The organism is Mycobacterium sp. 48b (assembly GCF_048282725.1).
In the GTDB taxonomy this organism is placed as follows: Bacteria; Actinomycetota; Actinomycetes; order Mycobacteriales; family Mycobacteriaceae; genus Mycobacterium.
The window spans coordinates 2,042,482-2,097,543 of record NZ_JBLVUL010000001.1 but is presented as its reverse complement, the minus strand read 5'-3'; the positions used below and the strand labels follow the sequence as shown (position 1 = coordinate 2,097,543).

Here is a 55,062-nt window from a genome sequence, read left to right as displayed (position 1 = left end):
ACCCAGCACCGGGCGATGTACGCGCTGGACTGCCGCGGACCGTTCGTCGGCGCCCCCGACGATGCCAACTTCGCGCACCTGTTCAGCTACGGCACCACCAACGGCGCGATCCCGATGAGTTTCTCCCGCACCGACGAGCCGCTCAGCCCGGTCGACGGCCTCAGCGAGGACGAGGCGCCGATCCTGCCGCCCGGCCAACGCTTCGACGTCGGCAACGCCACCTGTGTCCACACCGACCAGATCCTGTTGGCCTGCCGGATGGCTGACCCGCAGAAGGGCAACGGGTTCATCGCCACGGCCACGCAGACGACGTCCTTCGGCAGGACCTGAGCCCGTCAAGATTGCCCGGCTGCGCGTCAAGGGATCGTCAAGCCCGGTGACGCGGACCCCGGCGGGGCCGACGGTGGAGTCATGACCTTGCTGGACATCCTGCCTTCCCTGCGCGGCACCACCCGACCACGACTCGATCCGAACATCTGGCCACTGACCACGGGGGTCGACGAGCAGGGCCGCATCACCGTCGCCCGGGTGCCGCTGGCCGACATCGCCGACGAGTACCGGACCCCGGCCTATGTGCTCGACGAGACCGATTTCCGGACCCGCGCCCGGCGGTACCGGGCTGCCCTCGGCCAGGCCGAGGTGGTCTATGCGGGCAAGGCACTGTTGACCACCGCTGTCGCGCGGTGGGCCGCGGAGGAAGGCCTCGGCGTGGACGTGTGCTCGGCGGCCGAACTCGCGACCGCTCTGGCCGGCGGGGTCGACCCGGCGCGCATCGTGATGCACGGCAACGCCAAGTCGTGTGACGAGCTGCGCGATGCGATCGACGTGGGCGTGGGCCGCATCGTGCTCGACTCCCCGATGGAGATCACCTACCTGGCCGGGCTGGCGCGACGGCCCCAGGCGGTCCTGATCCGGGTCACGCCAGACATCGACATCCACGGGCACCGGGCGGTCACCACCGGAGTGACGGATCAGAAGTTCGGCTTCGCGCTGGCCGATCGCCGGGCTGCCCGCGCCGCCGCCCGCGTCCTGGCCACCCCGAACCTGGATCTGGTTGGCCTGCACTGCCATATCGGCTCACAGATCACCGATCCAGCGCCCTACGCAGCGGCCGTGCGCCGGCTGATCGGCGCGATGGCCGACATCCGTGCCGAACACGGCCTGGTGCTGACCGAGCTCAACATCGGTGGCGGCCACGGCGTTCCGTATGTCCGCGGGGACGCGGCCCTCGATGTCGGCGCGCTGGCGACCGTCGTCGACGACGAGCTGACCACGGCCTGCGCCGCCGAACGGTTCCCGCGGCCGCGTCTGGTCGTCGAACCCGGCCGCGCCATCAGCGCGCGGGCCGGGGTGACCCTGTACCGGGTGTGCGGGGTGAAGTCCCAGCCCGGCGGCCGCACCTTCGTCGCGGTCGACGGCGGCATGAGCGACAACCCGCGAGTCGCACTGTATGGAGCGAAATACACGGTGGCCCTGGCGAATCGGCACCCGCTGGGACCGACCATGGTGGCCACGGTGGTGGGCAGGCATTGCGAGGCCGGTGACGAGATCGTGCGCGATGCCGAACTGCCCGCCGACATCCATGCCGGCGACCTGCTGGCGGTGGCCTGCACCGGGGCCTACCAGCACAGCATGGCCTCGACCTACAACATGGTGGGCCGCCCGCCCGTGGTGGCGGTGCGCGACGGGGCGTCGCGGGTGCTGGTGCGCCGGGAGACGACGGCGGACCTGCTGTCGCGAGACCTGGGATGAGCGCTTGGGCGAAGACCCGTCAGTTGCGTTGAGCGCTTGCGCGGGTCAATCATCCTGCTCGGCAGCATCCTTGATCCTGAGAAGCCGGCGTTCCCAGCCTGCGGCGATGCCGTCGAGCCGGCGCGCCACCTCGCTGAGCCGGGCCCCCACCGCCTCGTACCTGACCTCACGTCCCACCCGGTCGGCCACCACCAGACCGACATCGGTGAGCACCTTGAGATGTTTGGCGATGGCCTGGCGGCTGATCGGAAGTTCGTCGGCCAGTGCCGACGCGGAGGCCGGCCGACGCCCGAGGGCGACGAGCACCTGCCACCGGCTGTCGTCGGCCAGCGCCGCGAAAACCTGTACCGGCGAGGCACTTTCAGGCATCGGCGGCGGCTCCCACCAGGTACTTCTCGGCTAGGGCGAGCTCCAGCGGCCAACCGCCACTGTGATCGTCGAACCGGGAGCGGCGGTTGGCCTCGGGCTCGTCGAGCGAGGCGAATCCGCTCTCGACGACCCGCAGCACCACACCGGACGGCGCTGGGGTGATCCAGAATTCGACGAGGGTGGATGAGCTGTCGAGGTCGTCGGCGTCGATGTGCCACCGGAACGCCGCATAACGCGGCTCGTCGAGGGCGACGGTCCGCAACGCGAACCGTCCGTGCGTGGGGTCGGTGACGATGGCGACGTCGCCGTCACGCTCGATGCGATGTTCGGTGATCCGCTCCTCGTTGATGTACCAGCCGGGTTCGCTCACCAGGTCCCAGACGCGTTGCGCCGGTGCGTCGATGGCGATCTCGCGCTCGATGCGGTCGTAGTCGGTGGTCATGTCGGGGCTCCCTCTCTCGCCGAAATGCTGCAACCCCAGGGTTGCACATGAAGCCCCGTTGCTGCAACCTTTGGGTTGCAGTAAGTGTTATTCCTCGTGCAGGACGGGGTCCGACTCCAGATGGGTCAGCCCGTTCCAGGCCAGGTTGACCACGTGCGCGGCCACCACCTCTTTCTTGGGCTCGCGCACGTCCAGCCACCACTGCGCGGTCATCGACACCGAGCCGACCAGCGCCTGGGCGTACAGCGGCGCGAGGTCCGGGTCCAGCCCGCGGCGGGAGAAATCTCCGGCCAGGATCGAGGACACCTGGTTGACCGCGTCGTTGAGCAACGTGGCGTACGTCCCGGAGGTGATGGCCGCCGGTGAGTCGCGGATCAGGATGCGGAAGCCGTCGGTGTGCTCCTCGACGTAGGTCAGCAACGCCAGCGCCACGCGCTCCACCCGCACCCGGGACCGGTTGTTGGTCAGCGACGAGGTGATCCCGTCCAGCAGGGCCGACATCTCCCGGTCGACGACGACGGCGTACAGGCCTTCTTTACCGCCGAAATGCTCGTAGACCACGGGTTTGGAGACGTTGGCACGCTGGGCGATCTCCTCGATCGAGGTGCCCTCATAGCCCCGTTCAGCGAACAACGACTTGGCGATCTCGATGAGCTGTTGTCGCCGTTCGTTGCCGGTCATCCGGGCCCGAGGGGCCCGCACTTCCTTCTCGGGTGCTGCCACGCATATCAGGCTAGACCGTTCGACTAGAGTCTCTCCCGGACATTCCGTCGTGGTGTAATCGGCAGCACCTCTGATTTTGGTTCAGATAGTTCAGGTTCGAGTCCTGGCGACGGAGCAATTGTCGCCGCCCAGCGTGCACGAAATGCGCGCTTGCGACGGCGTTTCTCGAGCAGACGCGCACGCTCGCGGAGTAAGGGGATGATGTGTCGACCACCGAGGCCGCAGTCGTCGTACTGGCAGCAGGTGCCGGGACCCGCATGCGCTCGGACACCCCGAAGGTGCTGCACACGCTGGCGGGCCGCAGCATGCTCAGCCACGCGGTCCACACCGTGGCCAACGCGGCCGCCCAGCATCTGGTGGTCGTCCTCGGCCACGACCGTGAGCGCATCGCACCCGCGGTCGGCGAACTGGCCGACAAGCTGGGCCGCACCATCGACGTCGCGATCCAGGACCAACAGCTCGGCACCGGCCACGCCGTGGCCTGCGGCCTGGGCTCACTGCCCGACGAATTCGCCGGAACAGTGGTTGTGACCTCGGGCGATGTCCCGCTGCTCGACGCCGACACCCTGGCCGGTCTGATCGAAACCCACAGCGCCGCGACGGCGGCTGCCACCGTGCTGACCACCACCGTGCCCGACCCGACCGGCTACGGCCGCATCCTGCGCACCCAGGACAACGAGGTCATCGGCATCGTCGAGCAGGCCGACGCGACCGAGTCGCAGCGCGCGATCCGGGAAGTCAACGCCGGCGTGTACGCCTTCGACATCGCCGACCTGCGCTCGGCGTTGAGCAGGTTGAGCTCGAACAACGCGCAGCAGGAGCTCTACCTCACCGACGTCATCGCGATCGTGCGGCAGGACGGCCGGACGGTACGGGCCATGCACGTCGACGACAGCGCCCTGGTGGCCGGCGTCAACGACCGCGTGCAACTCTCCGATCTGGGCGCCGAACTCAACCGCCGCATCGTGGCCCGCCATCAGCGGGCCGGCGTCACGATCATCGACCCGACCACCACCTGGATCGACGTCGACGTCACCATCGGCCGCGACACCGTCGTACGGCCCGGCACCCAACTGCTCGGCACCACCGAGATCGGCGCCGGCTGCGAGATCGGCCCGGACTCCACGCTGACCGACGTCGAGGTGGGTGACGGCGCATCGGTGGTGCGCACCCACGCCCAGCTGGCCGTGATCGGGGCCGGCGCCACCGTCGGGCCGTTCACCTACCTGCGACCGGGCACGATCCTCGGGGCCGACGGCAAGCTCGGCGCCTTCGTCGAGACGAAGAACTCCACGATCGGCACGGGCACCAAGGTGCCCCACCTGACCTATGTGGGCGACGCCGACATCGGCGACCACAGCAACATCGGCGCCTCCAGCGTCTTCGTCAACTACGACGGTGAGACCAAGCACCGGACCACCATCGGCTCCCACGTGCGCACCGGCTCCGACACGATGTTCATCGCGCCGGTCACCGTCGGCGACGGGGCCTACACCGGCGCGGGCACCGTGCTGCGCGACGACGTCCCGCCCGGCGCCCTTGCGGTCTCGGACAACGCGCAGCGCACCATCGAGGGCTGGGTGGAACGCAAGCGCCCGGGGTCTGCCGCGGCGGAGGCCGCCCGCAAGGCTCGCGAGGACTAGGTCGGCCCCCACCGGCCACGAGCGTGACGCTGGTGCACGAAATCCGTGGCAAACGCGTGCGGGAGCGCCACAATCGGCACCGCTGGGGCGGGCAATCCGATGTTTCGTGTTGGCAATCTGGTAACCCGGCTACGAACTACCAGAAACGCTACGTACGATTGCTCCGTATCGATCCCCAACCGCGAAGGCAGCCACAGTGGCCACGGACTGGACCGACAATCGAAAAAACCTGATGCTGTTCTCCGGGCGTGCGCACCCGGAACTGGCGGAGCAGGTCGCCAAGGAGCTCGACATCGAGGTCACGGCGCAGACCGCCCGCGACTTCGCCAACGGCGAGATCTTCGTCAGGTTCGACGAGTCCGTGCGCGGCTGCGACGCGTTCGTGCTGCAGTCGCACCCGGCGCCGCTGAACCAGTGGTTGATGGAACAGCTCATCATGATCGACGCGCTCAAGCGTGGTAGCGCCAAGCGGATCACCGCGATCCTGCCGTTCTATCCGTATGCGCGCCAGGACAAGAAGCACCGCGGCCGCGAGCCCATCTCGGCCCGCCTGGTCGCCGACCTGCTCAAGACCGCCGGTGCCGACCGCATCGTCTCGGTCGACCTGCACACCGACCAGATCCAGGGCTTCTTCGACGGGCCCGTGGACCACATGCGCGCGCAGTCGCTGCTGTGCGGCTACATCGCCGAGAAGTACGCCGACAGCGACGTCGTCGTGGTGTCGCCGGACTCCGGCCGGGTGCGCGTCGCCGAGAAGTGGGCCGACTCGCTGGGCGGTGTGCCGCTGGCCTTCATCCACAAGACCCGCGATCCGCTGGTGCCCAACCAGGTCAAGGCCAACCGCGTCGTCGGCGACGTCAAGGGCAAGACCTGCATCCTCACCGACGACATGATCGACACCGGCGGCACCATCGCCGGTGCGGTCAAGCTGCTGCGTGAGGACGGCGCCAAGGACGTGGTGATCGCCGCGACCCACGGTGTGCTGTCCGATCCGGCCGCCCAGCGCCTGGCCGACTGCGGCGCCCGTGAGGTGATCGTCACCAACACGCTGCCGATCACCGACGACAAGAAGTTCCCGCAGCTGACCGTGCTGTCCATCGCGCCGCTGCTGGCCAGCACCATCCGCGCGGTGTTCGAGAACGGTTCGGTGACCGGGCTGTTCGACGGGTCCGCCTAGATGGCGCGGATCTACCACAACCCCAAATGCTCGACCTCGCGCAAGACGCTGGATCTGTTGCGCGAGAACGGGATCGAGCCCGAGGTGGTGCAGTACCTCAAGACGCCGCCCAGCCGTGACGAGATCGAGAAACTGATCGCCGACGCCGGGATCGACGTGCGCACCGCGGTGCGCAAGCGCGAATCCCTCTACGGTGAACTCGGTTTGGCCGACGCGTCGGATGAGGAACTGCTCGATGCGATGGCCGAGCACCCGATCCTGATCGAGCGGCCGTTCGTCGTCACCGACAACGGCACCCGGCTGGCCCGCCCGATCGATTCGGTGCGCGAGATTCTGTGAAGCGGTTGCTCGCGACGGCCGGCGCACTGGCGGTCCTGGTCACCGGCTGTGGCGCGGAAACGCCTGACTACAAGTCGATCTGGACGACGAGTTCGACCACGCCCGCAGCCCCTGCGGACAACCAGCCGGTTCCGCTGTGGCAGTACCTGGAGGACTCCGGCGTCGTCGGCGAGCCCATCGCCCCCGAGAAGATCCCCCATCTGAGCGTCACCATGCCGAGTCCGCCCGGCTGGCACCCCTACAACAATCCGAACCTGGCCCCGGGCACCCGGATGATAGCCAAGGGGAACACCTACCCCACCGCGATGATGCTGGCCTTCACCCTGCACGGTGACTTCGACGTGCCCAAGGCCCTCAAAGACCATGGCTACGCCGACGCCCAGCTGTCGGAGAACTTCAAGCAGCTCAACGCATCCAACGCGGACTGGAAGGGCTTCCCGTCGGCCATGATCGAGGGCAGCTACGACCTCAACGGCAAGCGCATGCAGAGCTACAACCGCGTCGTGGTCGCGAACGACGGGCTGCAGCCCCCGCAGCGCTACCTCATCCAGCTGACCGTGACGACCTACGCCGACGAGGCTGCGGCACAGGGTCCGGACATCGAATCGATCATCGCGGGCTTCAACGTCGCCAAGAAGTGAACCCGCGAAGAACTGCGCGGCGACCGTAGGGTGGTCAGCATGAGTGGATGGACCAGCGCCGACCTGCCCTCGTTCACCGGCCGCAGGGTGATCGTCACCGGCGCCAACAGCGGGCTGGGGCTCGTCACCGCGCGTGAGCTGGCCCGTGTGGGCGCCAAGGTCACGGTCGCGGTGCGCAACCTGGAGAAGGGCACTGCAGCCGCGGAAACAATGACGGGTGGCATCGTCGAGGTTCGCAAACTCGACCTGCAGAACCTGGCCTCGGTGCACGAGTTCGCCGACACCGTCGAGAGCGTCGACGTGCTGATCAACAACGCGGGCATCATGGCGGTCCCGCTGAGCCGGACCGTCGACGGCTTCGAGAGCCAGATCGGCACCAACCACCTGGGCCATTTCGCGCTGACCAACCTGCTGCTGCCCAAGATCACCGACCGCGTGGTGACGGTGTCGTCGTTGATGCACTGGATCGGGCAGATCAGCCTGCGGGATCTGAACTGGAAGTCGCGGCCGTACTCGGCGTGGCTGGCCTACGGGCAGTCCAAGCTGGCCAACCTGATGTTCACCTCCGAGTTGCAGCGACGGCTCACGGCGTCGGGTTCGGCGGTACGCGCCCTGGCCGCCCACCCCGGCTATTCGGCCACCAACCTGCAGGGCCAGACCGGCAACAAGTTCGGCGCCCGCATGATGGCGACCGCCAACCGGGTCTTCGCCAGCGAACCGTCGTTCGGCGCACGTCAGACGCTGTTCGCGGCGTCCCAGGACGTGCCAGGAGACAGCTTCATCGGGCCGCGGTTCGGCCAGTTCGGCCCCAGCCAGCCGGTCGGACGCAGCCCGCTGGCCAAGCGGGTGGGCACCCAGAAGGCGCTGTGGGAGCTGTCCGAACAGCTCACCCAGACCACGTATCCGCTGTAGGGGCATCTGGGCGATTTTTCTGGGCAGCCCGGACTTTGCTACCCTGACCTGGCGTCACGGCGAGGGTGGACCCTTTGGACCACCGTTATCGGCGGGAACTTCTCTGAGTGTTGTGCCCCTTGCCGTGCTGACGATCTGACCGCAGTACCGCAACTAGAGGAGCAACACCATGGCCAAGGCCGCAGCCAAGAACGTCCCCAACAAGCTCACCGCCACTGTGCGTACCCGCACCGGCAAGGGCGCCTCACGTCAGGCCCGCCGCGACGGCAATGTGCCCACCGTGCTCTACGGCCACGGCACCGACCCCCAGCACCTGGAGATCAACGCTCGCGAGTTCTCCGCCGTGCTGCGCCACTCGGGCACCAACGCCGTGCTGACCCTGGACATCGACGGCAAGGAGCAGCTGGCGCTGACCAAGGCGCTGGACATCCACCCGATCCGCCGCAACATCCAGCACGCCGACCTGCTCGTCGTGCGTCGTGGCGAGAAGGTCACCGTCGAGGTCACCGTCACCGTCGAGGGTGACGCCGCCCCGGGTGCCCTGGTCACCCAGGACGCCAACCACATCGAGATCGAGGCCGAGGCCCTGTCGATCCCCGAGCACCTGACCGTGTCGATCGAGGGCGTCGAGGCCGGCACCCAGATCCTGGCCGGCCAGATCGAGCTGCCCGCCGGCGTTTCGCTGGTGTCGGACCCCGAGCTGCTCGTGGTCAACATCGTCGAGGCCCCGAGCGCCGAGGACCTGGAGTCCGAGGGTGCCGGCGAGACCGCTGAGGCCCCGGCCGAGGAGCCGGCCGCCGAAGCCGAAACCGAAGAAGCCTCCGAGTAAGTCTCAGGCATTCCACGAATGGCCGAGCCGCTGCTGGTGGTGGGCCTGGGAAATCCCGGGCCCGCCTACGCCAAGACCCGGCACAATATCGGGTTCATGGTGGCCGATGTACTGGCCGCCCGTATCGGCTCGGCCTTCAAGGTGCACAAGAAATCCGGTGCCGAGGTCATCACCGGCCGGCTCGCAGGAGCCCCGGTGGTGCTGGCCAAGCCTCGGTGCTACATGAACGAGTCCGGTCGCCAGGTCGGGCCGTTGGCCAAGTTCTATTCGGTGCCACCGGGCCGGATCGTGGTCATCCACGACGAGCTCGACATCGACTTCGGCCGGATCCGGCTCAAGGTCGGTGGCGGCGAGGGCGGCCACAACGGGCTGCGGTCGGTGGCATCAGCACTGGGCAGCAAGGACTTTCAACGGGTCCGCATCGGAGTGGGCCGCCCGCCGGGTCGTAAGGATCCGGCGGCGTTCGTGCTGGAGTCCTTCACCGCAGCCGAGCGCGCCGAGGTACCGACGATCTGCGAGCAGGCCGCCGACGCCACCGAGCTGTTGATCGCCCAGGGTCTGGAGCCGGCCCAGAACACCGTGCACGCCTGGTGATTCGCTACCAGGCGAACGGCGTTTCCAGGGTCAGCGTGCGCTCTGCCGGTTCGTACCAGCCCTGAGGCGCATGCTGGTCGGTGTGCAGATAGCACTGCACCCGCACCTCGCGGCTGCCCGGGCGAAATGTCAGCAGCCGGCTGATCGGCAGGGTCGTGATCGGCATGTGATGGCGGCTCAATGACGCCACATTCATGAAATAGGTTCCGCCCCAGGCCTGTTCGATGTGAGTTTTGCCGCCGTGCGAATCGTCGGGATTGGTGTGGGTGTGCCCGGCCAGCCACAGCGCGACCGCACCCGGATGCTCGGTGAGATACCGCTCGAAGGCCCCGGAGTCGGGCTTGCCACCGACCCAGTACAGGTACGACGCGCCCTGCGGCGTTCCCTCCGGAAACGGGCGATGGTAGTGCTCGTAGAGCTTTCCGTCCGCGCCGCGGCGTACTCCCTCCCACTCCCCTGACGCCACCGTGGTGTCCTTGAGCACGTAGTGGTGCACCGTGACGATGATCGAATCACGGTTGTTCTCAACCATGTTCGCCCACCACTCGAAGGTCTCGGCGGATACCACCCCACCGGGGTTGCCGCCGAGCGTGCCCCGCCCGACGGCCTGAGACGGCTCGTTGCGGTCGCTGAGCATCAGGAACAGCAGGTTGCCCACCCGGAACGAATAGCGTTCCCAGGTCCCGCTGACGGGATACGGTCGGGCCGCGGCGTCGACGCCGGAATGCGCGGTGTGTGCACCCAGCGGATCGACCCACTTCTGCCACCACCACGCGTCGGGTTCGGACAGGCCACTGCGGTCGTGGTTTCCGCACACCGAGTAGACGTCTTCCCGCCGGTGCTCGCGCATCGCCGAAAGCTGCCTGCGGACCTCCCGCCCCTCGGCGTCGTCGGGCAGGCTGTGGTGCGCGCCGGACATGTCGCCGACGTCGACGGCGATGTCCCAGCCGAACGGCGGACCACCCTGCGTTCCACCGAATTCCGACTGCCGGATGGCCTCGGCGAGGCTCTCCCGGCCGAACTGCCTGTCGGTGCCGACGTGGGCATCACCAAATGCCCACAGCCGGAAGTCACCCTGCTGTGTCGCCATCGTCGCGCCACGTTAGCCGCCGAGGGGTGACGCGGTCGGGCGTTGCACTCACGGTGATTCCAACGACCGGTCAGCGGCCCCGGATTCCGCTGTCCACCACCTTGACGGTCTTGTGCGGATACCGCTTCTCGGCGTGCGCCTTGGCCGCCGAATTCGGCAGCACATACAGCGTTTCGCGTTTGTCCTGCAGGGGTTTGAGCACGCGGTCCATGAACTCCTTGCGGTCGTCGAGGTAGGGCTCGATGACGTCCTCCCCCGCCGGGCAGACTGCCAGGCAGTAGGCTGCCTTGTAGTTGGCCTTGAACGACAGGCTCTGCCACATCGACGCGTTCTCGGAATCGCTGACCCGGGACCGGAAGTCGGCGGCATCGCTGCTGTCGGCGATGGTCTGCGCCCAGTCGGTGAACCCGCCCATGAACTCGCGGTAGTTGTGCACTGAGCAGGCGACGAAGTCGAACTCGCCGTCCTTGCCGATCGCCCCGACGGGGCAGGCCGCCACGCACAGCTTGCACTCCAGGCACGGCGAATAGTCGAGCGGCACACCGTAACTGCTGACCGGTGTACCGACCAGAATGGTGGCCAGCAGGATGAAGTTGCCGAACTTCGGGTGGATCACGTTGCGGTGGATCCCCATCACCCCCAGCCCTGAGGCCACTGCGACGGGCTTGTGCGCCACCACCCAGATCCGCCCGGGGAACCTGTCCATCTCCATCGGGAAGGTCGCCGACGGGTTCACCGCGCGATGGCCGGCATCCTCCAGAGCCCGGGTGATCCGGTGAGCGGCCTCGTTGATGATCTCCCCGCTGCGGTGGAACTCCTGGTTGGCCACGCTGCGGGTGGAGGAGCGCACGTTGTCACGGTTCATCTTCACGACCAGCGATATGTAGCTGCGAACCCCTGGAAGTGCGGCTTCGACATGCTCACGCTCGGAGGCCAGGGCGGGGTCGTCGGCGCTGGCGAAGGCCACGTCGTCGGCTCCGGCGTCCAGACACAACGCCCGCAGCCAGTCGGTGTCGATCACGTCCGGAACCGCCGCCTCGGCGCGCGCACGCACCGCGCGGACAGTCGGATGGTCGGCCAGTCGGGGCGGGAGCTTCGGCTTCATCAGTCTGAGTATAGTTATCTATACCCAGCTTGCAAGGATCCTCTGCCTTCGCCGTAAAGAAACCGTTCAGGCCCGATGCGAGCGCGTCCACAGCGGGTACACCCGAAGGTATGGACGGCATCCGGCTACTGAAGCCACTGCTCGACGGCTCCAGGGCGTGGGGTTGTGTGCAGGTCAGGCCCGGCCGTTTCGGCATCACCTACTACCGGCTGGTGGTGTATCCGCCCGGCCTCGGCACCTCCGAGCACCGCCTCGTGCGGCTGGCCCGCGGCTGGCCGCTATGGGGGATGCTTGTGTGGTTGCTGTGCCAGCTGTGGCTGGGCGGGCAGATGTCACCCTGGCTGGCGTTCGGTGCCTCCACCGCGGTGTTCCTGGCCACCGGAGCCGCCGCACTTTCACTGTCGGGCGCCGCTTACCACCGTGTGCGGACCCTGTGCGCGACGACGATGGCCGGATGCGACGATCCCGGGTCGGCGGCCGCCCGCGAGCGGCTGGTCGTACTGGCCGCAGAACTCCTCCATGCCGACGAGAGCCGCGATCGCGGCGACATCACCGCCGTCGACCACGAGCTGATCTGGTGGCGGGTCTACAACCGGATGGAAGCCGACAAGCCCGCGAATACCCAGCGCAGCAACTGATGTCGGACCTGCCCGACAGCCCCCATAACCACCACGAGCGGACGCGTCACGAAAGACGCGCCCGCTCACGGGTGCTCGGTGCCGACGCGGTGTGCGGCTAGCGGCGAGCCCCGGGCATGCCCAACCACGGGAACACCGGCTGATTGGCCGGCGGCGCCGTCGTTCCCGGCCTTGCCTTGATCGAGGTACTGCCGTTGGTCGTGCAGATCGTCTTGGTGGCCGTGTCCTGACAGGTCGGTCGGGCACTCGCAACCGGAGCCGAAACGACCGATACGGCAGCCAAACTCGCCATCACGAATGCAAACTTGCCGCGACCAGTCATCTTGTCCTTCCCTTTCCGGGCTACGACCGCCACGCCCGAATTGCCATGCGCGCTCATCACGGGCAGGCCGATACGACGACGGGGGAATCCGCATCGAGCGGGGTGTTGCTCGCCGCAGCCCGGTTGAATGCGTCCTGCCGGGCAGCCTCGACCGTCGCCCCGGCACCGCCTGCCACCGCGTGGTTGCTGGGGCTCGCGACGGACACGATGCAGAGGTTGTCGTTGGTCACCTCGTCAGCGGTGCACTCCACACCTCCCGCGTTCTGGCAGGCCGCGATCACCGCCGCCGAGGCCTCTTCGCTCGTATCACCGGTAGCGGTGAAACCCGCTATGGTGTCGATGAATTCGCCGGTGCCGACAGCTGCAAAAATGTCTTCGGGGTCCTCGACATATCCACCGGGACCACCCGCCCACGCGGTGCCCGCGGTAATCCCGGCAGCAATAACGCCCGCGCCCAGGATCGCCGAAACCCATCGGGATTTGACCATTCCGGTCCTCTCTTCAAAGTGGTTTCTGCGCCAGAATACGCAAACAATGCATTAACGATGAGCAAATTGACTGTGCTGCCGTTACATTCATCGCCGATTCAGGCCGAGCGCAAACTGATTTCATGAAAAGCACGCCACGATCTGGCGTGTCGTGATAGAGCGCAGCCGAATAGCGCACGAGCGTGCGCACAGTGTTGCCCGCGAGTGGCGCGTCACCCTGCAGACGCGCACGCTCGCGGTGCAGAAACCCGAGAAGTTAGGTGACCAGCGAGACCGAGTTGGCGCGGCGCAGCTTGCCCGACGGGGTCTTCGGGATGCTGCCGGGCCCGAGCACCACGACGTTGCGCGGACGCATGTCGACCTCGGAGACCACCTCGTGGGCCACCTGGTGCTCGATCCGGCGCACCTCGGCCGGGTCCTGCCAGGCGTTGGACTCCACGGCGACGGCGAAGGTCTCACGCGAGTGCCCGGCGTCCAGCCGCACCGCGACGGCGCAGCCGGGGCGCACGCCCTCGACACGGCCGGCGGCCCGCTCGATGTCTGTCGGGTAGATGTTGCGGCCCGCCATGATGATCACGTCCTTGACGCGACCGCACACGATGACGTTGCCCTCTTCGGTGATGTAGCCGAGATCGCCGGTGTCGTACCAGCCGTGCTCATCCTGGGCAGGCAGGAAGCCGCCCATGGTGATGTAGCCGGGGGTCAACGACTCGCCCCGCAGCTCGATGACGCCGACGCCGCGGGCGGGCATCACATCGCCGTGCTCGTCGACGACACGGGCCTCGAGGTCCTTCAGCAGCGGGCCGAGGGAGGCCAGCCGGCGGGTGTTGCCCTTGGTGGCGGGCACGGCGCGGCGCAGCGCGGCCAGCAGGTCGGCGTCGACCTCGTCGACCACCAGGCCGGCGTTGCACGGGGAGAACGACACGGCCAGGCAGGTCTCGGCCATGCCGTAGGCAGGCAGGATCGCCGACGAAGGCAGGCCGAACGGCTTGCCCGCGTCGAGCAGGTCCTCGACGTCGGCGGGCTCCACCGGCTCGGCGCCCGAGAGCGCGAACCGCAGGGTGGACAGGTCGTATTCGCCCGGCTTGGCCTGACGGCGCAACCGCTTGGCGAACAGCGCGTAGGCGAAGTTGGGCGCCGCGGTCATGGTGCCCTTGTACTTGGTGATGAGCTTGGCCCACAGCAGCGTGTCGCGCAGGAAGTCCATCGGCGTGACCTTGACGAGCTCGGCGCCGAAGTACATCGGGATGGTCAGGAAGCCGACCATGCCCATGTCGTGGAAGCAGGGCAGCCAGCTCACCATGACGTCCTTGTCGACGTCGTACTCCGCGCCGATGAACATCGCCTCGGCGTTGGAGTGGATGTTGCGGTGCGTGATCTGGACGGCCTTGGGCGAGCCGGTCGAGCCGGACGTCAGCTGCATCAGCGCCAGATCGTCCTCGCCGGTCTCCACCGGGTCGATCGGGTCGGCGGCCAGCAGGTCGGCGATCTTGACGACCTTGATGCCCTTTTCCTCGAGCACCGGGATGGCCACCAGGAACGGCTCGGAGACGATGACGGCGTCGGCCTCGATCATGCCGATCACGTTCATGGTGTCTTCGGCCCACACCGCCAGGTCGGTACGGGGAGTCGGCTGGTGCAGCATGGTCAGGCTCGCGCCACGCATCCACACGCCCTGCGCGGTCGGCGCGATCTCGACGGGGAAACCGGCCAGCACGCCGACGGCGTCGCCGTGGCCGATACCGGCGGCCGCCAGGCCGCCTGCGATGCGCCGGGCCCGCTCGTGAACCTCACCCCAGGTGTGGCGAACCGGCTCATGCGGCTCACCAGTGACCATGCCGCGCTTGCTCTCACGAGCGTTGCGGAACATCTTCTCGGTGAATCTGCTCACGACGACCTCCTTGGCTTCCGCGGCCCCGACACCGGCGACAGTGCGCCAGGTGCAGGTGCCCGGTTATCCATGCTCCGCCCGCTGTGCACCGCTTTTGGGTAGGCGCGCGCACACGATTGGGGAGCAGTTATGTCTCGAAAAGGTGATGCCCCAGAACCGGGTGTACAGCTCCGCGACCGCCCACCGTGACGGGCGGCGGGCGCACAAGTCGCATCCGATGCAAGATCGCTAGCATTCACCGCCGCTCATCTTAAGAGACCCTTAAGTAACTGGCCAAACCGTCGGGTTAATTGAGGTCTGTGTCACAGTCTCAGCAGGTTTAGCGGGCGAGGGGTACGCCGTTTTCCACCCAGGGGTTGTTCCTGCACCGCGTCCGCAGCCCAGGCGTCGAAAACAGCGGACGACCACAGCGCAGACCTCCCGTCAGGCCGAGGTGGACGGCTCCGGGACCACCCGGGCACCACTGACCGGGCCGCTGGCCACCCGTACCGTCCGGCACACCCCCGCTCCGGCCAACTCCGCTCCGACGTCCACCGCGGACGTCGACGACGGACACAGGAACGCGCACGTGGGACCCGATCCGGACACGATGCCGGCCAGTGCACCGGCCTCGACCCCGGCGCGCAGCGTCCGGCGCAGCTCCGGGTACAGGCTCAGTGCTGCCGACTGCAGGTCATTGCCCAGCAGCGCGGCGAGTTCGGCCGGATCACCGGAGGCCAGGGCGGCCAGCACGGGCTCGGGCTCCTCGGCGCGCGGCGGGCCCCCTGTCGAGGTGTCCGCGCGCAACCGGTCCAGTTCACCGAACACCTTGGGGGTGGACAGGCCCTTGTGCGCGAACGCCAGCACCCAGTGGAAGGTATTGCGGGCCAGCACCGTGGCCAGCTCCTCGCCACGGCCGGTGCCCAGCGCCGTCCCGCCGTGCAGCGCGAACGGGACGTCACTGCCCAGCTGTGCGGCCAGGGCATGCAGATCGCGCCTGGGCACCCCGAGCTCCCACAGCGTGTTCATCGCCACCAGCACCGCGGCCGCGTCGGCACTGCCGCCGGCCATGCCGCCCGCCACCGGGATCGACTTGTCGATGCTGATCGACACATCCGGCGACCGGCCCACGTGCTCGGCCAGAAGCTCGGCGGCGCGCCAGGCCAGGTTGCGCTCGTCGGTGGGCACCGACTCCACGCCCTCCCCCTCGACCGTCAGCGACAACATGTCGGCGTTGCGCACCGTCACCTCGTCCAGGAGCGACACGGCGTGGAACACCGTGGTGAGGTCGTGGTAACCGTCGTCGCGCAGGTCGCCGACGGCCAGGTACAGATTCACCTTGCCGGGGACGCGCACGGTGACAGAACCAGTGGGGACCCACTCGGACGCGGTACTGCCGTCGGATGCTGACACGGCCACGACACTATCGCCGCTCACCTGTGGTTGTCGGTGACCCTAAGCTGAGACGGTGCCCTCAGCCGAGGTGATCGTCGCGGGATACACCGCGGTGAAAGTCGTGGGGAGCGGCGGCTCGGCCGTCGTCTACCTGGCCCGCGATCCAGACGGTGCCACCGTCGCACTCAAGGTTCTCGATGATCAGCACCGCGGCCCGGCCCACCTGGCCCGGCTGCAGCGCGAGTTCGACTTCGCCCGTCAGCTCACCCACCCCAACATCGTCACGGTGTACGCCGCGGGCCCCGGCTGGCTCGCGATGGAGCTGCTCGACGGCGGCACGGTGAACAACCTGCCCGACATCCCCGACCGGCTCACCGCGTTGACCCAGATCGCGGGCGCGCTCGATTTCGCCCGCCGTCGCGGAATTGTGCACTGCGACGTCAAACCCGCCAATATCCTTGTCGATCAGCCGTTTTCGAGGGCAGTTCTGATCGACTTCGGCGTCGCACACTCGATGGCCGAGGATGTCGCCGCCCGGCTGGCCCACGATCGGTCCGGACGGTTGAGTCTCGACCCGGCCCGGCGCATCACCCGCCAGGCCCGCCAGCCGCACCCGAACATCCAAGCCTCACTGCCCTATTCGGCGCCCGAACTGCTCGTCGGGAGAACACCTTCGGCGGCGACGGATCAATACGCGCTGGCCTGCACCACAGTCGAGTTGCTGACGGGGTCCCCGCCCTTCACCGCGGACACCGCAATAGCCCTGATCGATCAGCAGCTCTACAGTCGACCGCCGCGAATATCGCAGCGGTGCAGCTGGATTCCACACTCGGCGGATTCGATCATCGCCAAGGCCATGGCGAAGGAACCAGACCGCCGCCATGACTCATGCGCGGAGTTCGTGAGCCTGATCACCGGCGCGATCGGGTCCTCGAGGTAAGAAGATCGCGGGATTCTCGACGAATCTCGCGATCTTCTTCACATTCGACGCAGGAACCTAGGCTTGCGCCGCTTCGATCTCTGCGGCGGCCTCGCCCTCGGCTTCCTTGGCCCGACGTAGCAGCCGGACGAAGTCCGCGATGCCGAGCGTCTCGCCACGGCGCGACGGGTCGATGCTGGCGGCCAGCAGCCGCTCCGCCGACTCGTTGCCCGAACCCGCCCAGTCGGCGAACGCGTTGCGGGAGGTCTTGCGCCGCTGCGCGAACCCGATGTCGATGAGCTTGAACACCTCATCGCGGAACGCCGCGTCGGTCGGCCACGGCGATGTCTCGTACCGGTCGATGCGGACCAGTCCGGAGTACACCCGCGGAATGGGCCAGAACACCGTCGGCGACACCATCCCGTGCCTGCGCACGTTGCCGTAGAACCGCACCTTGGCACTGGGGACGCCGTAGTCCTTGCCACCGGGTTCAGCGGCCAGCCGCTCGGCCACCTCGGCCTGCACCATGACCATCACCGTCCGGATCGACGGGAACTCGGCCAGCAGGTGCAGCAGCGCGGGCACCGCCACGTTGTACGGCAGGTTCGCCACCAGCGCGGTCGGCTGATCGGTCAGATCAGACGGCATCAGCGTCAGGATGTCCTGGTTGATGACATTGAGCCGGTTGATCTCGCTGTGCGAGTGATCGGCGATGGTGGCCGGCAATTGCTTGGCCAGCACCGGATCGATCTCCACTGCGGTCACCCTGGCGCCACGGTCCAACAGGGGCAGGGTCAGCGACCCCAGGCCCGGTCCGACCTCCAGCACATGGTCGCTCCGGTGGATCCCGGAAGCCGACACAATGCGCCGAACGGTGTTGGCATCGTGAACGAAGTTCTGGCCAAAGGCCTTGCGTGGACGAAAGTCGATTTCTTTCGCCAAGCGTCGTATCTCGGTCCGCCCGAGCAGTCGAATAGTCAGCGCGCCCCAATCCTCCCACTACACACTGGCCAAGCTCCCCATCCCTGCCGGGCCTGCGTCACCGTAGCAATCGCAATCTGCTCTTCTCTTGTCGCCAGATCGGCCCTCGGAGCATACCGCAGACCACCCTGTCGCTCCCAGGTGTTCTGATCGAATTGGACGCCACCAAAAAATCCGTTACCAGTGTTAATGGCCCAGTTACCTCCGGCTTCGCACTGCGAAAGCGCATCCCAGGCGGCGCCGTTGGTGACCGGCGGAACTTCGGTGCCCGGCTTTGCTCCGACGCGCAGCACACCGTCGCGCGCCGGGTCGATCACGACATTGGCTACTGGCAATCTGCCGGTCTCCACGCCATTCACCTTGGCCACCGCATAGGTCACGTCCTGGGTGCCCGGGGCGCCCGGGTCCTCGACGATCGAGCGGCTCATGTTCAGCTCGACATCTTCGATGCGCTTGTTGGCCGGGGCCAGCGCCACCCGCTCGGTGACCTTCTCGATGCGCATGCGGGTCACCTGGACCTGCATACCCTCGGTGACCGGGGCCGATGCCGCCGGAACCACGGTGTCGTTCTGCTCCAGCGGCGCCCCCGCGGCGGCGAGCAGACCGGCCACGTTCGGGGCGGCCAGGTGCACCGTCTGCACGGAGCCGCCGTCGTCGATCCGGACCGTCTTGGCGCTCACCACGGGCAGTGCCATGCCGCCGAGCGGCACCCTGCTGCCGCGGGATGCCGCGGCCGGAGCCTTGTCGGTCATCTTCAGCTGCGCCAGGGCCTCGTCCACGGTCGAGGCGGTGGTCCACACCTGCTTGCTGTCGTTACCGTCCAACGACAATTGCAGCGGCCGGCTGCGGCGCAGGACGATGGTGTCGGCCTGGTGCACCGACTCGTCGGCGGCGGGGTAGAGATCGTCGCGGTCGCCGACGGAGAAACCGTTCTCCTCGACCACATCGATCACCCGGGACTTCATCGTCGTCACGGTCATCGGTGCGCCGTCGACACTCAGGGTGACGGTCTTGTGCGATCCGACGGCGTAGCCCCCGGCCGCGGTCAGCGTGACCAGCAGGGCTCCCACCACGCCTCGCAGCAGCGGTGATCGGGATTCATGAATTTTGTTGAGCGCGTCCACGGTTCTCGCGTTTCTCTCCGGTTCGGACGGCATGCATCACCGCCGGCGGTTGAGGTTTGATCACAAGACGGTAACGAAAAGGCTCACACCCGGCAACTAGGCCCGGCCGCTCCCGTTAAGTCCGTACACCCGCGCCGCAGTGGCTGCGGTCTCGGACGCGACCTCTTCGGCGGGCCGGTCCAGCAACTCCGCGAGTGCCCGCACAGTGTATGGCAGGCAGTACGGCTCGTTCGGGGCTCCGCGGAACGGGTGCGGGGTCAGAAACGGCGCGTCGGTCTCGACCAGCAGCTGGCCGGGCGGGATCAACCGGGCGGCTTCCCGCAGCTCACGGGCATTCTTGAAGCTGACGGTGCCCGAAAGGCTCAGGACCCAGCCGGCCTCGACGCAGGTGTGGGCCATCTCCCGTCCCGAGGAAAAACAGTGGAAGATCACTGTCTCGGGCGCCCCTTCTGCGCGCAGCACGTCGAGAACCTCCGCGTCGGCGTCGCGGTTGTGGATCATCAACGGCTTGCCGGTGCGCTTGGCCAGGTCGATGTGCCAGGCGAAGCCCTCGCGCTGCTCGGCCGGCGTCGCGCAGCCGTCCAACCGGCCCGGCCAGTACAGATCCATCCCGGTCTCCCCGACCGCCACCACGCGCGGATGGGCGGCGAGCCGCTCCAGCTCGGCCTTGGCCACGCCGTCGAGCGCATTGGCCCGGGTCGGATGCAACGCCACCGCCCCGAAAACCCGCTCATCGGCCTCGACGGCCGTGGCCACCCAGCGTGCCGAGTCCAGATCGTCGGCGATGGTGACTGCCTGGCCCACTCCGACGGCGGCCGCGCGGTCCATGATCGCGCGGACGTCCCCAGCGGTCTGCGCACCACAGGCGTCGAGATGGGTGTGTGCGTCGACCAGCGGAGCCAACGGCTCGGGGGCTGGCGGCTTCTCCCTGGCTGAGCGTTTCGAACCCACCGCAACACCATAAGGTGGGACCAAATGAGTGAGCCTTTCTACATAACTACGGCCATCGCCTATCCCAACGGTGCGCCGCACATCGGGCACGCCTACGAGTACGTCGCCACCGACGCGATCGCCCGGTTCAAGCGGCTCGACGGCTTCGACGTGCGCTACCTGACCGGTACCGACGTCCACGGCCAGAAGATGGCCGAGACGGCCGCCGCGGAGGGCATCTCGGCAGCCGAGCTGGCCAACCGCAACTCCGACGTGTTCCAGCGTTTGCAGGAGAAGCTCAACATCTCCTTCGACCGGTTCATCCGCACCTCCGACGCCGACCACTACGAGGCGTCCAAGGAGATCTGGCGCGCGATGTTCGAGGCCGGGGACATCTACCTGGGCACCTACTCCGGCTGGTACTCGGTGCGCGACGAGCGTTTCTTCGCCGAGGACGAGACCACCGAGGGGCCCGACGGCACCCGCACCGCGATCGAGACGGGCACTCCGGTCACCTGGACCGAGGAGCAGACCTACTTCTTCCGGCTGTCGGACTACGCCGAGCGGCTGCTGGCGCACTACCGGGCCCACCCCGAGTTCATCGGGCCCGACGTGCGCCGCAACGAGATCGTCAGCTTCGTCTCCGGCGGCCTGAAGGATCTGTCGATCTCGCGGACCACGTTCGACTGGGGCGTCCCCGTCCCCGACCACCCCGACCACGTGATGTACGTGTGGGTCGACGCACTGACCAACTATCTGACCGGGGTGGGTTTTCCGGACGAGGCCACTGAGGCTTTCCAAAAGTACTGGCCCGCCAAGCTGCACATGATCGGCAAGGACATCATCCGGTTCCACACCGTGTACTGGCCGGCGTTCCTGATGTCAGCCGGGATCGCGCTCCCCGAACGGGTTTTCGCGCACGGCTTCATCAACGTCAAGGGCGAGAAGATGAGCAAGTCGGTCGGCAACGTGGTCGACCCGATCGCGCTGGTCGACAGGTTCGGCCTCGACCAGGTGCGCTTCTTCTTCCTGCGCGAGGTGTCCTTCGGCCAGGACGGCAGCTACAGCGAGGAAGCCATCATCGGCCGGATCAACGCCGACCTGGCCAACGAGCTGGGCAACTTGGCCCAGCGCTCGCTGTCGATGGTGGCCAAGAACCTCGACGGCGTGGTGCCCGACCCGGGGACGTTCACCGACGACGACACGGCCCTGCTGAGCGCGGCCGACGCCCTGCTCGAGCAGGTACGCGCGCACTACGAGGTGCCGGCGATGCATCTCGCACTTGAATCGATCTGGGCGGTGCTCGGCGCGGCGAACCGGTATTTCTCCGCGCAGGAGCCGTGGGTGCTGCGCAAGTCCGATGATCCGGCCGACCAGCAACGGTTCGGTACGGTGCTGTACACGACGCTCGAAGTCGTGCGGATCGCCACGCTGCTGACGCAGCCGGTGATGCCGGACTCGACGGCCAAGCTGCTCGACCTGCTCGGCCAGCCTGCCGACGCACGCGACTTCGACTCGATCGGTACCCGGATCAAGCCCGGCACCGAATTGCCCGCTCCGACGGGGGTTTTCCCCCGCTACCAGATGGACTGACATGGCTGTACTACACGAGAAACTGCAGGCGATCTACGAGGAAGTAGGGCAGCGCAACGCAGGCGAGCAGGAGTTCCACCAAGCCGTCTACGAGGTACTGACCAGCCTGAGACCCGTGGTGGCCAAGCACCCTGAGTACGCCGACGGGGCGATCATCCGCCGGCTGTGCGAGCCGGAGCGCCAGATCATCTTCCGGGTGCCCTGGGTCGACGACACGGGCACCGTGCAGATCAACCGGGGCTTCCGGGTCGAATTCAACTCGGCACTGGGTCCGTTCAAGGGCGGCCTGCGGTTCCACCCGTCGGTGTATCTGGGCATCGTGAAATTCCTGGGCTTCGAACAGATCTTCAAGAACTCGTTGACCGGCCTGCCGATCGGCGGCGGTAAGGGTGGATCGGACTTCGACCCCAAGGGCCGCTCCGACGGCGAGGTGATGCGGTTCTGTCAGTCCTTCATGACCGAGCTGTACCGCCACATCGGTGAGTACACCGACGTGCCCGCCGGTGACATCGGCGTGGGCATGCGCGAAATCGGTTACATGTTCGGCCAATACAAGCGGATCACCAACCGCTACGAGTCCGGGGTGTTCACCGGCAAAGGCCTGACCTGGGGTGGCTCGCAGGTGCGCACCGAGGCCACCGGATACGGCACGGTGTTCTTCGTCGACGAGATCCTGCGGTCCAGCGGGCAGTCCTTCGACGGCAAGCAGGTCGTGGTGTCGGGGTCGGGCAACGTGGCGATCTACGCGATCGAGAAGGTGCACGCGCTGGGCGGGACCGTCGTGGCCTGCTCGGACTCGGGCGGCTATGTGCGCGACGACAAGGGCATCGACCTCGACCTGCTCAAGGAGGTCAAGGAGCTGCGCCGGGGCCGCGTCGCGGACTACGCCGAGGCGCGTGGCGGCGCGGCCGAGGTCGTGACCGGCCGCAGCGTGTGGGAGGTGCCGTGTGACATCGCACTGCCCTGCGCCACCCAGAACGAGGTGTCCGGCGCCGACGCGACCGCGCTGATCAAGTCCGGCTGCCAGATCGTCGCCGAGGGCGCCAACATGCCGTGCACCCCCGAAGCGGTCAAGTTCTTCGAGGAGGCCGGGGTGAAGTTCGCCCCGGGCAAGGCCGCCAATGCCGGCGGCGTGGCCACCAGCGCCCTGGAGATGCAGCAGAACGCATCCCGGGACTCGTGGAACTTCGACGACACCGAGGCGCGGCTTGCCGAGATCATGCGGCGTATCCACGACCGGTGCCTGACCACCGCCGACGAGTACGGCCAGCCGGGCAACTACGTGGCCGGCGCCAACATCGCGGGCTTCATCCGGGTGGCCGACGCCATGCTCGCCCTGGGCCTGGTCTAGCGACACCGACCGGTGATGTGGGTCACATAACCGCGGCGGCTGTCACAAACGCGGATCGCGCGGTGTCTTGAGGGCATAAGCCTTTGAGAGGAGACACCATGAGCGCGACGCAGGACACCCGGGTGATCGTGATCGGCGGAGGTTACGCCGGGGTGCTGGCGGCCAACCGGCTGCAGTGCACCCCGGGAGTGGCTGTCACGCTGGTCAATCCGCGGCCCGAGTTCGTCGAGCGGATCCGGCTGCACCAGTTGGCCGTCGGAAACCACAGCGCCACCGCGGCATACGACGAACTGCTGGGCAGCGGGGTTCGGCTGCTGGTCGACGGCGCCGACCACATCGACGCTGACATCCGTCAGGTTCAGCTGACCTCCGGGGACGTGCTCGACTACGACTACCTGGTGTACGCCGTCGGCAGCACCGCGGGCGTACCCGCCTCGGTGCCCGGAGCCGCCGAATTCGCTTATCCGCTTTCAGAACTCGAGCAGGCGCAGCGGCTGCGTGCCCGGCTGCAGGATGTGCCGATGTCGGCCCCGGTGGTCGTCGTCGGCGGCGGCCTGACCGGGATCGAGGCTGCCAGCGAGCTCGCCGAGGCAGGCCGCAGCGTCACGCTCGTCACCGACGTGGTCGGCGCGTCGCTGGGCACCGGCGCTCGGCGTTCGGTGGTCAAGGCACTGACCAAGCTGGGTGTCTCGATCGTCGACGGGCCGGAGATCCTGGTGACCGGGGTCGAGGCCGACGCCATCACCCTGGCCGACGGCAATCGACTGCCCAGCGCGGTGACGGTGTGGACCACCGGGTTCGGGGTTCCCGGCCTGGCGGCCGCGAGCGGACTGCGCACCGATGCGCTCGGCCGGCTGCTCACAGACGAAACCCTGACCAGTGTCGACGACGCGCACATCGTGGCGGCAGGCGATGCTGCCTCACCGTCGGGGGTTCCGCTGCGGATGAGCTGCCAGTCGGCGGGCCCGTTGGGGGTGCAGGCCGCCAACACCGTGCTGGCCCGCATCGCGGGCGCCCAGCCCGAGGTGATCAACCAGGCCTTCGCCGGGCAGTGCGTGAGCGTCGGCCGCAACGCCGGGACAGTCCAGCTCTGCCACTCGGACGACAGCCCGCGCCGCGTCTTCATCGGCGGCCGGACCGGCGCCTTCTTCAAGGAGCAGGTCTGCCGGGCGACCCTGACGTTCCTGCGCAAGGAGGGCGTCAAGCCGGGCTCGTACTTCTGGTTCAAGGGCGGCAACCGGGCGCGTCAGCTCGCCGAGGCGCAGCAGGGGACACTGGTCCGATGAACAGTGCCGGCGCGGGTAACTCGACCTCGAACTCGAACTCGAACGAGCACGCCGAACGGTTCACGCTGCTGCGGCCGTTGCTGTTCACCATCGCGTACGAGATCCTCGGGACGGCAACGGAATCCGATGACGTGCTGCAGGAGAGTTACCTGCGCTGGGCCGAGGTCGACCTGACCACGGTGCGCGACACCAAGGCGTTCCTGGCCCAGCTCGTCACCCGCCAGGCGCTCAACGCCCTGCGGGCCTCCTCGCGCCGCCGTGAGGAATACGTGGGTCCGTGGCTGCCCGAACCGCTGCTGTTGACGGCCGGAGTCACCGGCGACGCGTCAGCCGATGTGGTTCTGGCCGAATCGGTTTCGATGGCCATGATGGTGGTGCTCGAGACACTGACACCCGACGAGCGAGCGGTGTTCGTGCTCCGCGAGGTGTTCGGTTTCAGCCACGACGAGATCGCCGTGGCGATCGACAAATCCTCGAGCGCGGTGCGTCAGATGGCGCATCGGGCCCGCGAGCATGTGCAGTCCCGGCGCAAGCGGTTCGAGCCCGTCGACCTCGACGAGTCCAACCGGGTCACCGAGGAGTTCCTGACCGCGGCGGCCACCGGCGACATGGACGGCCTACTGGCGCTGTTGGCCCCCGATGCGGTGTACACCGCCGACAGCGGCGGCAAGGCCAGTGCGGCCCGGCGGCCCGTCGTGGGCGCGCAGAAGGTCGCGGCAATGCTGGTCGGCCTGTTCCGTGCGGGCGAGCGGGTCCCGGGACTCACCTTCGAGCGCGTCACGTGCAACGGCGAACCCGCGGTGATGATCCGCAGCGACGCCGGGATGGAAGGGGTTTTCACCGTCGAGGTCATCGACGGCAAGATCACCCACTTCTACGCGATGCGCAATCCGGACAAGCTGACCGGCGTGGACAGCCCGCGGGTGATCAGCCGCTGAGGTTCTGCCACGCTGGTGGCATGCGGATCGAGCGGCTCGGCGCGCTGGGGGATGCCCCGGCGGTGCTGCGTGGTGTCGCCGCCGCCGCCCGTGCCGCGGGCCTGGCGCCGCCGGCGGCCCTCATCGGCGACTGGTTCGGCTCTCGTGCGGTGATCGCGCCCTCGGTGACGGTGACGCCCGTCGCCCCGGAGGCCGTTTTCGATGTGGCGCAGGACGCCTCGGGCCCCGCAGGCAGCGTGGGCGGCGGGTGGTTCGGCTACCTCTGCTATCCGGATCCGGGTGCCGACGGTGCACCGCCGCGCATCCCGGTGGCGGCAGGCGGCTGGTCGGACTGCGTGCTGCGCCAGGACGCCGACGGCCTGTGGTGGTTCGAAAGCCTCAGCGGTGCAGCACTTCCCGCCTGGCTCCGCGCACCGGAACCGGCTGCCGCGGCGCCACACACCTACGCCCTGACCTGGGTTGCCCCCGATCGGGACGATCACCGCCGTGGCGTGCTGGCCTGCCTGGAAGCCATTGCGGCCGGTGAGGTGTATCAGGCCTGCGTGTGCACCAGGTTCACCGGCCACATCGACGGCGAGCCGATCGACTTCTTCACCGAGGCGGTGGCCCGGACCGCACCGGCGCGGGCCGCGTACGTGGCCGGGGACTGGGGTGCAGTGGCCTCATTGTCACCGGAGTTGTTCCTGCGCCGGGTGGGCGCCGCGGTGACCTCCAGCCCGATCAAGGGCACGCTGCCCCGGTCGGCCGATCCGGCCGCCCTGCTGGCCTCGGTCAAGGACGTCGCCGAGAACGTCATGATCGTCGACCTGGTGCGCAACGATCTGGGCCGGGTGGCCACCACCGGCAGCGTGACGGTGCCCGAACTGCTTGCGGTACATCCGGCGCCCGGAGTCTGGCACCTGGTCTCGACTGTCACCGCCGAGGTTCCCGTCCAGCTGCCGATGAGCGCACTGCTGGACGCCACCTTCCCGCCGGCCTCGGTGACCGGAACTCCGAAGCGCCGGGCCCGCCAGCTGCTGCGGCAGTGGGAACCGGCGCGGCGCGGAATCTATTGCGGCACTGTCGGATTGTCATCGCCCGTGGCAGGCGCTGAGCTCAACGTGGCGATCCGCACCGTGGAGTTCGGGGCTGACGGCTCGGCGGTCCTCGGTGTGGGTGGTGGCATCACCGCCGATTCCGACGTCGATGCGGAATGGCAGGAGTGCCTGCACAAGTCGGCGTCGATCGTCGAGCTGTCCGGTCGGAGCCACCAGCTCTCGTCAGGGGGCTGAGTCGGGCTGTAACGCCGATCCCCACATCGCGACCCTCGCGTTGAACGCGCCGGTGTCCGGAGTCTCCGGGTGCCAGGCGGATATCTCGACGGCGACGGGCACGAAGCTGTCGCCCTCATAGATCGGCACAGCCGAGTACGCCTGAACCTTCCCGTCCCGGATCAGGGCGGCGATGATGTTGAAATCGACATCCGCTTTCGCCGCGGCTGACCCGATCGGGCAGTACACCACGTTCTGAATGTGATCCTGCCCGCCGAATTCGGCCGGCATGAGGAACATCCGTTCCAATTGCCCTTGCGCACAGAGTTGTTCGGCTTTTTCCGCGGAATCGATCATTGAGAAATCCGGACCCATGTCGAAACCCTAACCGGCGCTTCGGACCTTCAGACGCACCAATTGTGCGACTCAAAAGGGTGTCAGTCCCGGGCACGCAGCACGGCGTCGTAGAGCTCGCGCCGGGACGGCGCCCCCGGGTTCGCGGCGATCACCTGGGCACAGGCGTCCTTGACCCGGATCCCGTCGGCCACCAGTTCCTCCACCTCGGCCACCAGGTCAGGTAGTTCGACGGTCGGTGTGCCCCCGGCCAGCACCACGGTGATCTCCCCCAGCACGCCGTCGGCCGCCCACTCCGCGAGCTCGGCGAGGCTGCCGCGACGGACCTCCTCATGGGTCTTCGTCAGCTCACGGCACACCACGGCGCGCCGCTGCGGGCCCAGCACCTCGACGGCGTCGCGCAGCGTCTCGGCCAGCCGACGCGGAGATTCGAAGAACACCGTGGTACGCGGTTCGGCGGCCAGGGTCTGCAGCCAGGACAACCGGGCGGCGTGTTTGCGCGGGGCGAAGCCCTCGAAGCAGAACCGGTCCGAGGCCAGCCCGGAGACCGCCAGCGCCGTCGTCACCGCACTCGGGCCCGGCAGGCACGACACCGGCAGATCCGCCTTGGCGCAGGCCGCGACCAGGCGGTAGCCCGGGTCGTTGATCAACGGCATGCCGGCGTCGCTGACCACCAGCACCGTCGCGCCGGCCGCGATCTCCTCCACCAGGCCCGGCACGCGGCTCGCCTCGTTCTGGTCGAAGAAACTCAGGATCCGCCCCTCGGGCTGCACGCCCAGCGACTGGGCCAGGCCACGGACGCGCCGGGTGTCTTCGGCCGCCACGATGTCGGCCGTCTGCAGCGCTGTGATGAGACGCGCAGAGGCATCGGAGGGCAGGCCCAGCGGCGTGGCGCCGATCAGTAGTTTGCCGGGTGTCACGACCGACAGCCTACGATCGCTTGCGTGACCGCCACCGCCACCGAAACGCCGACGGCTGGTCGCTCGGTCCCGTTGATCAGCCCCGCGCCGCTGATCCCGGCCCCGGATTTCGGGCCGACGGACCGGCTGCAGGGCTGGCTGATGACGGCCATCATCACCGCCCTGGCCGCGATCAGCCGGTTCCTGAACCTGGGATCGCCCACCGATGCCGGCACCCCCGTGTTCGACGAGAAGCACTACGCGCCGCAGGCCTGGCAGATGCTGCACAACCACGGAGTCGAGGACAATCCGGGCTACGGGCTGGTGGTGCATCCGCCGGTGGGCAAGCAGCTGATCTCGATCGGCGAGGCGCTGCTCGGCTACAACGGGCTGGGCTGGCGGTTCTCCGGGGCGTTGTGCGGTGTGGTGATCGTGCTGCTGGTGGTGCGGATCGCGCGGCGCATCAGCCGCTCCACCCTCGTCGGCGGCATCGCCGGGCTGCTGATCATCGCGGACGGCGTCAGCTTCGTCTCGGCCCGCACGGCCCTGCTGGACGTGTTCCTCGTGGTCTTCGTGGTGGCGGCGTTCGCCTGTCTGATGGTGGACCGCGACGACGTCCGCCATCGCATGCACAACGCGTTCATGGAGGGCCGCATCGCCGAGACGCCGTGGGGTCCCCGGCTGGGCGTGCGGTGGTGGCGGTTCGGTGCGGGGGTGCTGCTGGGTCTGGCCTGCGCCACCAAATGGTCCGGGCTGTACTTCGTGGCGTTCTTCGGTGTCATGACACTCGTGCTCGACGCGATCGCGCGCAAGCAGTACCACGTGCAGGCGCCGTGGCGGGGCGTGCTGCGCCGGGATCTGGGTCCGGCCGCCTACGTGTTCGGGCTGATTCCGTTCGCCGTGTACCTGGCGTCGTACGGCCCGTGGTTCGCCTCCGAGACCGGCGTCAACCGCTACGAGGCGGGCCAGTCCATCGGTGAGAACAGCATCATCCCGCTGCCCGACGCGCTGCGCTCGCTGTGGCATTACACCTATGCCGCCTACCATTTCCACGCCGGGCTGACCAACGCCGACGGCAACCACCACCCGTGGGAATCCAAGCCGTGGACGTGGCCGATGTCGTTGCGGCCGGTGCTCTATGCGATCGACAACCACGATGTGGCCGGGTGCGGCACGCAATCGTGCGTGAAAGCCGTGATGCTGGTGGGCACTCCGGCGATGTGGTTCGTCGCGGTGCCGGTACTCGGTTGGGCCCTGTGGCGGGCCGTGGTGCGGCGGGACTGGCGTTATGGCGTCGTCCTGGTCGGATACGCAGCCGGCTTCCTGCCGTGGTTCTTCGACATCGACCGGCAGATGTACTTCTTCTACGCAACCGTGATGGCGCCGTTCCTGGTGCTGGCCATCGCGCTGATCCTCGGCGACATCCTGTACCGGCCCAGGCAGAACCCGGAACGCCGGACGTTGGGGCTGCTGGTGGTGTGCTTCTACCTGGCGCTCGTGATCGCGAACTTCGCGTGGCTGTACCCGATCCTGACGGGCATCCCGATTTCGCAGTCGACCTGGAATCTGGAGATCTGGCTGCCTTCGTGGCGCTAGTTGGGCGTTGACGCCTGCGCCGGTTTCTACCTGTGGGCTGCCAAACGCCAAGCACTACGACCCTCGAGTCGAAAACGGCGAACAAGGCTCGACGGGCCACGACCGTGGTGCAGAAAACGGCACGCGCACGCGGCGCCGGGATGGCTAGAGCAGGTCCCGCGCCGCCGGGCAGGACATGCAGCGCGGCCCGCCGCGACCGGTGCCCAGCTCCGAAGCCTCGATCTGCAGCACTTCGATGCCCGAATCAGCCAGCCGGGCATTGGTTTCCGAGTTGCGCTCGTAGGCCACCACCACGCCCGGCGCCAAGGCCAGCGTGTTGTTGCCGTCGTCCCACTGCTCGCGTTCGGCGGTCACGGGATCGAGTCCAGTGTCGATCACCCGCAGTTGCTCGATCCCCATCGCGTCGGCGGCCGCCTGCACAAACGGCACCTCGTCGTCGATCCGGATCCCGGCTTCGGTGCGGTGAATGGTGAACGCCGACAACGAGTCCACGATGTTCGGGTACATCACGACCGCATCGACGTCGACCATGGTGCACACGGTGTCCAGGTGCATCTGGGCGCGCTCCTGGCGGATCGGCACCGCCAGCACGGTATGGGCCAGGTCGTCGTCGAACAGGCTGCGCGCCAACGCCTCGGCACCGGCGGGCGTGGTCCGCTCCCCCACCCCGACCGCCACCACGCCGGGGCCCAGCAACAGCACGTCGCCGCCTTCGACCGGGGCCGAACGGGACTCGTAGGCCCGCCGGACGCCGAGGAACCGCGGATGGTGCGCATAGATCAGATCGGTCAGTGAGGTCTCGCGCACCCGGGCCGGCAGCGCGAGCGAGGTGATGGCCACCCGCGGGCCGATCCAGAACGACGAATCCCTGGTGAACAGCAGATTGGGCAGCGGCTCGATCACGAAATCGCCGCCGTGGTGCATCAGGCGCACCAGGGACAGTTCGGCACCGTGAAAGGGCACCTCGTTGAAGGTCATGCCGGCCATCAGGATGCGGGCCAGATCGGCCGGCGGCAGGGTGCGCAAGTAGGCCGAAAGTTCCTGGGCCAGTGGCGCCCCCAGGCGCCGCGCATCGACGGCGGCGGAGATGCCGTGCATCCGGGCGGCCCCGCTGTGCGCCAGCGCCTCGGTCAGCAGATCGGCCAGCAGCAGCACCTCGACGCCGCGGGAACGCAGCACCGTGGCGAAGGCATCGTGCTCGCGTTGCGCCATGGCGACCCACGGCAGGCCGTCGAACAGCAGGGCGTCGTTGTTGCGCGGTGTCAGCCGTTGCAGCTCTGGCCCCGGCCGGTGCAGGATGACGGCGCGCAGCGTGCCGACCTCAGAGTTGGAACCGAACGCCGCAGTCTCCACGCAATGAAGGTAACTCAACTATGGTTGAGGTGTATGGAGACGCACGAGTTAACTCCTGGCGAGATGTCGCTTCGCAGCGGCGTGGCGGTGTCCGCCCTGCACTTCTACGAGCGCGAGGGCTTGATCGCCAGCCGTCGCACGTCGGGTAACCAACGCCGCTACGCACGCGAGACGCTGCGTCGCGTGGCATTCATCCGGATGTCGCAGCGCCTGGGCATACCGCTGGCCCGCATCCGCGAGGCGCTGTCCAGCCTGCCCGACGACCGGGTTCCCACCAGCAAGGACTGGGCCAGACTCTCGGCGGGTTGGCGCCAGGACCTCGATGACCGCATCGTGCATCTACAAAGGTTGCGCGACAACCTGACCGGCTGCATCGGCTGCGGCTGCCTCAGCCTCAAGACCTGCCTGCTGACCAACCCCGGCGACGTTCTCGCCGAGCATGGTCCGGGCGCCTCCCGCCTCTAACGCAATCGAACGTCTGTGCGATACACTCGCGCGCATGGAGCTGGCGTTGCAAGGCTCACTGTTCGAGCACGCTGAACGTCGTCGACTCGGCAACGACGCCTGGGTGGAACTGCGCTCGGGTTGGTTGCCCGACGCCGACTCGCTGTTCGAAGAGCTGATGGACGGGATCCCCTGGCGGTCCGAGGAGCGCGAGATGTACGACCGCGTGGTGGCGGTGCCGCGGCTGGTCAGCTTTCACCACCTGATCAACGAACCGGTCCCGCACCCACGGCTCAAGCAGATCCGCCGCAGGCTCAACGACACCTTCGGCGGCGAGCTCGGGGAACCGTTCACCACCGCAGGCCTGTGCCTGTACCGCGACGGCAACGACAGCGTGGCCTGGCACGGCGACACCATCGGCCGCAGCCGCACCGAGGACACCATGGTGGCCATCGTCGGGCTCGGCGCGACAAGGGTTTTCGCATTGCGCCCCCGCGGCGGCGGTCATGCCCTGCGGCTGCAGCATCGCCACGGCGACCTGTTGGTGATGGGCGGCTCGTGCCAGCGCACCTGGGAACACTCGATACCCAAGACCACCAGCCTGGTCGGGCCCCGCATCAGCATCCAGTTCCGCCCGCACGACGTGCGCTGATGGGCCGGACTAGCCTCTGACGTCGGCCACCGCGGTGGCGAGCAGTTCACGGGCCCGCTTGTCGTCCACCGGAGCCACCGGCTTGTTCGGCTCCACCAGCGGGTTGGCGGTGACGATCACCATGAAGGTGTCGAAACTCGCGACGTAGTTGTACAACTCGCCGGTGCGCGCCTGGCCGCCCATCACGGTCTGCACGATCCGGTGTGTCCCGGTCGTGCGTGCCCCCTCGATCTGCGGAGCCTCGACCACGTCCACCTGCCCGCGGAGGGCAGGGCCGAGGAATTTCACCTTCTTGCATGCATCGCCCGGGTCGTTCAACTGGACCGGCTCAGAGGTCTCCACGGCCATCACGATGAACCGGTTGCCCGCCCCTTCGGCCGTGGTGGCGGCCATGTTGCCCTTCAACCCCTCCGGCAAGGACTGGCCCTCGGCGAATTTCGCGCACTCGGCGGGCTCGACCTTGACCCCGGGCGGCATCTTTTGCGGCGCCAGCATTTTCGGGTCGATCCCGGTCGGGGCGACATCGGTGACCTTGAACTCCGGGCCGAAGGTGGAGCGCACCTTGGCGACGTTGGCGATGTCCGCCTGGGCGGAGTTCGACTGGTCGGATTGACCGCACGCGACCAATCCGGTGGCGCAGGCAAGGATGCCTGCGGTGGCGAGTAACACGTTGCGGTTCGACATCGCTGGCCAACTTACCTGGCAGTGCCGACTCAGCCGCGTAACGCCGAAATGGTTTTCACCAGCAGGTCGGAGGTGAACGCGCTGTCGAGCGCGGGATTGGGCGAGCCGGGATCGGTGACGACGGTGACGAACAGGTGGTAGCCGCCGTCGGCGGAGCGGAGATCGGCGGTGAACGTGTCGGCGTGGGACCGTGTCTCGGTGCCGCCCTCGACGATGGTGGTGACCGCGGTCGACATGCCTGCGGTCACCGCGCCCTCGACCGCAGGGGCGTCGACGAGGGTGACGGTGCCGACAGAATGCCCGCCCGACACGTTCCACTGTTCACACGACGGCTCGGGCCCGGGTTCGGCGGTGACCTTCGCGACGGCGGCATAGACGATGCCGCCGGGGCCGGAGGCCGACCAGCCCCGGGCCGGATCGGTCCCGGGAGCCACCGACGCAGCGCATTCCGCGGGATCGGCGGTCCACTCCGGGCCGAAGCCCCACAGCGACACCGGGGTGGCACGCGGGTCGATTCCCACCACCTCGTAACCGGCAGGCAGGTCCTGGCGTACCCGTTCGATGCGGGCCGGGTTCACCGTGGCGGTTTCGCCGGCGGTCTGCGGCGTCGACGAGGCCGGCGGGGGTTGGGGCGCCTGCCGCGGTCCGCATGCTGCGGTACACACCAGCAGGGCCGCCGCGACGGCGAAAAGGCGCACGGCGTTTTGATACCACAGCCGGGGTTTGCTGTCGAGGACGGTGACGGGGCCGTTTGTCAACTTGTTTTTCGCCGCTGACAACACGACAAGTGTTGCGATACAGCGGAATTTAATCGTGGCGTAACGGGTTGCCACAGGCAGGGCATGCGAGACGACGAGGGGCAGAACAGGTGTACGGATTGACGGGAGCAGTGCTGGCAGGCGGCGCATTGTCGGCTCTGGCCCTGGGTTTCCCAGCAACGACCCTGGCCGCGCCGTCGGGCGTCGGGTCCGCGCAGGACACGGCTGACGAACTGGAGCGTCAGGGCTTCGACGTCGTGATCTACCGGGACGGCACGGCGGCACTGGACAGGTGCACCGTCACGTCGCTGCGCCCGGCCAGGATTCTCGATCAGACGGTGTACCTGTCGGCGAAGTGCTGACCGCACCCGGCCCGGCGGCCGGACATTTCACTGTGCAAAAGGTTGCGCCCTGATAGTGCGGCTTCTGCCAGCCATTTCCCAGCAAAGCGTTTATCGTGCCATCAGTTGCGCCTCACCGGGGCGTCCAACCGATTGGAGACCGATGACCACCTCAATGAGGGCCGGCGGAATCGCCATCGCCGCCGTCGCGCTCGGGGTCATGCTGGCCGGCTGCGGCGGCAAGACGGTAACCGGCACAGCGACCGAGGCGACCGGGGCCGGCGAGAGCAGCGAAGCCAGCACGGAACCGACCAAGACCAAGGCCGAAGACACTGGTGCCCCCACAACCGGGCACCAGTACACGATCGTCGACTACATCCGTGACAACGACATCACCGAGACGCCGGTGCACCGTGGAGATCCGGGAACACCCAATCTGGACATGCCGATTCCCGAGGGCTGGACGGACGCGACCTCATCGGCTCCCGAATGGGCCTGGGGCGCAATCGTATCCACCGATCCGGCGTTTGCCGCAGATCCACCTTCGATCATCGCACTGATGTCCAAGCTGACCGGCGACGTGGACCCGGCCAAGATCCTGGAGTACGCCCCCAACGAGATCAGGAACCTGCCCGGCTACGAGAACCAGGGCGACGGGTCGGCCGACGAACTGAGCGGATTCGACGCGTATCAGATCGGCGGCATGTACGTGAAGGACGGCGCCAAGCGACTGATCGCCCAGAAGACCGTGGTGATCCCCGCTTCCGACGGGCTGTTCGTGCTGCAGTTCAACGCCGATGGCACCGAGGATCAGATGGGCCCGCTGATGGACGCGACGGCGGCCATCGACGAGCAGACGGTCATCACGCCGTAGAAGACTGCCGGGAGAAGGCCGACGCCGCAGCCACCTGCTCGGGCGTCGGCCGTACCCCCGTGTAGCGCTCGAATTGTTCTGCGGCCTGCAGCGCGATCACCTCGGCACCGGTGATGACCGGCAGGCCCGCCGACCTGGCCGCGGTGATGAGCGGGGTTTCGGCGGGCGCGGCCACGACGTCGACCACCGCGCGGGCCGCCTCGACGGTGGCGGGTTCGAACGCGCTGCGGTGTTCGTCGGGCCCTCCGGCCATCCCGATCGGGGTGACGTTGACCAGGATCGGCGCGGTCAGCGTGCCGACCTCGGGTGCGTAGTCGTAGCCGAGGGCCTCGGCCAGTGCGCCCCCGGTTTCGGTGTTGCGGGCGACGACGGTTCCCTTGCGAAAGCCTTTGTCGCGCAGGGCCGCCCCGACCGCCTTGGCCATGCCGCCACTGCCCTGAAGCAGCACCCCGTCGGCCGGGTCCAACCGCTCGATGAGTGCTTGCACGGCCAGGTAGTCGGTGTTGGAGGCGACCAGCCGGCCGCCGGGCACCGACAGGTCGTTGACGATGGTGTTGACCGCATCGATCGCCATGGCCGACGGTTCGATCTCGTCGACGAGAGCCATGACGTCCTTCTTGAACGGCATCGACACCGAACAGCCGCGGATACCCAGGGCCCGCACGCCCCCGATCGCCGCAGCGATGTCGGTTGTGGTGAAAGCCTTGTAGAGATAGTCGAGGCCGAGTTCGTCGTAGAGATAGTTGTGGAACCGGGTGCCGATATTGCTGGGCCGTGCGGCCAGAGAGATGCAGACCCGCGTGTCCTTGTTCAATGGCGGCCTCCGGCCACCGGCACTCATCGGTGGCCTCACTGGCTCACCGCCCGGATCACCTGACGGGTAACGTCTTTGATCTTCGCGACCAGCTCGGGGTCCAGGCTCAGCGTGGCGACGGCGGGCACCGGAACGTCGGTGAGTACCACCCCCAGATCCTCACGCTCCCACACTGCGCCGAGGCGGTCCAGGATGCGCCGCATGGCGTAGTTGTCACTCAGCACGCGTGCGGTAAAGCGTTGAATCCCAAGGTAGTCCGCCGAGACCACCAGGGCGTCCATCAGGAACGTGCCGATACCGCGGCCCTGATAGTCGTCACCGACGGTGAACGCCACCTCCGCGGTCGTCGCATCGTGCCCCTCGCGCACCACGCGAGCATCGGCGACAACCGGCCCAAGGGCGCCCTCGGTCATCACCCAGACGAAATGATCTGCGTAGTCGACCTCGAACAGGTACTCCAGCAGCGCCTTGGTCGGCTTGCGCACGGATTGGAAACGCCGGTAGAGGGTTTCGCTGGAGAACTCGACGGGCCCGTTGAGGGTCCGCTCCACGTCGCCGGGCAGCACCGGCCGCAGGTAGAACCAGTCGCCGGTGCGCACCTGTACCGGGATGGGCGTGATGAAGCCGGCCAACCGCTGGCGGGCGATGCGCACCAGACGGTCGAACATCCCGGGCAGGTGCAGGATGAACTCTAACGCCTCACGGTCACCGACCCAGCCCGTCACCGGTTCGAGGGCCGTCACCGTGGCGGTGCGTGAAGCGTCGCGCAGCAGGGCGATCTCCCCGATGATCAGACCGGGATCCAGCTCCGCGACGACGGCCTGGCCATCAGGCCCCTCATGAACCACCCTGGTCCGCCCGGAGGCGATCAGCATGAACGTCAGGGCCGGATCACCCTGTCGGATCAGCACGTGCCCGGCCGGGACCGACATGGGCCGCAGCAGGGAGGTCAACGGCACCAGCACGGACGGCCGGCATCCGGCGAAGAATTCCAGTGCCGCCAGGTCGTCGGCACTGATCTCGGTCAGATCGGCCACAGACCCAGGCTACGGCGCCGCCGCGGGCTCGGTCAGGGCTTGGCGAATCCAGCCTTGGCCAGCGCTTTTTGGCCGGCCTCGCCGGTCACCAGGTCGACGAAACGGTGCGCCAGCTCGGTGTGCTCGGCGTCCTTGAGCACCGCGATCGGGTAGGTGTTGACGGCTTGGGCCGCTTCGGGAAAGGCCACGCTGGTGACCTTGTCCCCGGCTCCGGCGGCGTCGGTGACGTAGACCAGGCCGGCGTCGGCCTGTCCGCTGGTCACCTTGCCCAGGACGTCGGTGACCGAGGTCTCCTCGCTCACCGGGGACAGTGTGACCCCGGTGGCCTTCTCGACCTTTTCGGTGGCACCGCCACAGGGGACCGGCGGGGCACACACCACGACGCTGGTCCCCGGCTTGGCCAGATCAGCGAAAGACTTGATGCCCTTGGGGTTTCCCGGCGCGACGGCAATGGTCAGGGTATTGGTGGCGAAGTTGACCGGGCTCCCTTCGACCAGGCTCGCAGACACCGCCTTGTCCATGTTCCGGGTATCGGCCGAGGCGAACACGTCGGCGTCGGCACCCTGAGTGAGCTGGGTGACCAGGTCTGAGGAGCCCGCGAACGAGAACTCCACCGTGCTGCCCGGGTTGTCGGTCTTGAACTGCTCGCCGATCTCGGAGAACGCCGATTTCAACGAGGCCGCGGCGAACACCGTGATCGAGCCGCCCTCGGCAGCGCTCGAGGGCTCCGAAGCTTTCTCGGCCGAGGTGCAGCCGCCGATCAGGGCGGTGGCAGCGAATGCGCTGACGGCCAGGGCGCACGTCCGGGCTCGGGTCACGACTGTCCTTTCGGGGTTTCCACGATGACGGTGGTGGCTTTGACCACGGCGACCGCGATGCTGCCGGGGGCGAGGCCGAGTTCACGGACCGATTGACTGCTCATCAGCGACACCACGGTGAACGGGCCGCACTGCATCTCCACCTGGGCCATCACCTCGTCGGCGATGACATTGGTGACCAGCCCGGCGAACCGGTTGCGGGCCGAGCTGCCGATGCCGAGCGGATCCTTGGGCGCCGCAGCGGCGTTGGCGCGCGCGAACGCCGCGAGTGCGGCCCCGTCGATCACCTTGCGCCCGGACCCGTCGAGATGGGCCGGCAGCGACCCGTCGTCGATCCAGCGCCGCACGCTGTCGTCACTGACCCCGAGCAATTCGGCCGCCTCGCGGACCCGGATGTCTGGCACCGCGACAGCGTATCGGCCGAATATCTGACCAACAACCGCAAATACGCCGAAATAGCCGGTTTTGAACCGTAAGTGCGGTCTTGACCGCCTAGGTTCCCGGCTGCTAAGCAGGTGCTCAGCATTTCGACGACGAAGGGAACCATATGGCACTGCAGACGGTTTTGGAAGAGCTTCGCAACCGCCCCGGCACGGGCGAGACCATTCCGGTCATCGACCCCGCAACCGAGGAGCAGATCACCGAGTTCCGCGACTGCGGGGCGGACGCGGTCAACGAGGCCGTCGCCGCCGCGAAGGCCGCGTACCAGTCCGGGGTGTGGACCGACATCCCGGCCCGCCAGCGCGCCAAGGCGCTGTGGAAGCTGGGCGATCTGATCGACGAGCATGCCAAGGCATTCGCCGAACTGGAGTCGTTGGACGCGGGGATGCCCCCGATGCAGGCAGAGATGATCGTCTCCACCTGCGCGGAGTTCTTCCGGTACTACGCGGGCTGGTGTACCAAACTCAACGGCAGCAGCTACCAGGTCCAGATGGAGGGCGGCGTCAACAGCAACTACTCCAATCTGCACGCCTACACCACCAAGGAGCCGTACGGCGTCGTCGGCCTGATCTACCCGTGGAACGGCCCGCTGTTCAACGCCTGCGCCAAGATCGCTCCGGCCCTGGCCGCCGGCTGCTCCAGTGTCGTGAAGCCCGCCGAAGAGACCCCCTTGTCGGCGGTACTGCTGGAACGGCTCATCGGTGAGGCCGGCATCCCGGACGGCGTGGCAAACTTCGTCATCGGCTACGGCGCCACCGCGGGTGCCGCGATCACCGCGCACCCCGACGTGGAGAAGGTCGCCTTCACCGGCTCGACCGAGGTCGGCAAGCAGATCATGCGGGACTCGGCGGACAACCTGAAGAAGGTGACCCTTGAGCTGGGCGGCAAGTCCCCGGTGTTGATCTACGAGGATGCCGACCTCGACATGGCCATCATGATGGCCTCGATGGGCATCTTCGTGCACTCAGGACAGGGCTGTGTGTGCGGATCACGAATCTTTGTGCAGCGCAGTGTCTATGAACGCGTGGTGCAGGGCATCGCGATGATCGGAGACAACCTGGTGCTGGGCGGCCCGAAAGACGAGGGCGCCATGATCAGCCCGCTGGTCAGCCAGAAGCAACTCGATCGCGTGCTGGGCTACATCGATCAGGGCAAGCGCGACGGCGCCGAAATCGTCTCCGGTGGCTACCGATTGGACCGTAAGGGCTACTTCGTCAAGCCCACCGTCGTCACCAACGTCGACCCGGCCACCAGCCGTCTGTACAAGGAGGAGATCTTCGGTCCGGTCGTCACCATCCTGCCGTTCGACGACGACGACGAGGCCGTCGCGATGGCCAACGACACCAGCTACGGACTGGCCGCCACCGTCTGGACCACCAACCTGGCCCGCGCGCACAGCCTCGGCAAGCGTCTGCAGGCCGGCATGGTCGGGCTGAACTGCCAGTTGACCTTCGACCACAACGTGCCGTTCGGCGGCTACAAGCAGTCGGGCGTCGGCAAGGAGTTCGGTTACGAAGGCATCGACGCTTACCTCAAGACCAAGTCGATCTGGGCGCAGCTGTAGCCGAACGCCCTTCGGTCACAAGGGGAATTGGATGGCGGCGAGCTCGAGGGCCTTGCCCTCGAGCCGCTGCCCCAGATAGATCTCGGCCTGCATGAGGCGCTCGCAGTGCCATCGGATGTCCTCGGCATGCTCCCGGGACGCCGTGTAGCGCACAGCCATGGTGGACACGTCGATGCGGCGGCTGTCGCGGACCTTGAGGTCCTCCGACACCCGGAAGCCCTCCTCCTCGGCGGCCGCGATCGCCTCCAGCACCTGCCCCACGGCCAGCCGGATGTCCCGGCAGCCGTTCTCGGCTATTTCCGAGGCTTCCCGCTGGATGTCCCCCTGCTTGCGGACCACGACAGCGTCGGCACTGACCTGCTCACCCGCGACCTCGCCCGCGGTACCGGACCACTCCGCCCCACCCGGCGCGTGAACGTTCTGACGGTGCCACTCGAACAGTTCTTCCGACTCGGCGGCCAACTGGCGCCAGCGCGCGGCGGCATCTGCGAGATACGTTGTGTCCCAGGCTTCTAACTGAGAACGGGTCAGTGCTTCACCAGACTGACCCGCGACGGGCAGATCATTCACATCAACTCCGCCAGGCCCCCGGCGGGTTGTTCATCAGCCGCGGCGTATTGCAGCGCGGCGGCAGACAGGTGCCCCGCCTGCGCGCTGACGCGCCCCGCCTGGCAGGTTCGCGCGGTGCTCACCGCGTCGTCCATCGCCGAGACCCCGGTACTACTCGGGTAGCCCCCGGCATCGGGACGGGCACGCGACACCCCCAATTCGGCAGCGATCATCTCGCTGCTAGTGGCCCCCGCCCGCAGCGCCCCCGGGTCCACTCTCAGATCGTTTGCCATAGCAATCCCCCAACTGGCCAATCTGCTCCCCGAGGCTAACCGAATCGGCTGGGTTGAGCCCAGGGGCTGAGCAAGTATGCCATTGCGAACTGGCGTCGACCAAGCGTGGGGTGGCCGCCTGTTGTCCACCAAACGGCCATCAACCGGCCATCGTCAAGCCTCCACTGACACTGAGGACTTGGCCAGTAATGAAGCTGGCATCGTCGGAGGCGAAGAAGAGCACAGCCTTGGCGACCTCCTCCGGTTTGGCGAGCCGACGGAACGGGATGGCCCGGATCAGCCCGTCCCGAACCTTGTCCGGAAGCGAATGGAACAGCGGGGTGTCCGTCGGTCCAGGGCAAACACAGTTGACGGTGATCTGATGACGGGCCATCTCGCGCGCGAGAGACTTGGTGAAGGCGATCAACCCACCCTTCGTGCCGGCGTACACCGTCTCCCCCAGACTGCCCACCCGGCCTGCATCACTGGCAATGTTGACGATCTTTGCCGTGCCTCCCTCGGCGAGGATGATTTCGAGGAAGGCATGGGTGAGCCGAACGGGTCCGAGAAAGTTCACCGCGACCAGCCCCTGCCACAGCGTGTCGTCGTTGGACATGAACGGCTCGACCCGGTCGAAACCCGCGGCGTTGACGATCACGGCGGGCGGGCCGTGCACGGCGACGACGTCGTCGCGCAGTGTGCCCACCGCCGCCGGGTCGCCCAGATCAACCACATGCGCGGTGGCGTCCGAGCAGAGCCGGACCGTCTCGACGAGACCCCCTTCGTCGCGGTCGACCGCAGCGACGGTGGCCCCGGCCTGAGCCAGCGCCACCGCGATGGCTCGGCCGATCCCCGATGCCGCACCCGTGACGACGGCGACTTTGTTGTCGAAACGCATTGCCCGACCTCCCGATCTGCGGTGGTGTTGACGCTGGTGCCACTATCGGCCGCTCGGGGCAGAAAATCAACCGTACGGTCGAGAATTGACTTATCTGGTCGAAAAACCGTAACTTCGGTTGAACAGAGCACGTGGAAGCCGTGCATGCACACAGGAGGACAGCCACCCATGGATTTCTCTGACTACCAACAGTTGACGGTGACCCGCCGCGACAACGGCGTCCTGCTGATCACGCTGAACCGACCGGAGAAATACAACGCCGCCGATGAGGGCATGCACACCGAGTTGGCCAACATCTGGAAAGACGTGGCGGCCGATCCGCAGACCCGGGTCGCGGTGATCACCGGCGCCGGCAAGGCCTTCAGCGCGGGCGGCGACCTGGCCATGGTCGAGCGGATGGCCGGCGACTACGACCGGGTGTCACACATGCTCGGCGAGATGAGCGATCTGGTCTACAACATGATCAACTGCGACAAGCCGATCGTGTCCGCGATCAACGGGGTCGCCGTCGGTGCCGGCGTGGTGGCCGCCCTGCTGGCCGACGTCGCGATCATCGCCGAAGACGCCCGGATCGGCGACGGGCACGTCAAGCTCGGTGTGGCCGCCGGCGACCATGCCGCCATCATCTGGCCGCTGCTGGCCGGGACGGCGAAGGCGAAGTACTACCTGATGACCGGCGAGATGATCGGCGGCATCGAGGCCGAGCGGATCGGCATGGTCGCCAAAGCCCTTCCGCGGGAGCAGGTTCTCGACGAGGCGCTGCGGATCGCCGACAATCTGGCCACCGGCGCCCAACAGGCCATCCGGCTGACCAAGCGGGCCCTCAACAACTGGTTACGCAATGCCGGCCCGATCTTCGACCAGTCCGCGGCCTACGAGATGCTGACCTTCCTCGGACCGGACGTGGTCGAGGGCTACACCGCCCTGCGGGAAAAGCGTGCGCCGCGTTTCCCGTCGGCTCAGTAGAAAAGGCACAGGGCACGGTCGACGATCGCGGCACGCAGCTCCGCACGGTCGTCGTCGTGCATCCCCGGACCGATCCACACTGAAGACTGGTTCAGGACGCCGTGCAGGCACTGCAAGGCGACATTGACGTCGGGACAGGTGAATTCACCGCCGGCCACACCGTGTTCCACGACCCGGCGGAACACCGCGTCGTGGCGGCGCCGCATGTCCTTCATCGGCTCGTCGAAAACCTCCGGCCAGCCCCGCGGCCAGGTGAACACCGCGGCCACCTCGGGGGCGGTCTCGGTGAGGATGCGGATCTGCTCATCGATCAGGGCCGCCAGATGCTCGCGGGCGCCGACATCGCCGATGGCGTCCTCACGGGCGCCGAGCCGCTGCAGAACTTCCTGGGTCAGGGTCTCCAGCGCGGCGGCAACCAGCGCGTCCTTGGACGAAAAGTAGTGGTAGAGGGTGGCCTTGGCGATGTCGGTCTGCTCGGCGACATCCTCCAGGCTCATGCCCTGGTAGCCGGATTCGGTCAGGATCCCGGTGGCCGTCTTGACGATCTCGGCCTTGCGTCGGTCACGACGGCGCGCCACCCGACTGGAGCCCGCGGGCTGATCCTCCACGCGCCCATCCTAACCAGGCCCGGTCGACTATTCGACCATGTGGACGAATCACACCGATGCCGCACCGATCACCGAGAGCAACTGCAGTTTCTCGTAGCTCTCGCTGCCCGGTGCGGCGGTGTAGACCAGGAGCGAATGGGACTGGTCGGGGTCCAGCAGGATCTGGCAGTTGAGTTCCAGATTCCCGACCTCAGAGTGCTGATAGCGCTTGATCTCCCGCGGCCTGATGCCGACCTCGTGCTGGTCCCACAGGATTCTGAACTCCTCGCTCTCGGCGGTGAGAAGGTCGGCGAATCGGGCGGCCTTGGAACCCGGGCCTCGCAGCGCCAGCACTCCCCGAAGGCCGGAAACGTACATCCGCGAGTAGAACCCGTGGTCTTCGGGTGGGTAGATGTCACGCACCGCCGGATCGGTGAACCAGCGATACCCGATGCTGCGAGACGGCCCGGTGTACCGGCAGAGGTCGCCGGCAAGGGCGACGCCGAGCGGAGTCTGGCGCAGGGTCTCCCCCAACTCGGTGACGATCTCAGCCGGGGTGTCGGTGAGCCTGTCGAAGATTCGCAGCATCCCGGGGCTGATGTGGTCACTGCTCGACCCACGCACCGGCGGTTGATGTCCGGCAAGACGGAACAGGTGGTCACGCTCGTCGAGAGACAAATGCAGCCCTTGTGCGATCGAGGCGATCATCTGCTCCGAGGGCTGCGGGCCGCGTTCGCGCTCCAGGCGCGAGTAGTAGTCGGCCGACATGTGGCACAGCGCGGCGACTTCCTCGCGACGCAGCCCGCTCGTTCGGCGGCGTTGCCCGCGCGGAAGCCCGACGTCCTCGGGCTGTAGGGCCCCGCGACGGCGAACGAGGAATTCCGCCAGCCCGGCTCGATCGATCATGTCGGCCATTTTCTCCCGGACCGGACCGCTCAGCCACGGATCGTCAGACCGTGGATACGGCTGGGCCCGGTGGGCAATCTCGAGCACATGCCAACCGACTATGACATCACGATCGAGGACCTGTCCGGTAAGCGTGCGGTGGTGACCGGCGCGAGCGACGGCATCGGCCTGGGGATCGCGGCAAGGCTCGCCGGCGCAGGCGCCGACGTGGTCATGCCGGTCCGAAACCCGCGCAAGGGCGAGGCAGCCGTCGCCAAGATCCGCAAACAGCATCCGCACGCGAAGCTGACGCTGGAAGTGCTCGACCTGTCCTCGCTGGCTTCGGTGGCAGCGCTCGGTCAGAAACTGTGCGCCGAGGGCGCACCGATCCACGTACTCGTCAACAACGCCGGGGTGATGACCCCGCCTGACCGGCAGACCACCGCTGACGAATTCGAGCTGCAGTTCGGCACGAACCACCTCGGCCACTTTGCGCTCACCGCCCATCTGCTGCCCCTACTCAAGGCCGGTCGCGCACGGGTGACGTCTCAGACCAGCGTCGCCGCCCGCACCGGCGCCATCAACTGGAACGACCTGAACTGGGCACACAGCTACGACGGCATGGCCGCCTACCGGCAGTCCAAGATCGCGCTCGGGCTGTTCGGACTTGAGCTCAGCCGTCGCAGCCTGGCCGCGGGGTGGGGCATCACCAGCAATGTCTCACACCCCGGCGTCGCTCCCACCAGCCTGCTGGCGGCACGGCCCGAAGTCGGACGGGCCAACGACACCGTCGGCGTGCGCCTCATCCGCTGGTTCTCAGCCCGAGGTCTGATCGTGGGGACCGTGGACAGCGCCCAACTGCCTGCGCTCATGGCCGCGGCGTCGGCCCACGCCATGGACGGCGCGTTCTACGGCCCGCAGTGGCCGGGGCACGTCGGCGGGCCTCCCGGAGAACAGAAACTCTGGAAACCGCTGCGCGACAACGATGCCGCGTCCCGGCTATGGACGGTGTCGGAGGAACTCACCGATGTCACTTTCGCGTAGGGCTAGACGCACTCCAACTGGCCATGATGCTCAGCGCCTGTGCGGACGGTGAATTCGGTTCCGCGGTGTAACCGACGAGGGATAACCCCGGTGCCGCCGCTAATTCGAAAACGTTGTAGGTGAGCGTGAGATCACCGAACTCAGGGTGTCCGAATTTCTTGACGCCATGCCGGTGGGCGGTCACATTGTGGGCGGCCCAGCGGGTGCGGAACTCGACGCTCTGGGTGGCGAGCTCCCCGACGATCTGCGTGATGGCCGCGGAGTGTGGATCCCGGGCTGCCTCGGCCTGCAGCAGGCCGACCGCTTCGTCGGCAGTGCGCTCCCATTCTGGAAACACCTGTGCAGCAGCAGAATCGAAGAAGATGAACCTGGCAAAGTTGGGCCGCCCGAGCGCCCTGTCGTACAGGGGTGAGTACAGCAGTCGCCCCAGTGGGTTCGCGGCCAGGATGTCGAGGTTCCCGTCGAGAACGATCGCCGGGGAACCGGCCATACCATCCATCAAGGCCTGAACGCCCTCGGGCAGCTTCTTGACCGCCGCGCGCTTGTTCCGCGTCGATGTGCGCGTGCCGGCCCCGGCTCGCACGAGGTCGAAGAAGTGAACCGTCTCGTCGTCGGAGAGCCGCAAAGCCCTGCTGATCGCCTGCAGCACCTCGTCAGAGACACCGGCGACGTTGCCGCGCTCGATCTGCGTGTAGTACTCGGTGCTCACGCCGGCCAGCTGCGCGGCCTCCTCGCGCCGCAGGCCAGGCACCCGGCGTCGCACGCCAGGGGCCAACCCGACCTGCTCCGGGGTGATCTTCGCGCGACGGGTCATCAGAAACTCCCTGATGTCCTTCGCGATGTCCATGCCCTCACAGTAGGGAAAGACCGCGCCCGTAGGCAGGGGTTGCCGGTACCCCCTATAAGCGGGGTCTCCCCTACCCCAACAGCAAGCTCGTAGCGTCGGCATATCGCCAGATTCATCTAACAGAGAGAGGGCAGTGAGATGACCGACAACGCCGCACAGGAAGCATTCGACGGATTCGTCGAGTTGTGGACCACAGGTACGACGGCGGGCCGTCGCGCACCCGTGTTGCGCCGCCCCGACGAGGTGGGCCTGCAGTACGAAGACGTGACGTTTCCGTCGATGGATGGTGTGCCGCTTGAGGGCTGGTTCATCCCTGCGGATTCGGACCGGCTGATCATCCACAACCACTTCCTGCCCGGAAATCGGTACGGCTACCCGGGTCACCTACCCGAGTTCAGCGGCCTGGGCGGTTTCGAGGTGAGCTTCTTGCCGGAGTACAAGGCCCTGCACGACGCGGGCTACAACGTCCTGGCCTACGACATCCGCAACCATGGGATGAGCGGGCAGGGCAACGGCGGCATCGCTGGTATCGGGTTGACCGAGTACCGCGATGTAATCGGATCGTTGCGCTACGCCGCAGCCAGGCCCGATACGAAGGGCATGAAGAAGATGCTGCTGTCGGTGTGCCTTGGTGCGGATTCCACCGCCGTCGCGTGGTCGAAGCACCCCGAAGAGTTCTCCGAGATTCAAGCCATGGTCATGCTGCAACCCGTGTCCGGCAACTACATCGTCGAGGAGTTCGTCAAGGGCATCGGGATGGAGGACGGCTACGCCAAGTTCGACAAGGCCGTCCACGAACGCACCGGGTTCCACCTGTCCGAGCAGTCACCTCTGGAGCACGTGAAGGCCGTGACGGTGCCGACGCTGGTGGCCCAGGTTCACGACGACGTCATGACGCGACCGCAGGACGTACAGGACATCTTCGACGCCATCCCCGTCGAGGAGAAGGCCCTGCATTGGATCACCGGAACCGACCGTCGATTCGACGGTTACAACTACTTCGGAGTGCACCCGGAGGTTCCGATCGAATGGTTCGACAAGCACGTCAAGTGATCCCGTCGGGCACTACGCCGGGGGAATCCGGGCACGGGCCACCTGCGCGGCGCCATTGCCTGTGATCAGCCAGAGCGTGGCGAGTTGGGCGATGAAATCGTCGAGGGACAGGTCGACGCCGGCGTTGACGTATTCCAGGATGGCGTCGGCCGTCCCGCCGACGATGAATGCCGGTGCCACCTTCGCCAACGGATCTGCCTCAAGCTCGACGCCGTGCACGGTGCGGCCGTGGTCAATGAGCACGTCGGTGAGCCGGCGCATGACCGTCGTGCGGTGCGCATCGAGTTCGGGCGACGCCGCGACACCCCCGAGTAGGACACGGGCGCGACGCGGGTCGTCCACGAGTGTCCGTACCGCGGCCGTCACGCTCGCCATGGCCTGGACCTCCAGTGGCTGCTCCGCGGCCGCGTCCGCGGCGGCCACCGTGGCGCTGCGTACCTCGTCGGCGATGTCGTCGACGACCGCAGCCGACAAGCCGTCGATATCGGTGAAGCTCTCGTAGAAGTACCGCTTGTTGAGACTGGCTGCGGCACAGATCTTCTCGACTGTCACGCCCCGCCACTCGTTGCGCGCCATCAGGTCCATCGCTGCATCCACCAGCCGCCCGCGCCGTTGCCGGCGGCGAACGTCAGCCGATTGGCCGCCATAGGCGCGATTGGTCGTTGACACCACTCCCACATTCTGGCACGGTTCAGTACCAGATATTAGGCACGATTCCGTACCAGATATTCGAGAGAGGCGCACATGGCCACCGCAGAAACAAGAGCGCATGACACCAGCCGCACACCGGACACCACCAACGGGTCGGTGTTGTGCGATTTGCGCGAGTTATCGCTGACCTCACCTGCCCTGGCAGCCCGCCAGGGCTGGGACTACCTCCAGGACCTCGGCAAGACCGGGCGCCGCGACCAGCTCGCCACACTTTTCGAACGCGGGCAGACACCCGAAGGACCCCACGGGGCGCTGGAAGGGCTGATCGTCGGCAACCTATTCGGCATCCCCGAGGCCTATCTGGCCAATCCGCTGTTGAAGATCGACCCGACCTGGCGCGGAAAGACCTTCGACACCGACACCGGCTTCAACCGTCTCGCCCCGCTGGCCAAGTACGCGATGCGTGTCATCGCACCCCTCTATCGCGGCCTGCGCCGGGCCGGATCCGAGATGGTGGGGTTCGAATTCACTCACCGCATCGACACCGCCGCGATCCCGCCGTACATCAAAGTGCGGGCACTGGACTACAGCCCGGCGGAGTTTCGAAACCCGAGCGTTCGCACGTTCCCGATCAAACGGACCCGCGACGAAATCGTGGAGCTGCTGCCCGGCCTCTATCTCGGGCGGGCTCTGCTGAAAATGCACAGCGGCGAAATCCGGCTCATCGCGTATTTCGCATTGCGAGACTTCACGGACGAAAGCGCCAGTCGATGATCGATCTCGCCGGAGCCGTCGCATGCGTCACCGGGGGCGCGCGCGGCATCGGTCGCGCCACCGCGGTGGCTCTGGTCGAGCGGGGCGCGAGGGTCTTGATAGGTGACGTCGACGCCGACGCAGCCACCCGCACTGCAAATGAGATCGGGGCCAACGCCACTCATCTCGACGTCACGGACGCTGCGAGTGTGGCGGCGTTTCACAGCGCTGCCCGTGCTGACGGACCGGTGGCGATGTTGGTGAACAACGCCGGCATCCAGCACATGGGTCCGTTCGTCGAACAGGACCTGCTCGCCTACCACCGCGAGATCGCGGTCAATCTGACCGGCGTCGTCAACGGCATGCACGAATTCCTTCCCGGCATGCTCGAGCGCGATCACGGCCACATCGTGAATGTCGCATCGATGGCAGCCAAGGTGACGACTCCTGGAATGTCGGTCTACTGCGCGACGAAGTATGCGGTGGCGGCATTGTCGCGGGCCGTCCGCGCCGAAATCGCCCACACCGACGTCACCGTCACTACGGTCATGCCTACGGCAGTCCACACCGACTTGACAGCAGGAGTCACGCTCGATCTTCTTCCCACCCGACAACCCGAGCAGATCGGAACCGTCATCGCCGACAGTGCACGAAGCCCCGGACGCGAAGTCACCGTCCCGAAATGGTTGTCGCCGTTCGGGTTGCTGGAGGAGGCCACGCCCGAGCCGGTGATGCAACTGTTCAAACGACTCGCCACCCGAAACGAGCCACCGGGGCATTTCGACGCGGACCGTCGCCGCGACTACCTGAACCGAATCAACCGATGACGATCTTGGCCAGCTGTCTCTCCTCACCGGTCAACAAGCACCGTCTCCAAACCTTGGGTGCGGCCGTCACCTCCAGATTCCCGAGCGGCGAGCGCCCTCTGGCCACGCCACCACCAGGGTCGAATCTCAAGCCCGTGATGGGCAACTACGGCTTCCCGTTCCTCGGCCACGTGTTGAGCTCGCTGGCCGATCCCCTCGCTTTCGCCCGGGACCGCTACGAGCGCTACGGACCGGTTTCCTGGGCCGGCGGCGTCGGTTTCCGCGTCGTCGGCCTCATGGGCCCCGACGCCTTGGAAACCGCGTGGGTCAACCGGGACAAGGTGTTCTCCAGCACCCGCGGTTGGGCACCGGTCATCGGACCGTTCTTTCACCGCGGAATGATGTTGCTCGACTTCGAGGAACATCGTGACCACCGCCGCATCATTCAGCAGGCATTCACCCGCAGCGCATTGGACGGTTACCTGGACCTGATGCGACCGAGTGTCGATCGCACCCTCCGCAATTGGCCTTCGTCACGGCGTTTTCCGTTCTACCCGTCCATCAAGCATCTGCTGCTCGAACAAGCCGCGGAGGTATTCGTCGGCACCCACCTCGGCCCCGAATCCGACCAACTGTCGGAGGACTTCGGCGCCACCGTCCGCGGCGGTCAGGCCCTACTGCGGGCGGATGTACCAGGCGGTGTGTGGGCCAAGGGGTTACGCGCCCGCGAACGGCTCGAGCGTTACTTCGCCGACCAGGTTCCCGATCGTCAGCGTGGCGACGGCATCGACCTGTTCTCGATGTTGTGCCGCAGCGAGGACGAGGACGGTGCCCGATTCACCGCAGCCGACATCGTGAACCACATGATCTTCCTGCTGATGGCCGCACACGACACCACCGCCATCGCGCTGTCGATGCTCACCTACGAGCTGGGCCGAAACCGCAACTGGCAGGACGCGCTCCGCGATGAAGCGCTCAGCCTGCCCAACGACGCACCCACCGTTCTGGACCTGGACGCCTACCCGCTGCTCGACGCCGCCTTCAAGGAGATCCTGCGGATGTACGCGCCTGCAGGCGCGCTGTTCCGCCAAACCATCCGTGACACCGAGATCCTCGGGCACTTCATCCCACGCAAGACCCAGGTGGCCATCAATGTCTATGCCTCCATGCGGCTTTCCGACTGGTGGCCAGATCCGGACACGTTCAATCCGGAACGGTTCGTGCACAACACCGAGTCCCGCGCCGCGGTGAGCCGCTATGTGTTCGCTCCGTTCGGCGGCGGAGCACACAAGTGCATCGGCCAGCAGTTCGCCGATATGACGGTCAAGACCACCATGCATCAGATGCTGCGCCGGTTCGAGTGGAGCGTCCCAGACGACTATTGCCCTCAGCTGACCTGGGGCACCGGGCCGATGCCGGCCGACGACCTTCCGATCGACCTGAGGGCACGCGTCCGGAGTTAGCGCTCTTGTCCAGGAATCGACAGTGTCGCCAACCTCGGATAGAGGATTGCCGGGCCCAGCCATCGAGCAACGAAGCGACGCAATGCGACTCCCTTGCGCGGCACTTGTCCAGGATCAGTGAGCATGGATTGCACCGTGCGCAAAGTCATCTCGGCAAGCTCACGGAGAGCGGCTGCGTCAAAACCGTGAAGCTGCCAATCGACATCGAGGCGATGAAAGACGGACAAGCAGAACGCCAGTGCCGTGTCGGAGGTCAGCGAGACGACGGCTTCGCCGTCGTCTCGCTGGGTCAGTAATCTCTCCAGCTGTGGGTCACCGGAGAGGCCTTCGACTCCGAATGCAACGCTTTCGACCAGCGCAGTGACCGGGTCGTTGAGCCCGCCGACGTGATCTGCGAGCTGGTCGATGAATCCGTTGACAGCACGCATGGCGCTGGCGATGAGCAGCGCGTCGGCATTGGGAAAGTAGCGGTACACCGTCTGGCGGGTGACTCCGAGCCTGCGGGCCACGTCGGCAAGGCGAATCGCCGCCCCGCGCTCGGCGATCTCCTCATCTACCGCAGTCAGGATGCGCGAAATAGCTTCCTCGTCCGATGCGGGCGTCGAACCCGCCCAGCCACGACTACGCATCCGCCGTCACGAGGCTTTCACTGGTGAACTCAACCGGAAGAGTTGTCGGACCGGTCATTCCGAGCAGGGATTTCCACGGGGCCGGACCGACGACCTGCGGGGCAGGAAGGCGGCGGGTGAGGACGGTGAGCGCTTCCGCCAGTTCCCGACGTGCGAGGTTCGCCCCGAGGCAGTAGTGCGCGCCACCGCCGAACGTCAGAATTGCGGGAACGTCCTTGCGCGTGATGTCGAAACGGTCAGCCTCGTCATAGATCGCTGGATCTCGGTTGGCTGCAAAGGTGTTCGCGAGTACAAAGGTGCCTGCCGGGAACAGGTAGCCACCGAACTCGACATCGTCGACGGCGGCTCGCGGCACGATGCAGGCCGCGGGCGAGTGGCGCATGGTCTCCTCGACCGCCTGCATCGCAAGCTCCGGATGATCGCGCAGCTTCGCCCATTGGTCTGGATGCTCGCAGAGCACCTGGACCGACGCCGCCAATTGGTTTCGCGTCGTATCCGTTCCCGCCATCAAGAAGCCGGCAACCAGCATGCGGAGTTCGTCGAGATTCAACCTGTCGCCGTCGCTTTCAGCGCGAATGAGCTCCGACAGGAGGTCATCGGTCAGATTGCCTCGGCGGGCGGCGACCATGCCGTCGACGTATGCGTCGAGTTCGCCCCATGCGCGCATGATCGACGACTCATCGAAGTTGGCGTCCGGCTGAAAGTTGAGGGCTTTGAAGACCTCCTCCGTCCAGTCCGCGAACAGTTGCCAATCCTCGCGAGGCGCACCGAGCAGCGCGCACATGATCGGGGTGGGGTAAGGACGCGCGATGTCGGTCACGACATCGCACCGCCCGGCGTCCACCACCCGGTCGATCAGCCCGTTCACCACCTCGTGGATGGTGCTCTGGAGACGTGATGTCGCGCGGGGCGTGAAGGCCTTGGAAACCAACTTGCGCAACCGAACATGTGGTGGCCCGTCCAGGCCCAGGAGGCTGCTCATCATCTTGTCGAACAACGGGCCCGATGTGATGCCCTGCGCAGCCAGGGTGATACCGGGCGGGAGGCGGAATCTGTTGTCGCGCAAAATGTCGCGAGCCAGTTCATAGGAAAGGATCTCCGGGCCCAGCGGCCCGATGGCGATCGGCGCGCGCGATTGCGCCAGTCGGACATCTTCGAGGATGTCGTGCGGAGTTGCAGCGAGGCCGTAGGTGAGCGTCGGGAGTCCAGCTTCGAAGACGTTGGGGGCGACACTGTTCACGTTCATCGGCATTTCCCGCCTTTCGTGAGGCTCTGCGTCGGACCTCAATGGACGTATTTAACCGAAGCGTATGACCATAGCTCCCACGTCGTCAATCAATTCCACGTATCACCTGGACTGTGCTGCATCCCCGAACTCAGGTCATACGCTCTTCCGGAATACGTCCGTTGGTGGCTGCAGCAGTCGCCATAGGGAGCCATCGCCAGCGGTCCGTACCGGCGCTCAGATAACAGAAATGGCAGATCAGTTGCCTGACCTGCCATTTGAGAGTGGAGCTAAGGGGAATCGAACCCCTGACCTTCTCGATGCGAACGAGACGCGCTACCAACTGCGCTATAGCCCCTGATACCGGAACGAAAGGCTACCAGCCGTCGGCCCGGAACCGGAAACCGGCCGGCCTACTGCCCGGAAGCCCGCGGTAGATCGTATTCGCGGGACATCGAGCCGTACGAGGCATACGCCAGGTGCTCGAAGATGGGATCCTCGTCGTCGATGTCCAGGACGACCGCACCGGGCCTGCGCAGCCGCGCGGGGACGACGTCGAGCTTGTGGTCGTCGGTGTTCTCCACGCCCAGCCGCGACCGTGCCATCCGTTGTGCACGACGACGCCGCAGCTGCTCCTCGATCCGCGTCTGACGACGCAGGTAGGCCAGGTACAGCACGGTCAATGTTCCTGCCCCGCCACACACCCACCAGGCCGACGGCGTCACCAGCAAGGCAGCACCCGCCGAGAACAGCAGCGTGGCGGCCAGCATCGCGAGCACGCGCTTGCGGAACCGGAACTTGCGGGCACTGATCTCCGCGGCCTTCTTGGACTCGAACCGGCGCTGCCGGGTCGCGCTCAAGGATGCGACGGGCGCGTCGGCCGCTTCCTCGTCCGCAGGCTCGTCCTCGGCCTCGGGTTCCAGGCCCGACGTGTCGGCGACGTACTCGTACTCGTCGTCGGCGAGATCCTCCGGATCCTCGTCCCCCGCAGGCTCCTCGGTCTCCTCGGTCTCCTCGAGATCGACTGGGATCCGCTCGGTTTGGGCCTCGGCCTCGGCGGACTCGAACTCCTCGACGGGCTCCTCGACGACAGCGACCGGCTCGGGCTCCGCTTCAGCGACGGGTTCGGGTTCGGCCTCAGCTTCGGGCTCGGTCTCGAACTCCAGCTCGAGCTCGGGTTCTGCCACGTCCTCGGACTCCGCAGCGGCCCCGGCGGCTTCGGCCATCGCACCGACCGGCAGCGCGCCGGAATCCTCGTCGACGATGTCGACGTCGAGGTAGTCGGGTTCGGGGCTCTCGACGCTCACGGCGGCCACCACGACGGTGCGCTGCACGGTGACCCGCACCTCGGCGGGCGCCTCGTCCTCGAGGTCTTCGTCGAGTTCCTCGTCGAGGTGGTCGGCGGTGGGCTGCCAGTCTGGATCGCTGTGATGCCCGGCGGCGGGGCCGCGTCGTAACCGTTGTGCGTTCCGGCCGCTGTTGAGCACTCGTGTCGCCAGGGCGACGTCGCTGGTACGACGCACCGAGTCGCGCTTGCTGATCAACATCGGAACCAACACGAAAAGCCAGAGAACGACTAGGGAAATCCACAGTAGTGACTGGGGGATGCTTGGCATGACGCCTGCTCCTTTCCCCTTCAGGCTAGGTCTGTGACCAGCGCATCCATGGATGGCGCGCCGACACAATTACACACCTGTAATTCGATCGATACAAGCACCAACAGTCACATGTGTCACATTGGTAACAGCTGGGGAGACCGGTTTCGCTGAGATTGCTTCCAGGGCTGTGGATCCGGCGAAATCACGACCGCAGGCGCGGTTTCGACGCGGCGCGCCGCATCCCGGATCCGCGCCGATTCAGCACCAACTGGCCCGGCCGGCCGAAACCAGGGCCTGGCTCGCCGAATGTTTGAGCTCTTCCAGCGTGACGGCGACCAGGAGGTGGTCCCGCCAGGCGCCGTCCACCTCGAGATAGCGGCGCAGCAGCCCCTCCTCGCGGAAGCCGACCCGCGCCAGCACGGCCCGGCTCGCGACGTTCTCCGGGCGCACCGTGGCCTCGACCCGGTGCAGTTGCACCCCGTTGAAGCAGTGGTCCAGGCCCAGTGCCAGCGCCCCGGTCGCCACCCCGCCGCCGGTCTTGTCGCTGGCCACCCAGTAGCCGATCCACGCCGATCGCAAGGCGCCGTGGGTGACATTGCCGATCGTGAGCTGGCCGGCGAACTGCCCGTCGAGCTCGATCACGTAGGGCAGCATCCGCCCGCGCCGGGCCTCGCTGCGCAGGCCCGAGCAGATCGCAGGCCACGACGAAACGGCATGGCGGACACGCCAATCCACGCCGCTCACCGGCTCCCACGGCTCCAGGTGGGCCTGGTCGGCCAACCGGATGCGGCTCCACACCGCGGCATCACGCAGCCGCACCGGACGTAGCCGCACCACACCGGCCCGCACCCGCAACGGTCCGATCGGACCGGGCCAACCCGGGTGAAAAGCGTTGGACCGGAACAGGCTCATCCGGGCAGTCGATTCGTCGCACCGTCATTCATCGAATGAAGTCTTATCAGCCGCGCTGGGCCAGGAATGCGACATCCACGGTTTCGCCGGTCCGAACCTCGTCGACCTCGCTCGGAATCACCACGAGACAGTTCGCCTCGGCCAGCGTGGCCAGCAGGTGGGTGGACGCTCCCGGCGCCCCGCCCAGGGCCTGCACCAGGTATTCGCCGGTGTCCTGATCGCGCATCAACTGCCCGCGCAGATATCCCGTGCGGCCGGCCACCGAGCTGATCGGCGCCAGCGTGCGGGCCTGGACCACGCGACGCATCGGCTGGCGCTTCCCCAGCGAGAGCCGGATGAGCGGGCGGACCATCACCTCGAACACCACCAGCGCGCTCACCGGGTTGGCCGGCAGCAGGAACACGGGTACGCGGTCGCGGCCGAGCTGACCGAAGCCCTGCACCGATCCGGGGTGCATGGCGATCCGGGCCACCTCCATCTCGCCGAGTTCGGCGAGCACGGTGCGCACCGATTCGGCGGCGGCTCCGCCCACGGCGCCTGCGATCACCACGATCTCGTTGCGATTGACTTGGCCCTCAACGGTTTCCCGCAGCT

The 55,062-nt window shown here is 67.1% G+C and carries 60 protein-coding genes and 2 tRNA genes (2 of these 62 cut by a window edge); 29 read left to right on the top strand and 33 right to left on the bottom strand.

Annotated features, from left to right (window positions below):
- Both ACNQR1_RS10070 and lysA read left to right on the top strand, forming a co-directional pair.
- Positions 1-330 carry the 3' portion of a hypothetical protein gene (locus ACNQR1_RS10070; protein WP_418045709.1) on the top strand. 240 nt of this gene lie to the left of the window's left edge, so the window shows 330 of its 570 coding nt (coding positions 241-570); its start codon lies off the left edge, out of view; its stop codon occupies positions 328-330.
- 81 nt (positions 331-411) lie between these two features.
- A complete protein-coding gene (gene lysA, locus ACNQR1_RS10065) occupies positions 412-1,752 on the top strand; it encodes a diaminopimelate decarboxylase (protein WP_418045707.1) in 1,341 nt (446 codons plus the stop codon).
- A 45-nt stretch (positions 1,753-1,797) separates the two neighbouring features.
- Here lysA and ACNQR1_RS10060 read toward each other — a convergent pair whose 3' ends face one another.
- The 3 genes from ACNQR1_RS10060 to ACNQR1_RS10050 form a co-directional block, all read right to left on the bottom strand.
- Complete coding sequence (locus ACNQR1_RS10060) at positions 1,798-2,121, bottom strand: ArsR/SmtB family transcription factor (protein WP_418045705.1); 324 nt, start codon at positions 2,119-2,121, stop codon at positions 1,798-1,800.
- Entirely contained in the window at positions 2,114-2,563 is a 450-nt protein-coding gene (locus ACNQR1_RS10055; protein ID WP_418045703.1) for an SRPBCC domain-containing protein, read from the bottom strand. Before ACNQR1_RS10055 ends, ACNQR1_RS10060 begins: the two co-directional genes overlap by 8 nt.
- 87 nt (positions 2,564-2,650) lie before the next feature.
- Positions 2,651-3,244, bottom strand: a complete 594-nt coding sequence (locus ACNQR1_RS10050) for a TetR/AcrR family transcriptional regulator (RefSeq protein WP_070944701.1) — start codon at positions 3,242-3,244, stop codon at positions 2,651-2,653.
- A gap of 85 nt (positions 3,245-3,329) precedes the next feature.
- Between ACNQR1_RS10050 and ACNQR1_RS10045 the strand changes: the two genes are divergently transcribed.
- The 8 genes from ACNQR1_RS10045 (at position 3,330) to pth (ending at position 9,421) form a co-directional block, all read left to right on the top strand.
- Positions 3,330-3,401: transfer RNA gene (locus tag ACNQR1_RS10045), tRNA-Gln, on the top strand.
- A gap of 142 nt (positions 3,402-3,543) precedes the next feature.
- On the top strand, positions 3,544-4,929 hold the full coding sequence (gene glmU, locus ACNQR1_RS10040; RefSeq protein ID WP_418050330.1) for a bifunctional UDP-N-acetylglucosamine diphosphorylase/glucosamine-1-phosphate N-acetyltransferase GlmU: 1,386 nt from the start codon (positions 3,544-3,546) through the stop codon (positions 4,927-4,929).
- Positions 4,930-5,125: 196 nt separating this feature from the next.
- Positions 5,126-6,106, top strand: a complete 981-nt coding sequence (locus ACNQR1_RS10035) for a ribose-phosphate diphosphokinase (protein ID WP_418045701.1) — start codon at positions 5,126-5,128, stop codon at positions 6,104-6,106.
- A complete protein-coding gene (gene arsC, locus ACNQR1_RS10030) occupies positions 6,107-6,445 on the top strand; it encodes an arsenate reductase (glutaredoxin) (protein WP_418045699.1) in 339 nt (112 codons plus the stop codon).
- Positions 6,442-7,086 (top strand): LpqN/LpqT family lipoprotein, encoded by a 645-nt coding sequence (locus ACNQR1_RS10025; RefSeq protein WP_418045697.1) that lies wholly within the window; start codon positions 6,442-6,444, stop codon positions 7,084-7,086. The genes arsC and ACNQR1_RS10025 overlap by 4 nt, the downstream gene beginning before the upstream one ends.
- 39 nt (positions 7,087-7,125) lie before the next feature.
- On the top strand, positions 7,126-7,998 hold the full coding sequence (locus tag ACNQR1_RS10020) for an oxidoreductase (protein ID WP_418045695.1): 873 nt from the start codon (positions 7,126-7,128) through the stop codon (positions 7,996-7,998).
- A gap of 169 nt (positions 7,999-8,167) precedes the next feature.
- Entirely contained in the window at positions 8,168-8,827 is a 660-nt protein-coding gene (locus tag ACNQR1_RS10015; RefSeq protein ID WP_418045693.1) for a 50S ribosomal protein L25/general stress protein Ctc, read from the top strand.
- An 18-nt stretch (positions 8,828-8,845) separates the two neighbouring features.
- Entirely contained in the window at positions 8,846-9,421 is a 576-nt protein-coding gene (pth, locus tag ACNQR1_RS10010) for an aminoacyl-tRNA hydrolase (protein ID WP_418045691.1), read from the top strand.
- Between the two features lie 4 nt (positions 9,422-9,425).
- On the opposite strand, the gene ACNQR1_RS10005 is transcribed toward pth, so the two are convergent.
- Positions 9,426-10,511, bottom strand: a complete 1,086-nt coding sequence (locus ACNQR1_RS10005; RefSeq protein ID WP_418045689.1) for a hypothetical protein — start codon at positions 10,509-10,511, stop codon at positions 9,426-9,428.
- Between the two features lie 70 nt (positions 10,512-10,581).
- Positions 10,582-11,616, bottom strand: coding sequence for a 4Fe-4S binding protein (locus tag ACNQR1_RS10000; protein ID WP_418045687.1), 1,035 nt, complete (start codon positions 11,614-11,616; stop codon positions 10,582-10,584).
- 110 nt (positions 11,617-11,726) lie between these two features.
- Here ACNQR1_RS10000 and ACNQR1_RS09995 point away from each other — a divergent pair, with 110 nt between their 5' ends.
- Positions 11,727-12,254 carry a DUF6611 family protein gene (locus ACNQR1_RS09995; protein WP_418045685.1) on the top strand — a complete coding sequence of 176 codons (528 nt, stop codon included), beginning with the start codon at positions 11,727-11,729 and terminating at the stop codon, positions 12,252-12,254.
- A 378-nt stretch (positions 12,255-12,632) separates the two neighbouring features.
- Here ACNQR1_RS09995 and ACNQR1_RS09990 read toward each other — a convergent pair whose 3' ends face one another.
- The 3 genes from ACNQR1_RS09990 to ACNQR1_RS09980 all read right to left on the bottom strand — a co-directional run bounded on the left by ACNQR1_RS09990 (position 12,633) and on the right by ACNQR1_RS09980 (position 16,347).
- Positions 12,633-13,064 (bottom strand): hypothetical protein, encoded by a 432-nt coding sequence (locus ACNQR1_RS09990; protein WP_418045683.1) that lies wholly within the window; start codon positions 13,062-13,064, stop codon positions 12,633-12,635.
- 256 nt (positions 13,065-13,320) lie between these two features.
- A complete protein-coding gene (locus ACNQR1_RS09985; protein WP_044520057.1) occupies positions 13,321-14,955 on the bottom strand; it encodes a fatty acyl-AMP ligase in 1,635 nt (544 codons plus the stop codon).
- A 423-nt stretch (positions 14,956-15,378) separates the two neighbouring features.
- On the bottom strand, positions 15,379-16,347 hold the full coding sequence (locus tag ACNQR1_RS09980) for a 4-(cytidine 5'-diphospho)-2-C-methyl-D-erythritol kinase (protein WP_418045681.1): 969 nt from the start codon (positions 16,345-16,347) through the stop codon (positions 15,379-15,381).
- A gap of 55 nt (positions 16,348-16,402) precedes the next feature.
- Here ACNQR1_RS09980 and ACNQR1_RS09975 point away from each other — a divergent pair, with 55 nt between their 5' ends.
- On the top strand, positions 16,403-17,269 hold the full coding sequence (locus ACNQR1_RS09975; protein ID WP_418045679.1) for a serine/threonine-protein kinase: 867 nt from the start codon (positions 16,403-16,405) through the stop codon (positions 17,267-17,269).
- 57 nt (positions 17,270-17,326) lie between these two features.
- On the opposite strand, the gene rsmA is transcribed toward ACNQR1_RS09975, so the two are convergent.
- From rsmA to ACNQR1_RS09960, 3 genes are all read right to left on the bottom strand, one after another.
- Positions 17,327-18,229: a 16S rRNA (adenine(1518)-N(6)/adenine(1519)-N(6))-dimethyltransferase RsmA gene (gene rsmA, locus ACNQR1_RS09970; RefSeq protein WP_418050329.1), complete on the bottom strand. Its 903-nt coding sequence runs from the start codon at positions 18,227-18,229 to the stop codon at positions 17,327-17,329.
- Complete coding sequence (locus tag ACNQR1_RS09965; protein ID WP_418045677.1) at positions 18,226-19,353, bottom strand: transglycosylase family protein; 1,128 nt, start codon at positions 19,351-19,353, stop codon at positions 18,226-18,228. Before ACNQR1_RS09965 ends, rsmA begins: the two co-directional genes overlap by 4 nt.
- A gap of 96 nt (positions 19,354-19,449) precedes the next feature.
- Positions 19,450-20,304: a TatD family hydrolase gene (locus tag ACNQR1_RS09960; RefSeq protein WP_418045675.1), complete on the bottom strand. Its 855-nt coding sequence runs from the start codon at positions 20,302-20,304 to the stop codon at positions 19,450-19,452.
- A 24-nt stretch (positions 20,305-20,328) separates the two neighbouring features.
- On the opposite strand from ACNQR1_RS09960, the gene metG reads away from it, so the two are divergent.
- The 5 genes from metG to ACNQR1_RS09935 all read left to right on the top strand — a co-directional run bounded on the left by metG (position 20,329) and on the right by ACNQR1_RS09935 (position 26,722).
- The gene (gene metG / locus ACNQR1_RS09955; protein WP_418045673.1) at positions 20,329-21,876 is read left to right on the top strand and encodes a methionine--tRNA ligase; all 1,548 of its coding nucleotides are present in this window, start codon (positions 20,329-20,331) and stop codon (positions 21,874-21,876) included.
- Between the two features lies 1 nt (position 21,877).
- Positions 21,878-23,227 carry an NADP-specific glutamate dehydrogenase gene (gene gdhA / locus ACNQR1_RS09950; protein ID WP_418045671.1) on the top strand — a complete coding sequence of 450 codons (1,350 nt, stop codon included), beginning with the start codon at positions 21,878-21,880 and terminating at the stop codon, positions 23,225-23,227.
- Between the two features lie 98 nt (positions 23,228-23,325).
- Positions 23,326-24,513, top strand: a complete 1,188-nt coding sequence (locus ACNQR1_RS09945) for an NAD(P)/FAD-dependent oxidoreductase (RefSeq protein WP_418045669.1) — start codon at positions 23,326-23,328, stop codon at positions 24,511-24,513.
- The gene (locus ACNQR1_RS09940; protein WP_418045667.1) at positions 24,510-25,451 is read left to right on the top strand and encodes an RNA polymerase sigma-70 factor; all 942 of its coding nucleotides are present in this window, start codon (positions 24,510-24,512) and stop codon (positions 25,449-25,451) included. The genes ACNQR1_RS09945 and ACNQR1_RS09940 overlap by 4 nt, the downstream gene beginning before the upstream one ends.
- A gap of 20 nt (positions 25,452-25,471) precedes the next feature.
- Positions 25,472-26,722, top strand: a complete 1,251-nt coding sequence (locus ACNQR1_RS09935; RefSeq protein WP_418045665.1) for an aminodeoxychorismate synthase component I — start codon at positions 25,472-25,474, stop codon at positions 26,720-26,722.
- Here ACNQR1_RS09935 and ACNQR1_RS09930 read toward each other — a convergent pair.
- Both ACNQR1_RS09930 and rsmI read right to left on the bottom strand, forming a co-directional pair.
- Positions 26,711-27,076: a hypothetical protein gene (locus ACNQR1_RS09930; protein ID WP_418045663.1), complete on the bottom strand. Its 366-nt coding sequence runs from the start codon at positions 27,074-27,076 to the stop codon at positions 26,711-26,713. The two genes, ACNQR1_RS09935 and ACNQR1_RS09930, sit on opposite strands and share 12 nt — an antisense overlap.
- Before the next feature lie 62 nt (positions 27,077-27,138).
- On the bottom strand, positions 27,139-27,975 hold the full coding sequence (gene rsmI, locus ACNQR1_RS09925) for a 16S rRNA (cytidine(1402)-2'-O)-methyltransferase (RefSeq protein WP_418045661.1): 837 nt from the start codon (positions 27,973-27,975) through the stop codon (positions 27,139-27,141).
- A 24-nt stretch (positions 27,976-27,999) separates the two neighbouring features.
- Between rsmI and ACNQR1_RS09920 the strand changes: the two genes are divergently transcribed.
- The gene (locus tag ACNQR1_RS09920; RefSeq protein WP_418045659.1) at positions 28,000-29,550 is read left to right on the top strand and encodes a dolichyl-phosphate-mannose--protein mannosyltransferase; all 1,551 of its coding nucleotides are present in this window, start codon (positions 28,000-28,002) and stop codon (positions 29,548-29,550) included.
- Positions 29,551-29,694: 144 nt separating this feature from the next.
- On the opposite strand, the gene arcA is transcribed toward ACNQR1_RS09920, so the two are convergent.
- On the bottom strand, positions 29,695-30,903 hold the full coding sequence (gene arcA, locus ACNQR1_RS09915) for an arginine deiminase (protein ID WP_418045657.1): 1,209 nt from the start codon (positions 30,901-30,903) through the stop codon (positions 29,695-29,697).
- Positions 30,904-30,936: 33 nt separating this feature from the next.
- On the opposite strand from arcA, the gene soxR reads away from it, so the two are divergent.
- Positions 30,937-31,368 carry a redox-sensitive transcriptional activator SoxR gene (soxR, locus tag ACNQR1_RS09910; protein ID WP_418045655.1) on the top strand — a complete coding sequence of 144 codons (432 nt, stop codon included), beginning with the start codon at positions 30,937-30,939 and terminating at the stop codon, positions 31,366-31,368.
- Positions 31,369-31,402: 34 nt separating this feature from the next.
- Positions 31,403-31,999 (top strand): alpha-ketoglutarate-dependent dioxygenase AlkB, encoded by a 597-nt coding sequence (locus tag ACNQR1_RS09905; protein WP_418045653.1) that lies wholly within the window; start codon positions 31,403-31,405, stop codon positions 31,997-31,999.
- Between the two features lie 9 nt (positions 32,000-32,008).
- On the opposite strand, the gene ACNQR1_RS09900 is transcribed toward ACNQR1_RS09905, so the two are convergent.
- Both ACNQR1_RS09900 and ACNQR1_RS09895 read right to left on the bottom strand, forming a co-directional pair.
- Positions 32,009-32,683, bottom strand: a complete 675-nt coding sequence (locus ACNQR1_RS09900) for a DUF5642 family protein (RefSeq protein WP_418045651.1) — start codon at positions 32,681-32,683, stop codon at positions 32,009-32,011.
- 29 nt (positions 32,684-32,712) lie between these two features.
- A complete protein-coding gene (locus ACNQR1_RS09895) occupies positions 32,713-33,381 on the bottom strand; it encodes a DUF5642 family protein (protein ID WP_418045649.1) in 669 nt (222 codons plus the stop codon).
- Positions 33,382-33,551: 170 nt separating this feature from the next.
- On the opposite strand from ACNQR1_RS09895, the gene ACNQR1_RS09890 reads away from it, so the two are divergent.
- Both ACNQR1_RS09890 and ACNQR1_RS09885 read left to right on the top strand, forming a co-directional pair.
- Entirely contained in the window at positions 33,552-33,803 is a 252-nt protein-coding gene (locus ACNQR1_RS09890; RefSeq protein ID WP_418045647.1) for a hypothetical protein, read from the top strand.
- Between the two features lie 142 nt (positions 33,804-33,945).
- A complete protein-coding gene (locus ACNQR1_RS09885) occupies positions 33,946-34,656 on the top strand; it encodes an LpqN/LpqT family lipoprotein (protein ID WP_418045645.1) in 711 nt (236 codons plus the stop codon).
- Here the strand turns inward: ACNQR1_RS09885 and ACNQR1_RS09880 are convergent.
- Genes ACNQR1_RS09880 through ACNQR1_RS09865 form a run of 4 tightly spaced genes read right to left on the bottom strand, consistent with a single transcriptional unit; the run spans position 34,646 to position 37,729 of the window.
- On the bottom strand, positions 34,646-35,497 hold the full coding sequence (locus ACNQR1_RS09880; protein WP_418045643.1) for a shikimate 5-dehydrogenase: 852 nt from the start codon (positions 35,495-35,497) through the stop codon (positions 34,646-34,648). The two genes, ACNQR1_RS09885 and ACNQR1_RS09880, sit on opposite strands and share 11 nt — an antisense overlap.
- A gap of 8 nt (positions 35,498-35,505) precedes the next feature.
- Complete coding sequence (locus ACNQR1_RS09875; RefSeq protein ID WP_418045641.1) at positions 35,506-36,507, bottom strand: GNAT family N-acetyltransferase; 1,002 nt, start codon at positions 36,505-36,507, stop codon at positions 35,506-35,508.
- Positions 36,508-36,539: 32 nt separating this feature from the next.
- Entirely contained in the window at positions 36,540-37,325 is a 786-nt protein-coding gene (modA, locus tag ACNQR1_RS09870) for a molybdate ABC transporter substrate-binding protein (RefSeq protein ID WP_418045639.1), read from the bottom strand.
- On the bottom strand, positions 37,322-37,729 hold the full coding sequence (locus tag ACNQR1_RS09865; protein WP_418045637.1) for a TOBE domain-containing protein: 408 nt from the start codon (positions 37,727-37,729) through the stop codon (positions 37,322-37,324). The genes modA and ACNQR1_RS09865 overlap by 4 nt, the downstream gene beginning before the upstream one ends.
- Before the next feature lie 143 nt (positions 37,730-37,872).
- Between ACNQR1_RS09865 and ACNQR1_RS09860 the strand changes: the two genes are divergently transcribed.
- Positions 37,873-39,330, top strand: a complete 1,458-nt coding sequence (locus tag ACNQR1_RS09860; protein WP_418045635.1) for an aldehyde dehydrogenase family protein — start codon at positions 37,873-37,875, stop codon at positions 39,328-39,330.
- Between the two features lie 15 nt (positions 39,331-39,345).
- Here ACNQR1_RS09860 and ACNQR1_RS09855 read toward each other — a convergent pair whose 3' ends face one another.
- From ACNQR1_RS09855 to ACNQR1_RS09845, 3 genes are all read right to left on the bottom strand, one after another.
- Positions 39,346-39,900 carry a hypothetical protein gene (locus tag ACNQR1_RS09855; RefSeq protein ID WP_418045633.1) on the bottom strand — a complete coding sequence of 185 codons (555 nt, stop codon included), beginning with the start codon at positions 39,898-39,900 and terminating at the stop codon, positions 39,346-39,348.
- Positions 39,897-40,172, bottom strand: coding sequence for a hypothetical protein (locus ACNQR1_RS09850; protein ID WP_418045631.1), 276 nt, complete (start codon positions 40,170-40,172; stop codon positions 39,897-39,899). Before ACNQR1_RS09850 ends, ACNQR1_RS09855 begins: the two co-directional genes overlap by 4 nt.
- A gap of 139 nt (positions 40,173-40,311) precedes the next feature.
- A complete protein-coding gene (locus ACNQR1_RS09845) occupies positions 40,312-41,049 on the bottom strand; it encodes an SDR family NAD(P)-dependent oxidoreductase (protein WP_418045629.1) in 738 nt (245 codons plus the stop codon).
- Positions 41,050-41,217: 168 nt separating this feature from the next.
- Between ACNQR1_RS09845 and ACNQR1_RS09840 the strand changes: the two genes are divergently transcribed.
- Positions 41,218-42,015 carry an enoyl-CoA hydratase/isomerase family protein gene (locus ACNQR1_RS09840; RefSeq protein ID WP_418045627.1) on the top strand — a complete coding sequence of 266 codons (798 nt, stop codon included), beginning with the start codon at positions 41,218-41,220 and terminating at the stop codon, positions 42,013-42,015.
- Here the strand turns inward: ACNQR1_RS09840 and ACNQR1_RS09835 are convergent.
- Positions 42,009-42,623, bottom strand: coding sequence for a TetR/AcrR family transcriptional regulator (locus ACNQR1_RS09835; RefSeq protein WP_418045625.1), 615 nt, complete (start codon positions 42,621-42,623; stop codon positions 42,009-42,011). The genes ACNQR1_RS09840 and ACNQR1_RS09835 overlap by 7 nt on opposite strands.
- A gap of 48 nt (positions 42,624-42,671) precedes the next feature.
- Positions 42,672-43,508 carry a helix-turn-helix transcriptional regulator gene (locus tag ACNQR1_RS09830; protein ID WP_418045623.1) on the bottom strand — a complete coding sequence of 279 codons (837 nt, stop codon included), beginning with the start codon at positions 43,506-43,508 and terminating at the stop codon, positions 42,672-42,674.
- Between the two features lie 87 nt (positions 43,509-43,595).
- Here ACNQR1_RS09830 and ACNQR1_RS09825 point away from each other — a divergent pair, with 87 nt between their 5' ends.
- The gene (locus tag ACNQR1_RS09825; RefSeq protein WP_418045621.1) at positions 43,596-44,531 is read left to right on the top strand and encodes an SDR family oxidoreductase; all 936 of its coding nucleotides are present in this window, start codon (positions 43,596-43,598) and stop codon (positions 44,529-44,531) included.
- Here ACNQR1_RS09825 and ACNQR1_RS09820 read toward each other — a convergent pair.
- A complete protein-coding gene (locus tag ACNQR1_RS09820) occupies positions 44,518-45,378 on the bottom strand; it encodes a helix-turn-helix domain-containing protein (protein WP_418045619.1) in 861 nt (286 codons plus the stop codon). The genes ACNQR1_RS09825 and ACNQR1_RS09820 overlap by 14 nt on opposite strands.
- A 138-nt stretch (positions 45,379-45,516) precedes the next feature.
- Here ACNQR1_RS09820 and ACNQR1_RS09815 point away from each other — a divergent pair, with 138 nt between their 5' ends.
- Complete coding sequence (locus ACNQR1_RS09815; protein WP_418045617.1) at positions 45,517-46,431, top strand: alpha/beta hydrolase family protein; 915 nt, start codon at positions 45,517-45,519, stop codon at positions 46,429-46,431.
- Between the two features lie 12 nt (positions 46,432-46,443).
- Here ACNQR1_RS09815 and ACNQR1_RS09810 read toward each other — a convergent pair whose 3' ends face one another.
- Positions 46,444-47,103, bottom strand: coding sequence for a TetR/AcrR family transcriptional regulator (locus tag ACNQR1_RS09810; RefSeq protein WP_418045615.1), 660 nt, complete (start codon positions 47,101-47,103; stop codon positions 46,444-46,446).
- A gap of 72 nt (positions 47,104-47,175) precedes the next feature.
- Between ACNQR1_RS09810 and ACNQR1_RS09805 the strand changes: the two genes are divergently transcribed.
- From ACNQR1_RS09805 to ACNQR1_RS09795, 3 genes are read left to right on the top strand one after another with little or no spacing between them, the layout of a single operon-like run.
- A complete protein-coding gene (locus tag ACNQR1_RS09805; RefSeq protein ID WP_418045613.1) occupies positions 47,176-47,856 on the top strand; it encodes a hypothetical protein in 681 nt (226 codons plus the stop codon).
- Entirely contained in the window at positions 47,853-48,662 is an 810-nt protein-coding gene (locus ACNQR1_RS09800) for an SDR family NAD(P)-dependent oxidoreductase (RefSeq protein ID WP_418045611.1), read from the top strand. The genes ACNQR1_RS09805 and ACNQR1_RS09800 overlap by 4 nt, the downstream gene beginning before the upstream one ends.
- Positions 48,659-50,104 (top strand): cytochrome P450, encoded by a 1,446-nt coding sequence (locus ACNQR1_RS09795; RefSeq protein WP_418045609.1) that lies wholly within the window; start codon positions 48,659-48,661, stop codon positions 50,102-50,104. Before ACNQR1_RS09800 ends, ACNQR1_RS09795 begins: the two co-directional genes overlap by 4 nt.
- On the opposite strand, the gene ACNQR1_RS09790 is transcribed toward ACNQR1_RS09795, so the two are convergent.
- From ACNQR1_RS09790 to glp, 6 genes are all read right to left on the bottom strand, one after another.
- Positions 50,101-50,733, bottom strand: a complete 633-nt coding sequence (locus ACNQR1_RS09790) for a TetR/AcrR family transcriptional regulator (protein ID WP_418045607.1) — start codon at positions 50,731-50,733, stop codon at positions 50,101-50,103. The two genes, ACNQR1_RS09795 and ACNQR1_RS09790, sit on opposite strands and share 4 nt — an antisense overlap.
- Positions 50,726-51,979, bottom strand: coding sequence for a cytochrome P450 (locus tag ACNQR1_RS09785; RefSeq protein ID WP_418045605.1), 1,254 nt, complete (start codon positions 51,977-51,979; stop codon positions 50,726-50,728). The genes ACNQR1_RS09790 and ACNQR1_RS09785 overlap by 8 nt, the downstream gene beginning before the upstream one ends.
- A 264-nt stretch (positions 51,980-52,243) precedes the next feature.
- A tRNA-Ala gene (locus ACNQR1_RS09780) sits at positions 52,244-52,316 on the bottom strand.
- 55 nt (positions 52,317-52,371) lie between these two features.
- Positions 52,372-53,574, bottom strand: a complete 1,203-nt coding sequence (gene glpR / locus ACNQR1_RS09775) for a gephyrin-like molybdotransferase receptor GlpR (protein WP_418045603.1) — start codon at positions 53,572-53,574, stop codon at positions 52,372-52,374.
- Between the two features lie 240 nt (positions 53,575-53,814).
- Positions 53,815-54,468 (bottom strand): GNAT family N-acetyltransferase, encoded by a 654-nt coding sequence (locus ACNQR1_RS09770; protein ID WP_418045601.1) that lies wholly within the window; start codon positions 54,466-54,468, stop codon positions 53,815-53,817.
- A gap of 46 nt (positions 54,469-54,514) precedes the next feature.
- Positions 54,515-55,062, bottom strand: the 3' portion of a protein-coding gene (glp, locus tag ACNQR1_RS09765) for a gephyrin-like molybdotransferase Glp (protein WP_418045599.1). 691 nt of this gene lie beyond the right edge of the window; 548 of the gene's 1,239 nt are visible here — the last part of the coding sequence; its start codon lies beyond the right edge, outside the window; its stop codon occupies positions 54,515-54,517.

Bases quoted from the DNA above. Each gene is read 5' to 3' on its own strand.
- lysA (WP_418045707.1), top strand. From the start codon at position 412: ATGACCTTGCTGGACATCCTGCCTTCCCTGCGCGGCACCACCCGACCA.
- ACNQR1_RS10060 (WP_418045705.1), bottom strand. From the start codon at position 2,121: ATGCCTGAAAGTGCCTCGCCGGTACAGGTTTTCGCGGCGCTGGCCGAC.
- ACNQR1_RS10055 (WP_418045703.1), bottom strand. From the start codon at position 2,563: ATGACCACCGACTACGACCGCATCGAGCGCGAGATCGCCATCGACGCA.
- ACNQR1_RS10050 (WP_070944701.1), bottom strand. From the start codon at position 3,244: ATGACCGGCAACGAACGGCGACAACAGCTCATCGAGATCGCCAAGTCG.
- glmU (WP_418050330.1), top strand. From the start codon at position 3,544: ATGCGCTCGGACACCCCGAAGGTGCTGCACACGCTGGCGGGCCGCAGC.
- arsC (WP_418045699.1), top strand. From the start codon at position 6,107: ATGGCGCGGATCTACCACAACCCCAAATGCTCGACCTCGCGCAAGACG.
- ACNQR1_RS10020 (WP_418045695.1), top strand. From the start codon at position 7,126: ATGAGTGGATGGACCAGCGCCGACCTGCCCTCGTTCACCGGCCGCAGG.
- ACNQR1_RS10015 (WP_418045693.1), top strand. From the start codon at position 8,168: ATGGCCAAGGCCGCAGCCAAGAACGTCCCCAACAAGCTCACCGCCACT.
- pth (WP_418045691.1), top strand. From the start codon at position 8,846: ATGGCCGAGCCGCTGCTGGTGGTGGGCCTGGGAAATCCCGGGCCCGCC.
- ACNQR1_RS10005 (WP_418045689.1), bottom strand. From the start codon at position 10,511: ATGGCGACACAGCAGGGTGACTTCCGGCTGTGGGCATTTGGTGATGCC.
- ACNQR1_RS10000 (WP_418045687.1), bottom strand. From the start codon at position 11,616: ATGAAGCCGAAGCTCCCGCCCCGACTGGCCGACCATCCGACTGTCCGC.
- ACNQR1_RS09995 (WP_418045685.1), top strand. From the start codon at position 11,727: ATGGACGGCATCCGGCTACTGAAGCCACTGCTCGACGGCTCCAGGGCG.
- ACNQR1_RS09990 (WP_418045683.1), bottom strand. From the start codon at position 13,064: ATGGTCAAATCCCGATGGGTTTCGGCGATCCTGGGCGCGGGCGTTATT.
- metG (WP_418045673.1), top strand. From the start codon at position 20,329: ATGAGTGAGCCTTTCTACATAACTACGGCCATCGCCTATCCCAACGGT.
- gdhA (WP_418045671.1), top strand. From the start codon at position 21,878: ATGGCTGTACTACACGAGAAACTGCAGGCGATCTACGAGGAAGTAGGG.
- ACNQR1_RS09945 (WP_418045669.1), top strand. From the start codon at position 23,326: ATGAGCGCGACGCAGGACACCCGGGTGATCGTGATCGGCGGAGGTTAC.
- ACNQR1_RS09940 (WP_418045667.1), top strand. From the start codon at position 24,510: ATGAACAGTGCCGGCGCGGGTAACTCGACCTCGAACTCGAACTCGAAC.
- ACNQR1_RS09935 (WP_418045665.1), top strand. From the start codon at position 25,472: ATGCGGATCGAGCGGCTCGGCGCGCTGGGGGATGCCCCGGCGGTGCTG.
- ACNQR1_RS09930 (WP_418045663.1), bottom strand. From the start codon at position 27,076: ATGGGTCCGGATTTCTCAATGATCGATTCCGCGGAAAAAGCCGAACAA.
- soxR (WP_418045655.1), top strand. From the start codon at position 30,937: ATGGAGACGCACGAGTTAACTCCTGGCGAGATGTCGCTTCGCAGCGGC.
- ACNQR1_RS09905 (WP_418045653.1), top strand. From the start codon at position 31,403: ATGGAGCTGGCGTTGCAAGGCTCACTGTTCGAGCACGCTGAACGTCGT.
- ACNQR1_RS09900 (WP_418045651.1), bottom strand. From the start codon at position 32,683: ATGTCGAACCGCAACGTGTTACTCGCCACCGCAGGCATCCTTGCCTGC.
- ACNQR1_RS09885 (WP_418045645.1), top strand. From the start codon at position 33,946: ATGACCACCTCAATGAGGGCCGGCGGAATCGCCATCGCCGCCGTCGCG.
- ACNQR1_RS09880 (WP_418045643.1), bottom strand. From the start codon at position 35,497: ATGAGTGCCGGTGGCCGGAGGCCGCCATTGAACAAGGACACGCGGGTC.
- ACNQR1_RS09860 (WP_418045635.1), top strand. From the start codon at position 37,873: ATGGCACTGCAGACGGTTTTGGAAGAGCTTCGCAACCGCCCCGGCACG.
- ACNQR1_RS09850 (WP_418045631.1), bottom strand. From the start codon at position 40,172: ATGGCAAACGATCTGAGAGTGGACCCGGGGGCGCTGCGGGCGGGGGCC.
- ACNQR1_RS09845 (WP_418045629.1), bottom strand. From the start codon at position 41,049: ATGCGTTTCGACAACAAAGTCGCCGTCGTCACGGGTGCGGCATCGGGG.
- ACNQR1_RS09840 (WP_418045627.1), top strand. From the start codon at position 41,218: ATGGATTTCTCTGACTACCAACAGTTGACGGTGACCCGCCGCGACAAC.
- ACNQR1_RS09830 (WP_418045623.1), bottom strand. From the start codon at position 43,508: ATGATCGATCGAGCCGGGCTGGCGGAATTCCTCGTTCGCCGTCGCGGG.
- ACNQR1_RS09825 (WP_418045621.1), top strand. From the start codon at position 43,596: ATGCCAACCGACTATGACATCACGATCGAGGACCTGTCCGGTAAGCGT.
- ACNQR1_RS09820 (WP_418045619.1), bottom strand. From the start codon at position 45,378: ATGGACATCGCGAAGGACATCAGGGAGTTTCTGATGACCCGTCGCGCG.
- ACNQR1_RS09815 (WP_418045617.1), top strand. From the start codon at position 45,517: ATGACCGACAACGCCGCACAGGAAGCATTCGACGGATTCGTCGAGTTG.
- ACNQR1_RS09805 (WP_418045613.1), top strand. From the start codon at position 47,176: ATGGCCACCGCAGAAACAAGAGCGCATGACACCAGCCGCACACCGGAC.
- ACNQR1_RS09800 (WP_418045611.1), top strand. From the start codon at position 47,853: ATGATCGATCTCGCCGGAGCCGTCGCATGCGTCACCGGGGGCGCGCGC.
- ACNQR1_RS09795 (WP_418045609.1), top strand. From the start codon at position 48,659: ATGACGATCTTGGCCAGCTGTCTCTCCTCACCGGTCAACAAGCACCGT.
- ACNQR1_RS09790 (WP_418045607.1), bottom strand. From the start codon at position 50,733: ATGCGTAGTCGTGGCTGGGCGGGTTCGACGCCCGCATCGGACGAGGAA.
- ACNQR1_RS09785 (WP_418045605.1), bottom strand. From the start codon at position 51,979: ATGAACGTGAACAGTGTCGCCCCCAACGTCTTCGAAGCTGGACTCCCG.
- glpR (WP_418045603.1), bottom strand. From the start codon at position 53,574: ATGCCAAGCATCCCCCAGTCACTACTGTGGATTTCCCTAGTCGTTCTC.
- ACNQR1_RS09770 (WP_418045601.1), bottom strand. From the start codon at position 54,468: ATGAGCCTGTTCCGGTCCAACGCTTTTCACCCGGGTTGGCCCGGTCCG.